Annotated in this window: 39 protein-coding genes and 1 CRISPR repeat array (2 of these 40 cut by a window edge); of the genes, 28 read left to right on the top strand and 11 right to left on the bottom strand. The window is 44.8% G+C overall.

The window, feature by feature from the left end; all coding sequences use genetic code 11:
- The 3 genes in view from BACHE_RS15305 to BACHE_RS15295 are tightly spaced (at most 25 nt apart) and all read left to right on the top strand, a layout consistent with a single transcriptional unit that may run on beyond the window.
- Positions 1-182, top strand: partial view of a carbon starvation CstA family protein gene (locus BACHE_RS15305; RefSeq protein ID WP_013548621.1) — the final stretch only. Its footprint begins 1,261 nt before the window's first position; only the last 182 of its 1,443 coding nucleotides appear in the window; its start codon lies off the left edge, out of view; the stop codon is at positions 180-182.
- Between the two features lie 12 nt (positions 183-194).
- On the top strand, positions 195-416 hold the full coding sequence (locus tag BACHE_RS15300; RefSeq protein WP_013548620.1) for a hypothetical protein: 222 nt from the start codon (positions 195-197) through the stop codon (positions 414-416).
- 25 nt (positions 417-441) lie between these two features.
- The gene (locus BACHE_RS15295; RefSeq protein WP_013548619.1) at positions 442-930 is read left to right on the top strand and encodes an outer membrane beta-barrel protein; all 489 of its coding nucleotides are present in this window, start codon (positions 442-444) and stop codon (positions 928-930) included.
- A 186-nt stretch (positions 931-1,116) separates the two neighbouring features.
- On the opposite strand, the gene BACHE_RS15290 is transcribed toward BACHE_RS15295, so the two are convergent.
- The 3 genes from BACHE_RS15290 to uvrA form a co-directional block, all read right to left on the bottom strand.
- Positions 1,117-2,769 carry a sulfatase family protein gene (locus BACHE_RS15290; protein ID WP_013548618.1) on the bottom strand — a complete coding sequence of 551 codons (1,653 nt, stop codon included), beginning with the start codon at positions 2,767-2,769 and terminating at the stop codon, positions 1,117-1,119.
- A gap of 211 nt (positions 2,770-2,980) precedes the next feature.
- A complete protein-coding gene (locus BACHE_RS15285) occupies positions 2,981-4,084 on the bottom strand; it encodes an AraC family transcriptional regulator (protein ID WP_013548617.1) in 1,104 nt (367 codons plus the stop codon).
- 29 nt (positions 4,085-4,113) lie between these two features.
- Complete coding sequence (gene uvrA / locus BACHE_RS15280; protein ID WP_013548616.1) at positions 4,114-6,906, bottom strand: excinuclease ABC subunit UvrA; 2,793 nt, start codon at positions 6,904-6,906, stop codon at positions 4,114-4,116.
- Positions 6,907-7,111: 205 nt separating this feature from the next.
- On the opposite strand from uvrA, the gene BACHE_RS15275 reads away from it, so the two are divergent.
- The gene (locus BACHE_RS15275; protein WP_013548615.1) at positions 7,112-8,623 is read left to right on the top strand and encodes a glycoside hydrolase family 10-like protein; all 1,512 of its coding nucleotides are present in this window, start codon (positions 7,112-7,114) and stop codon (positions 8,621-8,623) included.
- Here the strand turns inward: BACHE_RS15275 and BACHE_RS15270 are convergent.
- The 5 genes from BACHE_RS15270 to BACHE_RS15250 form a co-directional block, all read right to left on the bottom strand.
- Positions 8,620-9,168, bottom strand: coding sequence for a chromate transporter (locus tag BACHE_RS15270; protein WP_013548614.1), 549 nt, complete (start codon positions 9,166-9,168; stop codon positions 8,620-8,622). The genes BACHE_RS15275 and BACHE_RS15270 overlap by 4 nt on opposite strands.
- Positions 9,169-9,217: 49 nt before the next feature.
- Positions 9,218-9,772, bottom strand: a complete 555-nt coding sequence (locus BACHE_RS15265) for a chromate transporter (protein WP_013548613.1) — start codon at positions 9,770-9,772, stop codon at positions 9,218-9,220.
- 26 nt (positions 9,773-9,798) lie between these two features.
- Entirely contained in the window at positions 9,799-13,815 is a 4,017-nt protein-coding gene (locus tag BACHE_RS15260; RefSeq protein WP_013548612.1) for a hybrid sensor histidine kinase/response regulator transcription factor, read from the bottom strand.
- 184 nt (positions 13,816-13,999) lie between these two features.
- The gene (gene purL, locus BACHE_RS15255; protein WP_013548611.1) at positions 14,000-17,707 is read right to left on the bottom strand and encodes a phosphoribosylformylglycinamidine synthase; all 3,708 of its coding nucleotides are present in this window, start codon (positions 17,705-17,707) and stop codon (positions 14,000-14,002) included.
- A 194-nt stretch (positions 17,708-17,901) separates the two neighbouring features.
- Positions 17,902-19,140 (bottom strand): DUF4841 domain-containing protein, encoded by a 1,239-nt coding sequence (locus BACHE_RS15250; RefSeq protein WP_041579488.1) that lies wholly within the window; start codon positions 19,138-19,140, stop codon positions 17,902-17,904.
- 222 nt (positions 19,141-19,362) lie between these two features.
- On the opposite strand from BACHE_RS15250, the gene BACHE_RS15245 reads away from it, so the two are divergent.
- The 17 genes from BACHE_RS15245 (at position 19,363) to BACHE_RS15160 (ending at position 38,650) form a co-directional block, all read left to right on the top strand.
- Entirely contained in the window at positions 19,363-20,016 is a 654-nt protein-coding gene (locus BACHE_RS15245) for a LysE family translocator (RefSeq protein WP_013548609.1), read from the top strand.
- Positions 20,017-20,030: 14 nt separating this feature from the next.
- Positions 20,031-20,570, top strand: a complete 540-nt coding sequence (locus tag BACHE_RS15240; RefSeq protein WP_013548608.1) for a DUF4924 family protein — start codon at positions 20,031-20,033, stop codon at positions 20,568-20,570.
- A 47-nt stretch (positions 20,571-20,617) separates the two neighbouring features.
- Complete coding sequence (gene rfbD / locus BACHE_RS15235) at positions 20,618-21,472, top strand: dTDP-4-dehydrorhamnose reductase (protein ID WP_013548607.1); 855 nt, start codon at positions 20,618-20,620, stop codon at positions 21,470-21,472.
- 38 nt (positions 21,473-21,510) lie between these two features.
- Positions 21,511-23,082: a peptide chain release factor 3 gene (locus BACHE_RS15230; RefSeq protein WP_013548606.1), complete on the top strand. Its 1,572-nt coding sequence runs from the start codon at positions 21,511-21,513 to the stop codon at positions 23,080-23,082.
- Between the two features lie 33 nt (positions 23,083-23,115).
- On the top strand, positions 23,116-24,096 hold the full coding sequence (locus BACHE_RS15225) for a helix-turn-helix transcriptional regulator (protein ID WP_013548605.1): 981 nt from the start codon (positions 23,116-23,118) through the stop codon (positions 24,094-24,096).
- A 577-nt stretch (positions 24,097-24,673) separates the two neighbouring features.
- Entirely contained in the window at positions 24,674-25,339 is a 666-nt protein-coding gene (locus BACHE_RS15215; protein ID WP_013548603.1) for a BRO-N domain-containing protein, read from the top strand.
- A gap of 1 nt (position 25,340) precedes the next feature.
- Positions 25,341-27,488 carry a CRISPR-associated helicase/endonuclease Cas3 gene (locus BACHE_RS15210; RefSeq protein ID WP_013548602.1) on the top strand — a complete coding sequence of 716 codons (2,148 nt, stop codon included), beginning with the start codon at positions 25,341-25,343 and terminating at the stop codon, positions 27,486-27,488.
- A complete protein-coding gene (gene cas5c / locus BACHE_RS15205) occupies positions 27,485-28,249 on the top strand; it encodes a type I-C CRISPR-associated protein Cas5c (protein ID WP_013548601.1) in 765 nt (254 codons plus the stop codon). The genes BACHE_RS15210 and cas5c overlap by 4 nt, the downstream gene beginning before the upstream one ends.
- A gap of 2 nt (positions 28,250-28,251) precedes the next feature.
- The gene (gene cas8c, locus BACHE_RS15200; RefSeq protein WP_013548600.1) at positions 28,252-29,940 is read left to right on the top strand and encodes a type I-C CRISPR-associated protein Cas8c/Csd1; all 1,689 of its coding nucleotides are present in this window, start codon (positions 28,252-28,254) and stop codon (positions 29,938-29,940) included.
- A 20-nt stretch (positions 29,941-29,960) separates the two neighbouring features.
- Positions 29,961-30,887: a type I-C CRISPR-associated protein Cas7/Csd2 gene (cas7c, locus tag BACHE_RS15195; RefSeq protein ID WP_013548599.1), complete on the top strand. Its 927-nt coding sequence runs from the start codon at positions 29,961-29,963 to the stop codon at positions 30,885-30,887.
- Positions 30,888-30,897: 10 nt separating this feature from the next.
- Positions 30,898-31,566 (top strand): CRISPR-associated protein Cas4, encoded by a 669-nt coding sequence (cas4, locus tag BACHE_RS15190; protein WP_013548598.1) that lies wholly within the window; start codon positions 30,898-30,900, stop codon positions 31,564-31,566.
- Positions 31,563-32,585: a type I-C CRISPR-associated endonuclease Cas1c gene (cas1c, locus tag BACHE_RS15185; protein WP_013548597.1), complete on the top strand. Its 1,023-nt coding sequence runs from the start codon at positions 31,563-31,565 to the stop codon at positions 32,583-32,585. The genes cas4 and cas1c overlap by 4 nt, the downstream gene beginning before the upstream one ends.
- A 9-nt stretch (positions 32,586-32,594) precedes the next feature.
- The gene (gene cas2, locus BACHE_RS15180; protein ID WP_013548596.1) at positions 32,595-32,885 is read left to right on the top strand and encodes a CRISPR-associated endonuclease Cas2; all 291 of its coding nucleotides are present in this window, start codon (positions 32,595-32,597) and stop codon (positions 32,883-32,885) included.
- A gap of 170 nt (positions 32,886-33,055) precedes the next feature.
- Positions 33,056-33,944: a CRISPR direct-repeat array (repeat unit 32 nt; unit sequence GTCACACCCTATACGGGTGTGTGGATTGAAAC).
- Between the two features lie 532 nt (positions 33,945-34,476).
- On the top strand, positions 34,477-34,980 hold the full coding sequence (locus BACHE_RS15175) for an HU family DNA-binding protein (protein ID WP_013548595.1): 504 nt from the start codon (positions 34,477-34,479) through the stop codon (positions 34,978-34,980).
- A gap of 310 nt (positions 34,981-35,290) precedes the next feature.
- Positions 35,291-35,551 carry an OadG family protein gene (locus BACHE_RS15170; RefSeq protein WP_013548594.1) on the top strand — a complete coding sequence of 87 codons (261 nt, stop codon included), beginning with the start codon at positions 35,291-35,293 and terminating at the stop codon, positions 35,549-35,551.
- A gap of 31 nt (positions 35,552-35,582) precedes the next feature.
- Complete coding sequence (locus BACHE_RS15165; protein WP_013548593.1) at positions 35,583-37,415, top strand: biotin/lipoyl-containing protein; 1,833 nt, start codon at positions 35,583-35,585, stop codon at positions 37,413-37,415.
- The gene (locus tag BACHE_RS15160; protein ID WP_013548592.1) at positions 37,415-38,650 is read left to right on the top strand and encodes a sodium ion-translocating decarboxylase subunit beta; all 1,236 of its coding nucleotides are present in this window, start codon (positions 37,415-37,417) and stop codon (positions 38,648-38,650) included. The genes BACHE_RS15165 and BACHE_RS15160 overlap by 1 nt, the downstream gene beginning before the upstream one ends.
- Positions 38,651-38,763: 113 nt before the next feature.
- Here BACHE_RS15160 and BACHE_RS15155 read toward each other — a convergent pair whose 3' ends face one another.
- The 3 genes from BACHE_RS15155 to BACHE_RS15145 all read right to left on the bottom strand — a co-directional run bounded on the left by BACHE_RS15155 (position 38,764) and on the right by BACHE_RS15145 (position 43,697).
- Positions 38,764-41,076, bottom strand: coding sequence for a family 65 glycosyl hydrolase domain-containing protein (locus tag BACHE_RS15155; protein WP_013548591.1), 2,313 nt, complete (start codon positions 41,074-41,076; stop codon positions 38,764-38,766).
- 220 nt (positions 41,077-41,296) lie between these two features.
- The gene (locus BACHE_RS15150; protein WP_013548590.1) at positions 41,297-42,670 is read right to left on the bottom strand and encodes an MFS transporter; all 1,374 of its coding nucleotides are present in this window, start codon (positions 42,668-42,670) and stop codon (positions 41,297-41,299) included.
- Between the two features lie 22 nt (positions 42,671-42,692).
- Positions 42,693-43,697, bottom strand: a complete 1,005-nt coding sequence (locus BACHE_RS15145) for a LacI family DNA-binding transcriptional regulator (protein ID WP_013548589.1) — start codon at positions 43,695-43,697, stop codon at positions 42,693-42,695.
- A gap of 238 nt (positions 43,698-43,935) precedes the next feature.
- Between BACHE_RS15145 and BACHE_RS15140 the strand changes: the two genes are divergently transcribed.
- From BACHE_RS15140 to BACHE_RS15110, 7 genes are all read left to right on the top strand, one after another.
- Positions 43,936-47,514: a hybrid sensor histidine kinase/response regulator transcription factor gene (locus BACHE_RS15140; RefSeq protein WP_013548588.1), complete on the top strand. Its 3,579-nt coding sequence runs from the start codon at positions 43,936-43,938 to the stop codon at positions 47,512-47,514.
- A gap of 147 nt (positions 47,515-47,661) precedes the next feature.
- Complete coding sequence (locus BACHE_RS15135) at positions 47,662-48,849, top strand: glycoside hydrolase family 53 protein (protein ID WP_013548587.1); 1,188 nt, start codon at positions 47,662-47,664, stop codon at positions 48,847-48,849.
- A 239-nt stretch (positions 48,850-49,088) separates the two neighbouring features.
- On the top strand, positions 49,089-52,175 hold the full coding sequence (locus BACHE_RS15130; protein ID WP_013548586.1) for a SusC/RagA family TonB-linked outer membrane protein: 3,087 nt from the start codon (positions 49,089-49,091) through the stop codon (positions 52,173-52,175).
- A 13-nt stretch (positions 52,176-52,188) separates the two neighbouring features.
- Positions 52,189-53,799: a RagB/SusD family nutrient uptake outer membrane protein gene (locus BACHE_RS15125; protein ID WP_041579485.1), complete on the top strand. Its 1,611-nt coding sequence runs from the start codon at positions 52,189-52,191 to the stop codon at positions 53,797-53,799.
- Between the two features lie 30 nt (positions 53,800-53,829).
- A complete protein-coding gene (locus BACHE_RS15120; protein WP_013548584.1) occupies positions 53,830-54,969 on the top strand; it encodes a SusF/SusE family carbohydrate-binding protein in 1,140 nt (379 codons plus the stop codon).
- 87 nt (positions 54,970-55,056) lie between these two features.
- Positions 55,057-56,541 (top strand): Outer membrane protein SusF domain-containing protein, encoded by a 1,485-nt coding sequence (locus tag BACHE_RS15115; protein ID WP_013548583.1) that lies wholly within the window; start codon positions 55,057-55,059, stop codon positions 56,539-56,541.
- A 168-nt stretch (positions 56,542-56,709) separates the two neighbouring features.
- Positions 56,710-57,671: the start of an alpha-amylase family glycosyl hydrolase gene (locus BACHE_RS15110; RefSeq protein WP_013548582.1), read on the top strand. The gene runs 1,618 nt beyond the window's last position; only the first 962 of its 2,580 coding nucleotides appear in the window; it begins with the start codon at positions 56,710-56,712; the stop codon falls past the right edge of the window.

Here is a 57,671-nt window from a genome sequence, read left to right as displayed (position 1 = left end):
CTGCCCTGTTTATGACTGTTGTCTGTGTCACTTATATCTGTTTTGACTTGCGCAGATATGTCGAAGTGTCTTTACCTCAGAATATGCCGTACCTTGTCGGCCTGTTGTCCTTGCTGGTATCTGCCGTGTGGTTCACGATGTGGAAACGCAAGCAGACACCGGAACGAACGAAACATCTGTAAATACCAAGAATAGTGAAAAGAATAAAGAAATCTACCGGGCTGACCGCAGCCCTGCTCATTTATGTCACCGCAACTGCTGCTTATTTCCTGCCGCGTAATACCGTGATCAGCGATACGGAGAAATATGTCACTGTTGCAGTTTCTTATGTCATAGTCTTTGTGCTGTGGCTTGTGCTCCGTAAGAAAGAGGAGTTGCAGAGAAAACGGCGTGAAGGAGATGATGAATTACATTGATTACTTACTCAAAAACTGAAACAAGATGAAGAAGATTGTATTACTCGTTTGCTTGCTTGTTGCTACAGTGGCAGCACAGGCACAGTTTGAAAAAGGAAAATGGATTGTGAACCCTTCCGTTACGGGACTTGAATTGTCGCATGACACAGGCACTAAAAAGACCACGTTCGGGTTAGAGGCCAAAGGTGGGGCTTTCTTGGTGGATAACGTGGCTTTGCTTGTCAATGCCGGCGCTCGTTGGAACGATTATGGCGGTGATGTGGATGTCTATTCTCTCGGTGTCGGTGGACGCTATTATATTGATGCGGTAGGTGTCTATTTGGGAGCCAATGTGAATGTGGACCGTTGGGACTGGGGAAAAGACAATGACGATACGAAGTTCTCATTCGGTTTGGAAGCCGGTTATGCGTTTTTCCTTTCCCGTACGGTGACCATAGAGCCTGCTGCTTATTGGAATGTCAATAGCGATCGTTCCAAGTTCGGACTGAAAGTGGGATTCGGATTCTATTTTTAACCTGATTCTGCCACTTCCTCGGAATTTATTTTCTTGATATTACTTGCGCTCGTCCTATTTGCCTGTTTATACGGCATTTGAGTGCAGAACGGGGATGTGTCAAAACTCCTCTTCTATCGAAATCACCCTCGCCACAACTATCTGTGGCGAGGGTGATTTTTATCTTGTGAGAGTTTTGACACACCCTCACTTCCGTTCATAAGGGTCAAGTCCTCCTACATATTTAGCCGTTTCCCGGCCATCGTCAATACCGATTTCTTTCTCTATCAGGTAATTGAGCTTTTGGTTGTATCTTTCCGCGATTGTTTTGCGGAAGAGGGCGTCCGCTTTGTCGGCATAATACCCAAGATTATCGGTCTCGTCAGAGCCTTTTGCGAATATCTCCACATCATTGTTGTCATACAATTCTTGTAGATTGGCGGGTGTATTAAACCCTTTCGGCGAAAAATAACGTGCGAATTTATACTCTTCGTTCACCATGCCACGCAGGAACCCTCGTTTGTCCATGTGAATCTTATAGGTTCTGTCGAATGGAGACACGGCAAATTTCCCGTCAATCATCGACAGCATGTCGAATACGAACAAAGCTCCATCCATATTCCTGTGCGGCAATGAAGGATTGTCGAGCAATGGCATCATGCTTTGTCCTTTCAATGCCGAGGTAAGTTCTTTCTTATTGTCGGAATGTGTCATGTCAAGGATGGTAGGAGTTATATCAAGATGTGACGTTATGCTGTTGCACGTCCTTTTCCCTTCATATTCGGGATGATAGATGACAAGGGGTACATGGATATTGTCTTCATACATAAAGCCCCCTTTCCCTTTGAGACCGTGCGCTCCCATCATCTCGCCATGATCGGATGACATGATGATGATTGTATTTTTCAACATATCGTTCTCCTTCAGATACGCTAACAGGTGTTGCAACTGATTGTCCGCGTCCTGTATGCAGTTCAGGTAATAGTCCTTGAAATCTTCCCATCCCTGCCGGGTGAGAGGCGTGTGCCCTGTCATCTTGTTCCAATTGCTGAAGTATTCGGCATGGGCAGCCACTCTGCCTTCGGCCTTGATGTCTTCATTCACCGTGGCTGGAAGGGGAGCATCTGGATATTTTTTTGTATAGATTGCGGCAGCGGGAGCAGAGCCGGTCTCAAGAATACCACGGATACCGCCATTCCGGTAATACATGATGTCGTGCGGGTTGATGAAATTTACGGCAAGGAAAAACGACTGCCCGTCCTTATTCTTCTGTTTCCCGATGGATTGAATCCAGTCAATGGCTTCCCCTGCAATGGCAGCATCTTCTTCGTATCCTTCCTGAAAGGAGCCATGCCGGTCTTTGCCATCACTGCCGGTCTGCCAGTCGGAAAAGCCGTACTCTTCCAGCGAAGTATCATCCTTCGACAAATGCCATTTTCCTTTGTAGGCAGTGTAGTATCCCGCTTTGCGCAGTAAATCTCCCAGAGTAGGCAGGCTTCTGTCCATATCGCCCTGAAACGGGTAATTGGTGTTGTCCATCATATACGTTTCCGTGATATGGCATCCTGTGTAGATGGCCGAACGGGATGGTGTGGACACATTTGAACAACTGTAATGATTCTGAAACGTCATGCCTATCTCTCTAAGGAACTTTCTTCCCTTGTAATCGGTTCCCGTAGGGAGCTCCGGCATGTATTTTTCCTGGTCATTGAGTATAAACAGAATGTTGTAGTTCCCGTCTTTATTCTTCGACGCCTCAGGCTTTTGACTTTCATCGAGCTGCTTGTCAGAGCATCCGCATAGCGACAATACTCCGATACTCCCTTGTATAAGGGTGGAAAAAAGTTTATCAGTTCTCATTTTGCTTATGGATTATATGTTTCTACATTCTTCTCCAGATAATGGCAAGTTGTACTTGTCTTTGTGCAAAAGTATAACTGAGTCAGGAAAAAGACTTTCCTTTGGAATGAAACCACTTTCCTGTGTGTGTATTTCGCTTTCCCCTGCGTATAATACACGCAGAGAAAAGATTTCCAAAGGAACGATACGTCTCTGTTGATATGGGGCTGACCTATTTTGTCTTATAGCTTGTAGGGGATGGGAATCCTTGCTGCTTGAACGCCTTTGTCATGGCGGCAGGCGATGAAAAGCCGCATTCGAATGCAATGGCTATCATTTTCATTCCGGAGTTTTCCTGTATCATTTCTATGGCATGATTTACCCTATAGTGGTTTATCATGTCGTAGAAAGATTTATAGCCGAGCCGGGCGATTGCCTCGCTCAAATAATTGCGGTTGGAAGAGAGGGGCTTCAGCAGTTCTTCCATCGTGAGATGTGGGGAGAGGTAGATTTTCTCAACCTCGAGCTGATGGTGCAGTTGGAGGCATATTTCCTCGTATTTTTTGTCAGAAAGGCGAAATGCAGTGCCGTTGGATTTGGCTTTCCTCTCGATAATGTCTTTTTCTTCCTCCGTGAAAATGGGCTTGCGCCAAGGATTCAATGTGAAAAACACAAACCATACGTTTACTACCGTGAAGAGTACATCCCATGCAAACTTTACCCATACATTGTCTGCCCAAAAGTTGATGGCCATCAATAGGCTAATCGTAACGGGCAACCACTGTATATATTGTGCAAAGCGCAAGGGGAAATCCCTGTCATCCGAATATTCAGCCTCGTTTATTAACCTTATAGCCAGACCTATCTTCCCCGACATACGCAATGAGCGATAGAAATAGTAAATGAACACCACGCTCACGATGCCGATAAGGCAAGGGCGAAAGCTTTCCGGTAGTGATATAGTGCCGATGGCATTTAAAAGAAGAGGAAACAATGCAAGGAATGCCGGCAAGAATAGCAGGTACTCCCGTTTATGATGCACATTCTCCGGGAAAAAATAGTTTTCACACATCACCAGCATGAGCGACGGGAACATCAACGCGGAGAACGCATTGACATACAGCAATGCATCGGGAACTCCGATGTTAAAAAGATAAGGCAACTGAAATATTTGCAGCAGATAAAGCATCCCGACCAAACGCTGGGCGGGATAGAGCCTTTCAAAACTGTTGGCGTATGCTTTCGGCTTATAAAACCATTTTAAAAGGAATCCGTATAAATTGGTGAGTATAAATGCAAAGTTGGCACTATACAGCAGTAAATCGAATTTATCCATCCTCCGTGCAATGTATTCTTCTTAACTTCTTACTTCTGAGTATGAAGTGAGCTGTTCAGCTTCTCCTTTAGGAACTGCCCCGTATAGCTTGCCGCGCACTGTGCCACCTCCTCCGGTGTACCGGTAGCTACGATGTTTCCTCCTTTGTCCCCTCCTTCGGGACCGAGATCTATCACATGGTCAGCGCACTTCACCACATCCAGATTGTGCTCTATGATGACAATGCTGTGCCCGCGGCGTATCAGCGCATCAAAAGCTTCGAGTAGTTTCTTGATGTCGTGAAAGTGGAGTCCGGTAGTAGGCTCGTCAAAAATGAATAAAGTAGGATCGGCTTTTTCCTGACTGAGATAATATGCCAATTTCACACGTTGGTTCTCACCGCCGGACAAGGTGGAGGAGGATTGTCCTAATTTGATATATCCCAAACCTACATCCTGCAGAGGTTGCAGCTTCTTGACGATTTTCTTCTGCCCGTATTGTGTGAAGAACTCAACGGCCTGGTTAATGGTCATATTCAGCACGTCGTAAATATTGACGTCATGGAATTTCACTTCCAGCGTATCAGCCTTGAAACGTTTGCCGTGACAAGATTCGCATTCCAGTACCAGGTCGGCCATGAACTGCATTTCCACGGTGATTGTACCTTCACCTTTACATTCCTCGCAACGGCCGCCTTCGCTGTTGAAACTGAAATATCCGGCACTGTATCCCATCTGCTTGGCAAGTGGCTGCTCTGCCCAAAGCTTGCGTATTTCATCATAAGCTTTGATATAGGTTACAGGATTGCTGCGCGAGGACTTACCGATAGGATTTTGATCGACGAATTCTACGTTACGAAGATTCTGCAGATCTCCTCCGATAGAAGCGAATTCACCCGGCCGGTCACTGCATTCATCCAGTTCACGTTTCAAGGCGCGGTAGAATATGTCACGTACCAACGTACTCTTGCCCGAACCGCTGACTCCTGTTACAACAGTCATTACATTCAGGGGAAAACGTACATCCACTCCTTTCAGATTGTTTTCTCTGGCCCCTTTTATCTCTATGTAGTTGTTCCATGGACGGCGATGATCCGGTACAGGAATGGTTTCCTCACCTAAAAGGTAGCGGACGGTATAGCTGTCACTGTTTTTTTGCAAGTTGTTCATGTCACCCTGATAAACCACTTCTCCGCCCAAACGTCCGGCCTTAGGCCCTATATCGATGATGTAATCTGCCGCACGTATGATTTCTTCGTCATGTTCCACTACAACTACGGTATTGCCCAATTTCTGCAATTGACGAAGTACATGAATCAGCTTATCTGTATCCCGACTGTGCAGACCGATACTTGGTTCATCAAGGATGTAGAGACTTCCTACTAAGCTGCTGCCCAAGGAGGTGGCAAGATTGATGCGCTGACTTTCACCACCGGACAGAGAATTACTCAAGCGGTTCATAGTGAGATATCCCAAGCCTACATCCAGCAGGAATTGGATGCGGCTGTTTATTTCAGTCAAGATGCGGCGAGCTACATCAGCGTCATGCCGTTCCAACTTGAGATTGTCGAAGAAGATCTTCAATTCCGTGATGGGCAGATCCACCAATTCGGAGATATTGCGCCCGCCTACACGCACATAGCCGGCTTCAGGCTTCAGGCGTGTGCCGTGGCATTTGGGGCAAAGTGTCTTGCCACGATAGCGTGCCAACATCACACGATATTGTATTTTGTATTGGTTTTCTTGTACCATTTTGAAGAAAGCGTTGATTCCTTCAAAGTAAGGTGTCCCTTCCCAAAGCATCCGGCGTTGTTCGTCGGTCAGTTCATAATAAGGAGTAAAGATGGGGAAGCCGGCCTTTTCAGCTCCATGTATAACCATATCCCGCCATTCGCCCATTACTTCACCACGCCAGCATACTATGGCGCCGTCATAGACGGATAGTGTACGGTTAGGTACTACTAAATGTTCGTCTATGCCGACCACGCGTCCGAATCCTTCACACATGGGGCAGGCTCCGATGGGAGAGTTGAAGGAGAACATCTGGTCATTGGGCTCTTCAAAAGTGATTCCGTCCGCCTCGAATTTGGTGCTGAAACGGTATAGGCAAGTAGTGCCGTCGGGTTGATAGAAACGCAGTAGGCAAGCTCCGTCTCCTTCGTACATGGCGGTTTCGGCAGAGTCGGTCAGACGGCTGACAGAGTCTTTTTCGGAAGAAACCGTCATGCGGTCTATCAGCAGGAAAACCGTATCTTTTGCTTTAGGTTTGTATTCGTCAATACGTATCATTTCTCCGTTCACTTCCAGACGGTTGAATCCCTGCTTCATATCAATCTCCAGTTGCTGTTGCATATTGCGGCCTTCGCGTAGCAATATAGGAGTCAATATCGTATATTTCGTACCTTCTGGATGTTCCAGCACGCACTTCACTATATCTTCTGCAGAGTGTTTTTTCACTTCTTGTCCGCTGACGGGGCTGAATGTTTTTCCAATACGGGCATAGAGCAATCGGAAGTATTCGTATATTTCGGTCGAAGTACCTACTGTGGACCGTGGATTGCGGCTGCTAACCTTCTGCTCGATGGCGATGGCGGGCGGGATGCCTTTGATGAAATCACATTCCGGCTTGCTCATACGTCCCAAGAATTGCCGGGCATAACTGCTGAGGCTTTCTACATAGCGGCGCTGACCCTCTGCATACAGGGTATCGAATGCAAGCGAGGACTTGCCGGAACCGGACAAGCCGGTAATAACGACTAATTTGTTGCGAGGAATCTCTACGTCGATATTCTTCAGATTGTTGACGCGGGCTCCTTTTATGATAATTGATGTATTTTCTGCCATATCAGGGTCACTTTAAGTGATTTTGAGAGTGCAAAGATAACTACTACTGCGAAAAATCCCATCAGAATAGCAAGGTTAAGATTTGTTATACTTTCTGATCTCGGCTGAATTACTTTAGATAAAAGCATTAATTTCGCCTCGATGCTTAATCAATATTTGGAACATGATAAGGCATTATACAATTAAGTAAAAGCTATATTAAGAAATGCGAGTAAGATTTTTATTATGTGCATTCCTCTTATCATTGGTGGGCGGGGGGATATTTGCGCAAGTACGGACGCTGTCTGTACATCCTAAACGTGAGTTTCGTGCAGCGTGGATACAATCGGTCAATGGACAATTCCGTGGTGTGCCTACCGGGAAGTTGAAGCAGACTTTGATTGATCAATTGAATTCTTTACAAGAAGCCGGTATTAATGCCATCATTTTTCAGGTTCGTCCGGAGGCTGATGCGCTATATGCTTCGCAGTTAGAGCCGTGGAGCCGTTACCTTACCGGAATACAGGGAAAAGCACCGGAACCTTATTGGGATCCGATGCAGTTTATGATTGAAGAATGTCATAAGCGTGGAATGGAATTTCATGCATGGATCAACCCATATCGTGTGAAAACTTCATTGAAAAATGAGCTGGCTCCCGGTCATGTTTATAATATTCATCCAGAATGGTTCGTCACCTATGGAGACCAGTTATTTTTCGATCCTGCTTTGCCTGAAAGTCGAAGGCATATCAGCTTGGTGGTAGGCGATATAGTTTCGCGTTACGATGTCGACGCCATACACATGGACGATTATTTTTATCCTTATCCCATCAAGGGAAAAGATTTTCCTGATGATACCAGTTTTGCCCGCTACGGAGGTGGCTTCACGGATAAGGGTGATTGGCGTCGCAGCAATGTGAATCTTTTAATCAAGAAAATACATGAAACTGTGCGTGATGTAAAGCCGTGGGTGAAGTTTGGCGTATCTCCGTTTGGTATTTATCGCAATGAAAGCAGCGATCCTTTAGGCAGTAAGACGAAAGGATTGCAGAACTATGATGATTTATATGCCGACGTGTTGTTGTGGGCACGTGAGGGTTGGATTGATTATAATATTCCTCAGGTATATTGGCAGATAGGTCATCCGGTTGCCGATTATGAAACATTGGTTAAGTGGTGGGCCAAAAATACGGGAAACCGTCCTTTGTTTATCGGCCAATCCGTAATGAATACGGTGCAGAATGCAGATCCGTCCAATCCTTCCGTCAATCAGTTGCCACGGAAAATGGCATTGCAGCGTGCTTATCAGACGATTGGCGGCAGTTGCCAATGGCCGGCAAGTGCTGTGGTGGATAATGCCGGCAAATATCGTGATGCCTTGATTGCGGAATATCATAAATATCCGGCATTGCCTCCTGTCTTCGATTTTATGGATAATGAAGCTCCTGATAAGGTTCGTAAGGTTAAACCTGTGTGGACTGCTGACGGATATATCCTTTTTTGGACTGCTCCGAAATATAGGGAGGAAATGAACCGTGCAGTGCAGTATGTGGTTTACCGCTTCGGCGCGAAAGAAAAAGTAGATATTGACGATCCTTCACATATTGTGGCAGTCACTCCTAACAACTTTTATAAGTTGCCTTATGAAACCGGAAAAGTGAAATATCGCTATGTTGTAACGGCACTTGACCGCCTGCATAATGAGTCGAAATCGGTAGGGAAAAAGGTGAAACTCTAATATAGTATCAGCCCGGCTATCCCACACGCTACAATCATACCTATCGGATTGATTTTGTATTTTTTAGTTCCTATGAATGCAAGAAGGAAAATAGCACAACTGATAGCGAAAGAGTATATATCCTCAGCGGGAGAGCCAAAGTTCTCTGCATTCATCAATACTAATGCGGCAGAGGCCAGCAAACCTACTACCGCCGGTCGGAGGCCGCTGAACACGGCTTCCACTGCCGGATGTTTTTGATATTTAAGGAAGAACTTACTTATTGTCAGCATCAGTATAAAAGAGGGAAGCACTACGGCAAATGTTGCCATGACAGATCCCCACACACTCCCTGTCACTGTAAATCCTACGTATGTTGCCGAGTTGATGCCTATGGGACCGGGAGTCATCTGGCTGATCGCTACTATGTCTGTAAATTCTTGCGGGCTGAGCCAGTCATAGCGGGTTACTACCTCTCCCTGTATCATGGAAAGCATGGCATATCCACCTCCGAAGCCGAATAAACCGATTTTAAAAAAGGTATAGAATAACTGTAAGTATATCATAGTTCAAATAGTTGATAATGGATAAATCAAATAGAGCTTTCCGATGCGGCTAATTGTCAGTTTTCCGCTTCGGACTGTGGATACGTCCGAAACAGTAGCCTCCGATGCCGGCGGTAATAATAATCCATATAGGAGAGAAATCCAGCAGCCAAATGAGAAGCGCTGATAAAACCGGTATCCAGATATTGCGGCAGTTTATTTTAGCTGCCCTTGCCATGCTGAAGGTCGGTGCGGCAATCAATGCAACGACTGCTGGGCGGATTCCTTTGAATATACGTTCCACAATGGCATTGTCTTTGAAATTATGAAAGAACAGGGCTATTGCAAGGATAATGAGGAATGAAGGCAATATTGTACCTAATGCAGTGATTATACTTCCCCGAATTCCTTTTAGCCGGTATCCTATAAAAATGGAAATGTTGACGGCAAGAATACCCGGTGCAGACTGAGAGATGGCAAGCAAGTCAATAAAATCTTCTTTGGCTATCCAATTGCGTTTGGTTACAATCTCATTTTCTATAAGTGGCACCATGGCATATCCGCCTCCGATAGTAAATGCCCCGATTTTGAAAAAGATGAAGAACGCTTCGATATATATATTCATATTTAAAAAGTTATAAATCACTGCTGTCACTTATTGCTCTCTTGCTTGGCATACTGGCTTGGGCTTACTTTGAAATGTTTCTTGAATACTTCCCGGAAATATTTGGCATCACTGAAACCGGTCTTTTCGGCAATTTCCGTGATAGAATATTTGTGCTCTAATAGGAGTATGGAAGCGCGTTTCAGTTTGATTAACCGGATATAATCTCCCGGTGCTTCATCTGTCAAAGCTGTTATTTTGTTGTAAAAGCTGGTGCGACTCATGTTCATTAGACCGCAGAGCACCTCTACATTGAATCCCGGATTGTCCATGTTTTCTTCCACATGCTTTTTGACTGTTGCAATGAATTTCCAGTCAAGATCAGTGGAACAATTGATGCATCCCACATCATGTTTATCATCGTTCAGTTCGAGATTGGCATATTTGTGGCGCAACAAAGCACGGTTGTTGAGAAGGTTAGCTATGGTTGCGCGTAATATGCCTATGTTGAATGGCTTCACGATGTACTCATCTGCTCCGGTCTGCAAGCCTTCGATTATGTTTTTGTCAGCATTTAGTGCGGTAAGCAGTATAATGGGGATATGGGATGTTTCAATATTGTTTTTCAAAGTTTGGCATAGTTCGTCGCCTCTCATCTCGGGCATCATGATATCTGAGATGATGAGGTGTGGAAGATATTCATTTACAATGGCAAGTGCCATTTTCCCATTGGAACATACTTGTATGTGATATGTTTCCGATAATGTATTGCGCAGGTATTCTCTTAATTCATCATTATCCTCTACAATCAAGATTTTGGCAAGATTTTCACTGTTCTGTGGATGCTGCTTGGCCTTTTTATAAATTTGGGCAGAAGACGGAAAAGCAGATGTTTTGACTGGAACCCCTGAAGCGGTATAAATCACTCTTTCCATATTTGGATGGGGGCGGTGGATGGCCTTACGATAGTGCTTTTCACTTTTCGGGAAAGTAGCTTTAATGCTGAATCCTTTTCCTTCTGTACTGCTGAAATTCAGTTTGCCTTTGTGCAAAGATACAAGTTTAGATACCAGCAATAATCCTATACCACTACCGGTCACCTTGGAGTTGATGGCATTGCTGCCCCGAAAATGCATCTTGAAAAGTTTTTTTTGCTCTGATGCGGGAATGCCGATGCCTGTATCTTTTACCTCAAAGCTCCATGTGTCTTCTGTTTCGGCAGCATAAATGCGTACACTTCCTCCTTCATGAGTGTATTTCAGAGCATTGGATATTATATTCTTTAGGATGGAATCCATCTTGTCTTTGTCCATCCATATATTCAGATAGCGGAAGTTGCTTTCATAGGTCAGAGTGACATGTTTGATCTCGGCATACGAACGGAATGCATTGATCGTTTCTTCCATATAGGTGCTTAATTCGTATTCTGAAACGTATAAGTTACCGGAATAGGTATCTGCACGCTCAAAATTAATAAGATTGGTTGTTAGGCGCAGCAATGCATTGACATTGCGCAGAGCTGTATTCATATTGTCATGTCCGTTTTCACTCAATGTTTCACGCTCAAGAAGCTCCTCTAATGGCGCCTTGATCAATGTCAGTGGGGTACGGATGTCGTGTGCGGTATTTACGAAGAAATGAATTTTCTCATCGGAAATTTTCCTTTGTTTACGCATTACTATGACTCGTACGGTGACTCCAGCCAGGGAAACGATGATGATAGCATAAAAAATGAGTGCCCAAATGCTGAGCCAAACAGGTTGTTCGATGACAATATGCATGCAGCGCTCTTCAAGAACCACACGGCGGTCTTCATTGGAAATGGCACGTACGCGTAAGGTATATTCACCTGGGCTTAAATTTGTGAAACGTATGATATTCTCCTGACCAGGGCGACTCCATCCGTCATAAAAGCCTTCTAATTTCCATGAGTATAGTATCATTGACGGGTAATCATAGTTGATGGAAGACACCTGCAATGAGAAAATGTTCTGATTGTATTTCAAATGCAAACTTTCCGTATCATCAATATCCAGAATTAATGGAGAACCCTCATCCTTAGGATATACTGTTTGATAAAATACCCGTAAGTCACTGAAAACCATTTTGAATTTATAGTTACGGGGGAGTTCCATGCTTTTGTTGAATTCAATAGCTCCATCCGTGCTGCCAAAAACAAAATCTCCGTTCTTTCTCAAGGTTCCTGAAGTTGCGTTGAAATGGTCGGATTTTAATCCCTGTTCCTTTGTCCAATTGCGGAATATCTTTTCTATGGGGTTGAAGCTGGTCAGGCCATTTTCCGTACTGAGGAATATGTCTCTGTTTCCATCATATAAAATTGTGTATATATTGTTGGAAATCAAAGCGCAATTATCCTTGTGATAATGGTCAAATGTATCTTTTGCCGCATTGTATATCAATAATCCTGCATTGTTTGTGCCAATATATAGCAGTCCATCCGGCATCTGATATAATGAATAGATATAATAGGACTCTACGGGTAACTGTATTTGGCGGAATTTACCGGTTTCTTTTTCCAATAAATATAGACCGGTGGCAGTACCTATCCACATGTGCTCAGTATCTTTCTCTACGATAGTCGTGATGCCGCTTAGTTCGGGGAAGTATCTTATGTTTTTGTGTACATAGTCTATTTCCTTTAGATTGTAATATCCTCCGGACCAGATTTTCCCATCGGATGCTTTCAACATGGCACGGATATATTTGTCCGGACGGATGTTTAACTTGCTGAATAAAGATGGAGTGAAGAAATCGACAGACAGCTTCTTTTTGTTTATTTGATAAATGCCCGAACTATAACTGCCTGCCCAAATGATACCGGGAGATACTTCACATAAAGATATAAAAGTATTGTTTTTGATAGAAACCGCATCAAATCCGCTGAGGAAAGAATGCCATTGCCCTGTTTTGCTTATATAGAGGCTTATGCCATTGTTGGTGGCAAACCATAAATCACCGTCTGTGTCTTCGATGACTGCATTTACTTGATTATTGACAAGAGATTGCTTGTTCCCAATGGAGTGTTTTATCCATTGGTAATCTGCGTATTTATTGTTGCGTACAGTTATGCCTATGGGATAATTGGCCATCCATATACGTTGTTCATCATCAATGTATAAGTCATTTATGGTATTTCCATTCATTGCATTGTATCGGTTGTAGTCAGCAGTGATATATGGCATGCATTCATAGGTTTCTGTATTCATTTTATAAACTCCGGCTCCATCTGTTGCGATAAGAATCTCTTTGTCGCCGAAGGCTCGGATACAGTTAATGCTAACATCCGTCAGTCCGGCATGTAAGTACATGATTTGGTGCTTGTTCATATCATATACATACATTCCTCTTTGGAATGTTCCTATAAAGACTTTATTGGAAAGTTCATGGTAATATAATTCATTGATTTGAATCTTTATGAGATCCAGTTGAGCGCAAGGACTGAGTTTTAAAATATTATTAAGTAACTCGGCATAATGAATGCCGACATCTGTTCCGATGAAGTAATGGGTTGAATCTATTTGTACGATATCTGTAATCCTTTCTCCAATTTCATTTTGGATGAATGTCACTTTTTGGGTATTGCTGTTATACAGATATAATGCATCCTCATTGCAGAGCCATACAATGTCATTGGAGTCAATAAAGCCATAGCTTACAGGTGTGGGGCGTCCTTTCACTTCACTCTCTGGGAGTTTATATACAAGCCGGAAGCGGTCGTGTTTGGAATCATAACGGAAAACGCGTCCTTTTTTGCCTATTTCCCATAATGTTGTACCACGTGAATCCAGATATAGCCAATTCAGGTTCATCATTGAGTTTACTTCCTCATCTCCGTCCATCAATTTGTATTGCTTGAATTCTTTTCCATTGTATCTGTCTATGCCGTCATGGGTGAGAAACCACATATAGCCTTTCTTGTCTTTCTGGATAGCATACACCCTTCTATTACTTAGTCCGTCTTCCACCCCGATATATTTATATGTCTGGGCATTGCTTATAACTGGAAATAGTAGCAATATGCAGAAAAACAGGCATTTTCTCATAATGGTTGATGACGTTTGAGTGTTTATACCAATTAGGGGGGATTGCAAATTTAACACAAAAGTAATGCTTTTGTTTGAGAAAAACAAAAAGAGAATGAAGAAAGGAGTGCGGGATGAAGTAAAAAAGTGCCGGGACTTCTGGATAGTAAGAAATCCCGGCACATTAGCTATTTTGTGGCATTTATCACCTTTTCATCTTTTCCTCCACCCACTTGCGTGCATTGACAAACGCTTCTACCCAAGGAGTGATTTGGTCACTGTTCAGGCGATCTGCAGGATAACAGCCATTCTGCCACGGGAAGATGGAGCGTTCCGGATGGGGCATCATGGCAAGGTGGCGGCCGTCGGCACTTGCTAATGCTGCTACTGAATAGTCAGAACCATTCGGATTGCCGGGATATTCATCATAATTGAATTTGGCAACAATGTTGTATTTATCTTCTTCATACGGTAAGGAGAATTTACCTTCTCCATGAGCCACCCATACACCGATTTTGCTACCACTTAATGAACCAAACATGACACTGCGGTTAGTGGGAATAACAACGCTGACGAACTCAGATTCAAACTTGTGTGAGTCGTTATGCAGCATTTTGCCCTGTTTTTTATGTTCGGGGTTGATAAGTCCAAGTTCCATCATTAGTTGACAACCGTTACAAATTCCCAATGAAAGAGTATCTTCACGGGCGTAGAACTTGTCGAGGGCCTCTTTGGCTTTGGAATTGTAAAGGAATCCTCCTGCCCATCCTTTGGCAGAGCCAAGGACGTCTGAGTTTGAGAATCCACCAACGTACGTAACCATGTTTACGTCTTCCAATGTCTCACGCCCGCTGATGAGGTCAGTCATAGTTACATCTTTTACGTCAAACCCGGCCAGATAGAGTGCATAAGCCATCTCACGTTCACTGTTGGAACCTTTCTCGCGGATAACGACTGCCCGGATGCCGGTAGGGGTACGACGGTTCGGGTCAATATCATATTGTGAGAATTTACCTTTAAATTCTGGCTTGAATACAAATTCCAGAGGTTGCATCTTATAATTTTCAAAGCGTCTCTTGGCGCATCCATTCATAGATTGTTTGCGGTCAAGGAGATATGATGTGGAATACCACATGTCGCGCATATAGTCAACTCCAAACTGGTAGGTGACGTCGCTTTTTGACACGAGGATATGGCGTTCATCTGTCGGCTTACCAAGCTTGATATACCCCACACCTGCATCTTCTAAAATTTGTTTGACAGTTTCTTTGTGCTTGTCACTCACTTGGATAACGATGCCGGGATTTTCAGCAAACAGGATCTTTATAATATCTTTCTCCTTGATTTTATCCAGGTTGATTTCCATACCGCCTTCCATGTTGGCAAAGCACATTTCCAATAAAGTAGTGATTAGACCACCGGCAGAGATGTCATGTCCGGAGAGAATCAGTCCTTTGTTCACCAGCTCTTGTACGGCAAGGAATGCATCGCGGAAATATTCTGCGTCTTGTACGCAAGGTACTTCGTCGCCTACTTTGCCTAATGATTGTGCAAAGGCGGAACCACCTAACTTTAATTTGTCAAAACTGAAATCTATGTGATAAAGGGTGGTTTTTTCATCGTTGACTAAAACCGGGGAGACTACCTTTTTTACATCAGACACTTCACCGCCGGCAGAGACTATTACTGTGCCCGGAGCAATCACTTTACTTCCATCAGGATATTTTTGCGTCATGGAGAGAGAGTCTTTTCCTGTGGGTACGTTGATTTGCAGGGCGCAACAGAAGTCACTTAATGCTTTGACTGCCGTATAGAGACGTGCATCTTCACCTTCTTGTGAACGGCAGGGCCACATCCAGTTGGCCGAGAGAGAAACACTGTCCAGCCCTTCGGCAAGTGGAGCCCAGATCAGATTAGTCAAGGCTTCGCTGACAGAAAGAATGGAGCCGGCAGCCGGGTCGGCAAGTGCGGCCTGAGGAGCATGTCCGAGAGAAGTTGCGATGCCTTTTTCGCCACGGTAGTCCAAAGCTACGACACCACAATCGCTTAACGGTAACTGAAGTTCACCTTGACATTGCTGGCGGGCGATTTTGCCTGTTACGGAACGGTCCACCTTGTTGGTTAACCAGTCTTTGCAAGCTACTGCTTCCAATTGGAGCACATTAGCAATATATTCGTGTAATTTGGAAAGTTCATATTTGGGCATTTCGTAATGACGTTCCACTGTTTTGTCCACCATGTAAGTTTTTGGGGACGAACCGAACATTTGTTCTACGGCAAGGTCGAAAGGACGCACGCCGTCAGCTTGCTGGAAAGCAAAACGATGATCACCTGTGGTTTCTCCTACTACATACATCGGGGCGCGTTCACGTTCGGCTATTTGGCGCACATGTTCAATGGCTTTTTCTTCAATCAGTAAGCCCATACGTTCCTGGCTCTCATTGGCGATGATTTCTTTGGCAGACAAAGTTTTGTCACCGACAGGCAGCTTGCTCATATCAATTACTCCGCCACATTCTTCTACCAACTCCGACAAACAGTTTACGTGTCCGGCAGAGCCGTGGTCGTGGATAGAAACAACAGGATTGATATCCTCTTCGCAAAGTGCACGCACCACATTATAAGCACGTTTTTGCATTTCGGCATTGGCGCGCTGCACGGCATTTAGTTCAATGCCGCTGCTGTAACGTCCCGTATCTACGGAAGATACAGAACCGCCGCCCAAGCCGATGCGATAGTTGTCACCGCCGATGACCACTACTTTATTTCCGGCTTCCGGTGTACCTTTCAGGCAATCGCGTTGAGTACCGTAACCCACACCGCCGGCAAGCATGATTACTTTATCATATCCGTAAACTTCATCTTTCTCTTTGTGCTCGAAAGTCAGTACGGAACCACAAATCAAGGGCTGACCGAACTTGTTGCCGAAGTCACTGGCGCCATTGGAGGCTTTGATCAAAATTTGTTCCGGAGTCTGATATAGCCATTGGCGTACAGGAAGGATGTCTTCCCATGAACGTTCTTCGTCTGTACGGGGATAAGAAGTCATGTAAACGGCAGTTCCGGCTATGGGCCAGCTACCTTTGCCGCCACCCATGCGGTCGCGTATTTCACCACCTGTGCCGGTAGATGCGCCATTGAATGGCTCTACGGTTGTAGGGAAGTTATGGGTTTCCGCTTTCAGTGAGATAACGCTTTTTATGTCTTTCACTTGGAAGTAATCGGGCTTGGAATGATCTGCGGGAGCAAATTGTTCGATAACCGGACCTTCGGCAAAAGCTACGTTGTCTTTATAGGCAGAAATGATTTTATTAGGATTTTCTTGTGTGGTTTTCTTGATCATTTGGAAAAGGGAAGACTCTTGTTCCACTCCATCGATTATGAACGTTCCGCCAAAGATTTTATGACGGCAGTGCTCGGAGTTAATTTGGGCGAAACCGAATACTTCGGAGTCTGTTAGGGAGCGTCCCAAATCTTTTTCCATTTTTTTGAGATATTCCATCTCCTCTTTAGACAATGCCAGACCTTCTTTTTCATTGTACGCTTCAATATCTTTGATGTGTATGATCGGTTCCGGTTGGCGATTGGTTGTAAATACATTCTGATCCAAGCCTTTGTACATACGTTGCAGCATCGGGTCGTGTTCTGCATTCTCATCTTTTACGGGAAAATATTCCTCGATACGGATAATACCGTTCAGTCCCATGTTTTGGGTGATTTCCACAGCATTAGTACTCCAAGGGGTGATCATTTCGCGGCGTGGCCCTACGAAATATCCTTTCAGGTTGTCTTCACTTTCGGGGATGGCTTCTCCAAAAAGCCAGCAGAGTTTGTCGCTGTCTGCTTGAGTAAGTTCGTGGCCGCATTCTACGGCAAGCACGCTCTTGGATGGGGTTCTGAAAAAAAAGATCATAGCTATATTTACTATTTTACAATTTACGGTTTACGGATGAAGCCACTATTCTGTGTGTCTTCATCTTTTATTGACGGCAAAGATAAATAAAATCATTGGGTGAGGCGAATAAAAGAAGAAATAAAAATGTCAGCCGAATGGTAAATACCGGACGGCTGACATTAGGAAGATATGGAAAATAGGGACAAGACGGATTAATCTATGTCGCCTAAGTCGATGACTGTATCGTGCGGTTTCTTTGTGTACCAATCTACGCTGCTGTTGCCTCCGCTCGACACCCATCCTTTGAAGTTGGGATATACCTTGAGAATGTCTGTACCTTCTTGGGGGTGAGCGATCAGTTGCGGAATGGCGATGGCCCATACTAATTTGCTCTTTGGGTCTCTGTATTCGGTGGTGGAGCTTTGTGTGGTACACATATCCGTAGGACCGAACCCGTAGAAGTGGATTTCGTCTGTGGTAGAGGTGTTCTGTATGAAGAAGTCGAAATAGTTGGGTAATGCTGCCGCTAAGGACATATAGTTTAGGAATCTTCTCTCGTCATTTTTATTGTTGCGAATGACTTTGCAGGTTATGACAGGAAAATTGGTGCTCGTCTTGTTGGCATACGTGTTATAGAAACCACCGCTTTTCAGATTTTCTGTGCCGTTGATTACAAAAATCACATCGTCATTACCGCTGCGTCCGGATACCAATTCCATATTGATGTCATTTAGGGTTGATTTGAATTCTATCGTAGCGCCCTCTAAATTGGACATGGCCCATCCTTTCAACCGCAGTGCCGGACGGAAAGGCAGTGAACCGCCGATAGCACGAACCTGAAAGGTCATCGTGAAACCGTCACGAGTTTCCCCATTGCTGCCTACGGAGAAAAAGGCATCCACATTATATCCGATTACGAAGTCATTGAAGTCATAGTCTCCTTTTGATGGATAGAGGTCTTCAAACATGAGTGTACCCTTGCTATTCTTGTTAGGATAATATACATGTGTGAACTTGTTGTCTGAGTCTGTGTTGCTTGCTGTTGTAGCCGGCAATACCAATGACTTGTTGGCGGCACGCGTCATGCTTCCGACATTGACTTCCGATGTACCCGTTCCGTTGGCGGTAGGATACTGTACATACACGCTTGTGATGTAAGTAGGTAATTCCAATGATATTTCTTTAGCTTCATTGGCGTTCAATGCTATATTCTCCATGATAAGGCTGTCTGCGCTGCATGCGGCATCCGTATAAATGGAGGCGAAAGTGCTTACGGGAGATGTGATGGATAGGATCGTGCTTTCAGAGGTTTTCCAGTCAAAATCGGCTGGTGCGGTCAGGTCTTTTGTGCTGCTGATGCTGTCAGGATTATACACACTGCCTTTTTCGCAGGAGGCAAACTGCATGATGCAGGCCGCTGCAAGTAGAAGATTGATAAAAATTGTTTTCATTCGATTGTGTTCTAAAGGATTATCGTTGCTGCAAAGATAATCTTTTTATTGCATGTGTTTTGCAGAAACTTGTATTTAATGTTAGAATTGAGCTTTTTTTTAACGTTAAATGGCTGTGTGTTGTATGTCTTGCTGTGAAATGGGTCTATTTTGGGAGACTTTACGTGGAAAAAACGTTAACACTATTCGTTTGTCTCATAAAAAAATACGATATTTGCAGCCATGATTCAGATAGAGACCATATTTGACATATTGTGGAAGGGATTCATAATCGGTGTTATTGTGTCTGCACCGTTGGGTCCTGTAGGCGTATTATGCATCCAGCGCACCCTGAATAAAGGCCGATGGTATGGTTTTGTAACGGGTATAGGAGCATCGTTGAGTGATATTGCATACGCCTTGTTGACGGGCTATGGGATGAGTTTTGTCTTTGATTACGTCAATAAGAATATATTTTATCTACAACTTTTCGGAAGCATTCTCCTGTTGGTTTTTGGCATTTATACATTTCGCAGTAACCCTGTACAGTCCATTCGTCCGATTTCTACAAACAAAGGTTCCTATTTTCATAACTTCATAACGGCATTCGCCGTCACACTTTCCAACCCACTGATTATTTTCCTCTTCATAGGTCTTTTCGCCCGTTTTGCTTTTGTCAGTGAAGGAGTGCTGGTCTTTGAGGCTGTCACCGGTTATCTCGCCATTGCGTTGGGAGCTTTGGCATGGTGGTTTGGCATTACTTTCTTTGTCAACAAAGTCCGTAAGCAATTCAACCTGCGCGGCATTTGGATATTGAACCGTATCATCGGAAGCATTGTCATCGTGGTGTCCGTGCTCGGATTGGTGTTTACGCTGATGGGAGAGTCGTTGTACTAATTGATAATTTGAGAATGAAGATTGCACAGCAACTGAAAGAAAAGAACATAGCCGAATACCTTATATATATGTGGCAGGTAGAGGATCTGATTCGTGCCAACAAGTGCGATGTTGATGAAATATGCCGCAATATTGTTTCCCGATACCCGGAAAAAGAACGTCCTGCACTGGAAGAATGGTACGGAAACCTCGTCGGTATGATGCAGACCGAAGGGGTGAAAGAAAAGGGGCATCTGCAAATCAATCGGAACGTGATACAGAACCTGACGGAACTTCATGCAGGGCTGCTCGCTTCCACTAAATATCCGTTTTATAATGTATCATATTTCAAGGCATTGCCTTTCATTGTGGAGTTGCGCCGGAAAGGTAGTCAGAAAGAAGAATCAGAACTGGAGACTTGCTTCGAAGCTCTTTACGGAGTGCTGTTACTGAAATTGCAGAAGAAAGAAATCAGCCAGGGTACAGCCAAGGCGATAGAAGCTGTCAGCAGTTTCATTTCATTGCTTGCCAATTATTATGATAAGGAGAAACGGGGTGAATTGGAACTGGACTAAATAAAGAATTGTTCATCGTAACATCAATTATAAGTGTAACTTTTTTAATGAATATTTTAATAACCGGAGCCAACGGTCAACTTGGCAATGAAATGCGAGTGTTGTCGCAGGAGAATTTCCAACACACCTATTACTTTACAGACGTACAAGAATTGGATATCTGCGACGAACAGGCAGTACACACATTTGTTGCCGACCATCAGGTGGATGTAATCGTCAATTGCGCTGCATACACGGCAGTGGATAAGGCGGAAGATAATGTGGAACTTTGTGACAAGCTGAACCATCTTGCACCGGGGTATCTGGCAGCGGCTGCCGAAGCTCGCGGCGCTGTATTGATACAGGTATCAACGGATTATGTGTTCGATGGAACGGGACATCTTCCTTATACGGAAGATATGCCTCCTTGTCCCAATTCGGTATATGGTTCTACCAAGCTGGCCGGAGAGCAGGCGGTCATGAAGAATTGCAGCCGTGCGATGATTATCCGTACGGCATGGTTGTATTCCGTTTATGGCAATAACTTCGTGAAGACAATGCTCCGTTTGGGACGTGAGCGTGAAACGTTGGGTGTTGTTTTCGACCAGATAGGTACACCGACGTATGCCAATGACTTGGCACGTGTTATTTTTACAGCAGTCAACCGGGGCATTGTTCCCGGCATTTATCATTTCAGTGATGAAGGAGTTTGCTCTTGGTATGATTTTACTTTGGCCATCCATCGGTTGGCGGGGATAACGACTTGCAAGGTAAGTCCGTTGCATACGGATGAGTTTCCTGCCAAAGCACCGCGCCCGCATTATTCTGTGTTAGACAAGAGCAAGATAAAGAAAACATTCGGTATTGAAATTCCTCATTGGGAAGATAGTTTGCAGGCGTGTATTGAGGAATTGGAAAAATAGTGGAATCATGTTTATTGATAAATGAACCTATATTATATATGGCAAACCAAGAAATAGAAAGAAGGCGGACGTTTGCGATTATCGCACATCCGGATGCCGGTAAAACGTCGTTGACCGAGAAACTGTTGCTTTTCGGCGGACAAATCCAGGTGGCGGGAGCCGTAAAGAGCAATAAGATAAAAAAGACAGCGACGTCAGACTGGATGGATATAGAAAAACAGCGTGGAATCTCTGTAACGACTTCCGTGATGGAGTTTGATTACCACGATTATAAGATCAATATCCTTGATACTCCGGGTCATCAGGACTTTGCCGAAGACACCTATCGTACATTGACGGCTGTGGACAGCGTAATCATCGTGGTGGATGGCGCAAAGGGTGTGGAAACGCAAACCCGCAAGCTGATGGAGGTATGCCGTATGCGCAATACACCGGTAATTATTTTTATCAATAAGATGGACCGTGAGGCCAAAGATCCGTTTGACTTGCTCGATGAGCTGGAAGAAGAACTTTCCATCCATGTACGCCCACTGACCTGGCCTATCGAAAGCGGTGTCCGCTTCAAGGGTGTTTATAATATCTATGAACATAATCTGAATCTTTATCAGCCTTCCAAGCAGGTGGTGACCGAGAAGGTGGAGGTGGATGTCGATACAGAGGAACTGGATAAGCAGATCGGTTCCCAGTTGGCGGACAAGCTGCGTGGCGAGTTGGAACTTATAGACGGTGTTTATCCGGAATTTGATAAGGAAGAATACTTGAAAGGCGAACTTGCTCCTGTATTCTTTGGTTCGGCACTGAATAATTTTGGCGTACAGGAACTCTTGGATTGTTTCGTGGAGATAGCCCCCGGTCCCCGTCCGGTAAAAGCAGAGGAACGCGAGGTGGAACCGGAAGAATCCAAATTCACAGGTTTTGTATTCAAGATTACCGCCAATATCGACCCTAACCATCGTTCGTGTATCGCATTCTGTAAAATATGTTCGGGTAAGTTTACGCGGAATGCCCCATACCTGCACGTGCGTCATGGCAAGACGATGCGTTTCTCGTCACCTACACAGTTTATGGCACAGCGCAAGACCACTGTCGATGAGGCTTGGGCCGGCGATATTATCGGTCTGCCGGATAACGGAACTTTCAAGATCGGCGATACACTGACCGAAGGTGAGGCTTTACACTTCAAGGGGTTGCCGAGTTTCTCCCCGGAAATGTTCAAGTATATAGAGAATGCCGATCCGATGAAGCAGAAACAGCTTGCCAAAGGTATCGACCAGTTGATGGATGAAGGTGTGGCTCAGTTGTTCGTCAACCAGTTTAACGGGCGTAAAATTATCGGTACGGTAGGACAGCTTCAGTTTGAGGTTATCCAATATCGCTTGGAGAATGAATATAGCGCAAAGTGCCGTTGGGAGCCGGTCAGTTTGTATAAGGCTTGTTGGATAGAGAGCGACGACGCCGAAGAATTGGAAGCCTTCAAGAAACGTAAGTATCAATATATGGCGAAAGACCGCGAGGGCAGGGATGTCTTCTTGGCAGATAGCGGATATGTGTTGCAGATGGCACAGATGGACTTTAAGCATATCAAGTTCCACTTTACAAGTGAGTTCTAAAGAATCCATTTATTATAAACACAACATTCCAAGATGAAACACATCCCTTTCTTTCTCTTGCCGGTTCTCCTTGTGGGGCTGACAGCTTGTTCAAAACCTTCCGGTAAAACGTTGATGGACTACGAACAATCCCTCGTCCGTGCCGACTCGCTGGTGCAGTTCGGTGCTGCCGACAGTGCACAGGCCGTCCGTCTGATTTCCGACTTGCATCGTGAATACAATCTGATAAAGGAACTTTCCGATGGGAAGCGTCTGCGGCTAAAGCCCGTCAGGGGTTACGAGCGTTTCCTTTGGGGAGTGTTTTCTGTGTTGATGTTCTGTATTTCCGCTGCTATGCTGTTCAGCCTTATCCGGTTCAAGAAAGAGCGTCGTCATCGCAATTACCTTATCAGCCTGAGTGAGAACGAACAGCGCTTGCGCAACAATGAACGCGAACGGGAGGGACTGGAAGAGTGCCTGAAAGAGATGTCGCTTACCGACGAAGAGCGTGAGGAAGTGCATAGTTCGCTGACGAACCTCATGGAGCACGGAGGCCGTTTGTATGCAGAAAACGAATCACTGCGTATCCGCCTCAAGGAGTATGAAGACCACCCTATGCCTCGCGAATTGGAACTGTTGCAAAAGGAGAGCGAGCGTGTCCGGTTACTCGACGGGCAGGTGCAGGCACTTGCTTCTGCCATGATAGATGCAGACGAAGTGGTGAAACAGTTGCGCGCCCAGCCCAAATTCCTTGCGGATAGCCAGTGGAACTATTTGCAGAGCCTTACGGACCGAGTTTACAAGGGCGCTTCCAAGCGCCTTGTCCTGCGTTTTCCCCAGCTTACGCCTGCCGACAGCCAGCTTTGCATGCTTATTCGTCTGCGCTTCAGCAATGCGCAGATTTCCACGCTCATTGCCGTGTCTCCCGCTTCCGTGTCCCAGCAAAAGTTCCGTCTGAAGAAGCGGATGATGCAGGCGGACGACAGACTGTTTGCCGACGGAGAGGCATTGGAGTGGGTGATAGGGAATTGCTAAGACTTTTTTTAGGGGACCTGATTCTTGAAGAACCAAGAAGAATATTATTGTTGTGCCATGTTTCCGGTATCCTTATCCTGTTTACTTTTGTTTACAAACAGTTTCCGAAATCCTTCTTCTTGCAGGGTGCTTCCGTTTCACTCATTGAACGAACGTGATTCAGTCAGGAACTGAAAGCCTTTCAGTCCCTGACTGAATAGCTTTCAGTTCCTGACTCATTGTACCCCCTTTCAGAAGGTGCTCTAAAGGGGTGAGAGGAGTGACTGGACTACATGAGAGGGGAATGGTAAAAAATAAGAATGAAAGTGCTGCGGCTATCTTAAATTTATTATCATTCATGTTTGTTGTAGTTTTGTGATTTATTTCATAAGTTTGTAACTTATAATCTTAAATCAATGATTGGTGATAACGGAAAAACAGTTGATATCACATTTGTATCAAAGCAAAGAGAGTGGGCAGTGGGTAATACAAACCAATGAAGACCATCAAAAAGGGGTTGCTGATATATAAAGCCACAGGCCTCAGCTTTGACAACCATTGGGCGGACGAAATATTAATGATATAAACAGAACCGGATATGACAAAGAAGGAAACATTAGAATTGTTTGAGGAACGCAAAGTCCGCACCGTGTGGGATGACGAAAAGGAAAAATGGTATTTTTCGATAGTTGATGTAGTTGGAATCCTTGTAGAAAGCAAGGATTACCAAGCTGCACGAAAATATTGGAATAAACTAAAACAGCGTCTAAAAGAAGACGGTTTTGAACCGGTGACAAACTGTCACCAGTTGAAACTGCGTGCCGAAGACGGTAAGATGCGACTTACAGATGAAATCCGTAAAGACCTTACCGACCAATGGAAACTGCACAACGTGGACGGTGTTCAATATGCCACTCTCACAGACATCATCTACCAGCAATGGGCCGGAAAGTCGGCAAAGGAGTACAAACAGTTCAAGGGTTTGAAGAAAGAAAATCTACGGGACAATATGACCAATGAAGAATTGGTTCTTAATATGTTGGCCGAGCTTTCTACAACAAGTATTACTAAAGCGAAAGATCCTCAGACGTTGGGTGAAAACATGCAGTGTGCGGTTGACGGTGGTGATGTGGCTCGTGTGGCACGAGAACAACTGGAGTTGAAAACCGGACGTGAAGTAGTAACCCCTTTGTCGGCAAAGAAGTCCTTTGAAGCTCAGAAGCCGGAAGGGGAGATAGAAGGTGGTGAAAAAAGAGAAGAATAAAATGAATATAATGAAACAAAGCAAATATAAATATATAGCACATTCTGAAAACAGCAATGGTGAAGAGCAGTCAATGAAGCAACATAGTGAGGGTGTCGCAGAATTGATGAAATCTTTTGCTTTGTCGGATGATTTTGCCGAGATATATTCGTATTGTGGTTTACTGCATGATATTGGAAAATACAGCAAGGGATTTCAAAACTATATAAGGTCAAGAGGAGAAAAGGAACCACATGCAAAATGGGGGGCTTATATGGCACGAATGAACAAGAATGTCGCATTTTCAGTTATAGGACATCATGCAGGGCTTCCCAATAGAGATATGTTGTTCAAAACATTAGAACAATGTGCAAAAGATGAAAACAGATATAATCAAATCCATCAGGCTATGGAAGAAGATGGTGTCATTATATCAATATGTGAGAATAGTTCATTTAACAAAATAGGAGATGTCTTTCAAAAGGAACTATTCACACGATTGCTTTATAGTGCACTTGTTGATGCGGATAGTCTTGATACGGAGCGGCATTTCCATAAAGAACAGTATGATGCACGTTCATGCAAAATTCTTGATGTGGATACGCTCTTGGCAGCCTTGAATAAGCGGTTCGATTCTTTCAAACAGGTTACTTCTCTGAACGAGTTGAGAACAAATGTAAGGCTTTATGCCCAAAGTCTTGCAAATACAACTCAGGGGTGTTTCTCCATGACATTGCCAACGGGCATGGGAAAAACTTTGACAAGCCTAAGCTGGGCTCTCTATCATGCCAAAGCACATCCTAACATCAAACGAATAGTGATTGTTCTGCCATTCATCAGCATCATTGACCAGACTGCAAATGAACTTAAAACCATATTTAAAGATTATGATGTAATACTTGAACATCATTCAAATGTAATCTATGAAGGAGCCAACGAAGAAGAAAGTTATTGCAGAGATTCAAAATATTTGGCGACAGAAAACTGGGATTATCCTATAGTGATTACTACTGCTGTTCAATTTTTTGAGTCTCTATTCTCAAATCAACGTTCAAAATGTCGTAAGTTACATAATCTGCAAGATTCGATTGTAATCTTCGATGAGATTCAAACATTGCCGGTGAATCTTGCCGAATGTACAATGAAGATGCTGAATGATATGTTGCACCTTTGCCGATGCAGTTTTTTGTTTTGTACGGCCACACAACCTAATTTCCAGACGAGGAAGGATTTCTGTGGAATAGATCATATCACGCCACTTGTCGAGAATCCAGCATCTGTCTTTACTTCCACTAAACGAGTCAAGTACATATCCATTGATGATTACAAAGCCCAATCTTTCGAAAGTATTGCAAATTGCGTGGTGGAACAAAATGACTCAGCACTCATTGTATGTAATACGAAGAAAAAGGCAATGGCACTGTTTGACAAGTTGAAAGAAAAAAGTGAAATACCGGTTCTTCATCTTTCGACCAATATGTGTCAAATACATAGAATGGAGGTTATTAATGAGGTTAGACAAAATTTGAAGGATGGGAAAAAACTAATCCTCTGTTCTACTCAGCTTATTGAGGCTGGTGTTGATATGGACTTTCCTGTGGTATTCAGAGAATTGGCTCCTTTAGAGTCTATTATCCAATCGGCAGGACGTTGCAATAGAGAGAGCAAATTGAAAGAAGGTCAAGTCTATTTATTCCAATTAGAGGATGAAGGTCAGCCTTCACGTCAATATGAAACATTTGCACAATATGCACAGTTGTGTTATCGAAACAATGAGAACCGACTGACAGATGCTGATTTCTATTCGGATTATTATTCAAAGATTATAGAATTGTATGCTGCGGAGGACGCCATAACGCCTGAGAGAAAGAAGTTGAAGTTCCAAGAGGTAGCAGAAAAATATCATATCATAAACAGTAATACCACAACATTCTTTATTTATCGATATGACAATGAAAGCTTACATTTGTACAACGAGATTAAAGATAAAGAATATCTTAGTCGAAAAGATTATCAGAAGATCGCTCAGTATAGTGTTCAAGTGTATGACAGGTCTAAAGATAATAATGATGACAAGAATAAAAGGCCCTCGAACGGTATAAAAATTTGGTTTGGAGCATATTCTAAAGAAATAGGAATAAATAACGAAGATGAAATTTACTATATATGATTGACGAAAATTTTGTAAAAGTAAGGGTAAAGGGCGATTATGCTTGTTTTACCCAACCTGCTCTGAAAGTAGAGCGAATGACTTATCCCTGCATGACGCCTTCAGCGGCACGAGGTGTTTTGGAGTGTATCTTATGGAAACCCGAGTTTCAATGGGTGGTAAAGAGTATCAGAGTATTGAAGCCTGTTGCCTTCTCTTCTTTTAAGAGGAATGAGCTAAACGATATTATAAAAAGTGACAGACCTGTTGATATTTCCGACTCTGGAAATCGAGCACAAAGAAATAGCGTTGTACTTCGTGATGTTGAATACATTATTGAAGCAGCTATCTATATGTCCGAAGTAAATATAGAGAAAGTGAAGAACAGAGACAAGAGCGAAGGCAGAAATCCTTGTGAGCCAATAGTGAAATATCGTGATATGTTTGTACGACGTTTGAACAAGGGGCAATGCTGGCATCAGCCTTATCTCGGAACTCGTGAATTCTCATGTGATTTCTTCCCAGTAACTCAGGAAGATGAAAATCGCGCGAATGAGCTGAATCTGACATATCCAATAGGTAGCATGTTGTTCGATATCTGGTATGATAAAGACCATAAAGCAAAACCCATCTACATGTATGATGCCGTTGTACGTAATAGTACATTGATATGTCCTGACGAACTTAATGAGCAGATGCTTTCTACGTCCCACTTGCGTGCGAAGCAGAATGAATTTGTAAATAGCATATTGTTTGAATTCAATAAAAAAGAAGAGGAATAAGTATGTTTGCAGAATTAGTAGAACTTGGCAAGAGAATCCGAAAAGGCCATGATGCATTAAAAGAAGAAAAATGCAGTTGGGATATTGTTATAGATCAGGATGGTAATTTCATTCAGTTAATTCCTTGTGACATTACTGTAGAAGCTGAAATGCTGACAGCAAAACAGGGGAAAGCACGACTATTGTTAGATAAACCGCAAGAAACTTTAGGATTTGAAGGTTCTAAGGATAAGCATAAAGCTGAGGATAAGCATAAAAAATATCTTGCAAAGTTGGAGGAGTATAAAGAAGTTCAAGAGCTTTTTCCTATTTTTTCTTTTTACAATAAACCCAAAGAGGTTGAAAAGGCTATAAAAGCATTTTCAAATTTACCCCCTGCTAAACAAAATAGTAATATGACTTTTATGGTCAACTCTACTCGTCTGGTTTCCCTTGAATGTGTTAAAGATGCAATAAAGAAAAAGTACGAAGATACCTTATGTTCAAAAAAACAAGGAAATCTGTGCGCTGTTTGTGGCACAAATACATATCCTATTCTTGATGAACCTCATGGGCCGGTTAAGTTGCCCAAAGGACAAACTGCTGGTAGTATGTTGGTTTCATACAATACGAATGCCTTTGAATCGTACAATCTTAAAGGTAATTTGAATTCTGGTATATGTACTAATTGTGCAAGAAACTATATTGAAGCGCTTCGATATCTCGTAGGGAATGGACATGAAATAATAGTAGAAAAAGGGAAAAAAGGAGAAAAGAAATTTAAGTTTTCAAATCGTCAAAACATAAGTGATGATACTATTGCTTTGTTTTGGACGAAAGAACAAGACAATGACATTGATCCTTTCTCGGATATCCTCCAACCTACAGAAGAAAGAGTAAAAAAGCTCTTCTCATCAATAGCGACAGGAGAGTATCAAAGCATCGATACCGAAATGGAGAACTATTTCTATTGTTGTACCATATCCTCTGCTGCTGCACGTATTGCTGTAAGGGATTGGATAGCGATAAGTGTTACTCAGTATCAAAAGAACCTGAAGCAATGGTTCGATGATATTGAAACAGTCAAAGATGGCAAAATAATCTATCCGGGAATAAATAACATTCTAAACAGTTGTATCAAAAAGAAAAAAGATCCGACAGATAGTGATGCAAAAGCCAAGGCAAGGATAGGAACTATCCTATGGCATGCAGCATTGACCAATACAGCTTTGCCCCTAATGATTCTGCAAAGTGTTCTCGACCAAATTGAACACGAAAAGAAAACATTCAGCGTTGAGAAATCAACAGTTGTCCGATTGGTATTAAATAGAAACATTAAAAATACATATTATATGAATAAAGAATTAGATGAACAGAATGAAAGCAAAGCTTATCTTTGCGGACGTTTATTTGCTTTGATTTGCAAATTGCAGTTCATGGCCCAAGGTGAAGTTAATAGTTCTATTAAAGACAGATTCTTCGCCTCCGCATCCAATACACCTGGCAGGGTGATGGGGATACTGTTGACTCAATATGTTCCTGTATATCAGAAAAAGACAAAAGGTGCATACACAAAGTCTATCACAGAAATCGTGGCAAAAATTAAACATTTCCCTGACAAACTCACGCTTACTGAACGTGGAGAATTTGCTTTGGGCTATTATTATCAATATAATACAAAGCAGAACGAGAATAATAATGAAAATAATTAACTATCAAAATAAATATAATCATGGAAGCAATTAAGAATCGTTATGATTTTGTTTTTCTGTTTGACGTAAAAGATGGAAATCCTAATGGTGATCCTGATTTCGACAACATGCCTCGTACTGATGAGGAAACCAATCATGGATTAGTAACTGATGTATGCATTAAGCGCAAAATCCGCAACTATGTACAACTTGCTGAAGGTCTCCAATCTCCTTATGATATTTTCATTCGTGAGGGAAATGTATTGAATCCTCTTATTCAGAAGGTAAGAGATGAAGCGGATAAGAAAATAGAGGATGAAAAGAAAGCTGTCGAATCCGGACGTGGAGAGATGTGTAAAAATTATTTTGATATTCGTACTTTCGGTGCAGTAATGAGTACGGGTGATGAAAAGGTTGAAGATGAAAATGACGGAGATAAAACAAAGGGTAAATCACCTAAGAAGAAAATTAAGGGACTTGGGGTGGTACGTGGCCCTGTCCAACTGACATTTGCTCGCTCTATCGACCCGGTTTTTGCCAAATCCCATAGTGTTACTCGTTGTTGCGTTACTAAGAAAGATGCTAAAGGTAATAATACTATTGGAAATAAGAACACCGTAAGCTACGGACTCTACCGCATGCACGGTTTCATCTCTGCTACTGATGCAGCAAAGACTGGTTTCTCCGAAGATGATAAGAAATTGTTGTTCGATGCTATGATTAACGCTTTTGAGAATGATCATGCAGCAGCAAGAGGCGAAATGAATCCAAGAGCGTTGTTCGTATTTAAGCATGAATCTCATTTGGGTAATGCAAGAGCTGGAGAGTTATTTGATCTCGTACAAATAAAGAATAAGGAAGTGGATTTCCCTCGCTCTTTTGGTGACTACGAAGTCACATCCAAAGAGGAAATAGAAGCAATTTTAAAAGAGAGATTTCCTAAAGTTACTGTTGAAGAACTAATTTAACTCGTAACTCATGCAGTACGGCGAAGATGATATGCTCATGTTGTCGGGGATTCAGCACTTCAGGTTCTGTCCCCGGCAATGGGCTTTGATACACATTGAGCAGCAATGGGACGATAATCGTCTCACCATCGAAGGGCAGATTATGCACAAGCATGTAGATGATCCGTTTTATAGACAAAAGTGTGGTGACCAGATAACATTGCGTGCGGTGAATATCGCTTCGCGTGAACTTGGGCTCTATGGTATCTCTGATGCCATAGAGTTACTTCCGTCTTCTTCTCTTGAAAATACTATCTTGCATCCCAACTATCCGGGACGATGGCAACCGGTTGCTGTGGAGTATAAACATGGTAAACCGAAAAGAAACGAGGTGGATGAAGTGCAGTTGGCAGCACAAGTCATGTGTATAGAAGAAATGTATGCTATCCATATACCATACGGTGTGTTCTTTTATGGGGAGCTTCGCCATCGGGTTAATGTGGATATCACGGAGGAACTGCGAGATATAGTCAGACAATGTGTTCGGGATATGCACGATATATTTAGTAAAGCGGTTATTCCGAAGGCTGAATATGGAAAACATTGTGATAAGTGCTCGTTGAAAGATATTTGCATGCCGGAAACGGTGAAGAATTGTACTTCGGTAGATAATTACCTTAATAGAAATCTGTACCAATGAGAAAGCTTTTGAATACTTTGTATGTGACGACACCGGAAGCGTATCTTAGTAAGGACGGGCTGAATGTCGTTATATCTGTTCAGCAGGAGGAGGTGTTTCGTATTCCTGTCATAAATATAGAAGGCATCGTTACATTCGGATACATGGGAGCAAGTCCCGGCGTGATGAAACTATGTAGTGACAATGGCATATCACTTACGTTTCTTTCTCCAAACGGTAGGTTTGTTAGCAGGGTTCAAGGTGCTACGAAAGGGAATGTACTGTTACGCAAAAAACAGTACCAATTGTCGGATGATGCATCTTGGTCGTTACATGTGGCGCAGTTGATGATTGGGGGGAAGATTCAAAACTATCGTAATATATTGAGGAGATATATTCGCGATTATGGTGAGAATGAAGATATTAATAGGGCGGTGCAAGTATTGGAACGTGCCAAGCGTGATGCTTTGAAGGCTCAAGATAAGACAACACTAATTGGGTATGAAGGTATGGCTTCAAATGCCTATTTTGAAGTGTTACCGGTCTTGATACTTAATCAGAAGGCTGATTTTCCATTTTATGGCCGTAACCGTCGTCCTCCTAAGGATGCTGTAAATGCCATGCTGTCTTTTGCTTATACTTTGATTGCAAATGATGTTGCTGCCGCACTCGAAACTGTTGGCCTCGACCCATACGTAGGATTTCTTCATACGCTTCGTCCTGGACGCACGTCGTTGGCTTTGGATATGATGGAAGAATTACGTGCTTATCTTGGAGACCGTTTTGTCTTGTCGTTAATCAATAAAAGGCAGATAACGACTAAGGACTTTTTGTTTCAAGGTGATAGTGGGGTTGTAATGACAGATAAAGGAAAGAAAACATTTATTTCAGCATGGCAGAGTAGGAAGCGGGAAGTAATCATTCATCCTTATTTGAATGAAAAAGTGGAAATAGGACTTCTGCCTTATGTGCAGGCTATGTTGATGGCAAGATATATCAGGCAAGACATTGATGATTATCCGGTATTTCTGGTAAAATGAATTGTGACTATGTACATTCTTGTAACTTACGATGTTGATACTACAAGTAAAGAAGGTGCGCGCCGCTTGCGGCGTGTGGCTAAGGCTTGTGTAGATTATGGGCAGAGGGTACAAAATTCCGTCTTTGAGTGCGAGGTGACAGAAGCACAATATTGTCTCTTGAAAGAACGTATCAAGAATATTATTGATATGTCTCTTGATAGCATTCGGTTTTATATCCTCAGCAAGAACGAAAATAGGAGGGTAGAAGTGTTAGGTGTTGAAACAGCTTATAAAATAAATGATGCTCTTATTATATAATGCGTGCGAATGTGTAGCATTACAAAAAAAGTAGTAATTTCGCAGACGTTAATAATCAGTAGATTGATTCATTTTGTGGAGCGTTTTTTATAATGAAGCTAAAAAGATAGTAATGGTTCGCATAATAGTGGATTAAACTTACTGGCTTATAATACGTTATTTAGTATAGAGTCACACCCTATACGGGTGTGTGGATTGAAACTGATGTCCGGTGCAAAGGTGCAACTTTTTGGATGTCACACCCTATACGGGTGTGTGGATTGAAACCGTCGGTGGGAATGTAGGGCACGAAACAATAACTAGTCACACCCTATACGGGTGTGTGGATTGAAACTGCTCCAGGCAGACTGCATCCGAAAGAATAGAGAGTCACACCCTATACGGGTGTGTGGATTGAAACATTACGTGATGGAGCAGTTAAACAAAAATTTGACGTCACACCCTATACGGGTGTGTGGATTGAAACGTTCGGGGTGTACTGTTTAAAACAATGCGGTTTGGTCACACCCTATACGGGTGTGTGGATTGAAACAAGTTCGGTGCTCAGGTGGCAACAAACACCGAAGTCACACCCTATACGGGTGTGTGGATTGAAACCTTTTGTGGAACAGAATTGGACTACAAAGAAATGGTCACACCCTATACGGGTGTGTGGATTGAAACTTATTTGGGTAGTATATTAATTGGTCGAATACCAAGTCACACCCTATACGGGTGTGTGGATTGAAACAGATTATTTCATTTATAAAAGTGGTATGTTGCCGTCACACCCTATACGGGTGTGTGGATTGAAACTGTATATTGTCCGTCATGCCGATAGCTAAGCGTTGTCACACCCTATACGGGTGTGTGGATTGAAACATCGAAAGCGCAATCGGAGCGTTATAGTTATAAGTCACACCCTATACGGGTGTGTGGATTGAAACTCGTCTCTTGACGGCAACGCACAATCTGTCATCAGTCACACCCTATACGGGTGTGTGGATTGAAACAGCGGGGAGACTGCCACCCGCAAAACGCCGAAATAGTCACACCCTATACGGATGTGTGGATTGAAACTCGGTTGGTCGGAAACTGATGTGTGGGATTATATACTCACCTATATGTGAGTACGTTGTAAAAGATACTATCAGAAAAAGAAACAGAATCACGGATTCTCTATTAAAACATTTGAAGAAGCTTGTATTAGGTGATGTAGAATGCCCGAAAATAATGGTGGCAAACCTCAACAAGACTAAAAAGCATATAATAATTGTATTGTAGAGATCGGAAAAGACAGGTGATTTCATTATCAGCCGTTTATGAGTGTCGATTGTAGAGATTACCACTATATTGTTCTTATTCCTGCTCTATGTTTGCTTTCTTCTTGTAGAGATGCTTGTTTTATAATATGCTGTTTGTTAGTGGTTTGATGAAAATGATTGTAGATGTCATTTTCTTGCTTTCCTTTGTATCTCCCCCTAACTTTGCAACATCGAATTTGAGAAAAACAGATGGCTGAATCGTTGAGGCCTCACGATGAAAACTTCTGTTTCTCGGGTGAGATAAAAGAATTCATGCATACGTTATTAATTTTAAAAACATTACTATTATGGCATTTTACAAGAAATTTCAATCAAGACTGAATGATTTGTGGTATCCGAAAGCAATTACCACTGGTAACATTACTACGGACAAGGTGGCAGACAGACTGGCCTTGCTCTCTACCGTGACTCGCGGTGATACGTATGCCGTGCTCAAGAACTTAGGAGGTGTGATGGCCGACTATATGGCTATGGGACGCACGGTGAAAATTGAGGGTATAGGTACTTTCTATTATACCGCTTCCACTAACAAAAATGGAGTTGCTACGGCTAATGAAGTAAATTCCGGACAAATTAATGGTACTCGTGTGCGTTTCCTTCCCGAAGTGAAGCGTAGCAGCGGAAAGCAGGTCACTACACGTTCGATGGTGGATGTGGATGTTGATTGGAAAGATATAGCGAAATTTGCTGGTGTGGAAACAGATAGTGGCAACACTGGCGGTAATAATGGCGGAACCTCCGGTAGTGGTACTGGTGATGGTGGTGACGAAAATGAAAATCCCTTGGGATAATCGTCACCTCACGGTCTCACGTCATTTGCATTTCTGTGCATAGTTTGGCGTAATCAATCAATGCCCCTGCATGACTTCCCGGTCAGGCAGGGGCATTATTGTTTTCCCGTTTTATTCATTCTGTCTATTGTTTTGAATATAAAAAGTGCTATTTTGTTCAGTACAGATTATAAATGAGTGGCTTTATGGTCAGGTAGGAGCCATGTCGTTTTAGCATATTTTATTATAATACAGCTATAATCTTTGAGTAATTATCGCTAATTTCGAGCGATTTTTTGTGAATCTGACAAAATAACTAATAAATTATTATATGGAAAACTTGAATACAGCACTTCTGCTGATGGTGGTAGGTATGGCAACGGTATTTGCTATACTGCTGATTGTTATTAATTTAGGAAAAGGACTTATCGCACTTGTGAATAAATATGCACCCGAGGAAGCTGTGCCTTCCAAAGTTGCGGCCAATGTTCCGGCTCCTATTCCGGGAAATATCATGGCAGCCATCAATGCGGCTGTAACGGTAGTGACACAAGGTAAGGGAAAGGTTGCCAAAATAGAGAAAATAAAATAATCTTATATAAAAACACACTGAATAATTTAGTATGAAAAAAGAAATTAAGTTCAGCTTGGTGTTCAGGGACATGTGGCAGAGTGCCGGAAAATATGTACCCCGTGTTGACCAACTGGTGAAGGTAGCTCCTGCTATTGTAGAGATGGGCTGTTTTGCCCGTGTAGAAACGAATGGAGGAGGTTTTGAACAAGTCAATCTTCTGTTTGGCGAGAATCCCAATAAAGCCGTACGCGAATGGACGACACCGTTTCACGAAGCCGGCATTCAGACACACATGCTGGACCGTGCACTGAACGGACTCCGCATGAGTCCCGTGCCTGCCGATGTGCGCAAACTGTTCTATAAGGTAAAGAAAGCGCAGGGCACAGACATCACGCGCACCTTCTGCGGGCTGAATGATACACGGAATATCATTCCTTCCATCGGTTATGCCCACGAAGCAGGCATGATTTCGCAATGCTCGCTTTGCATCACCTTCTCTCCGGTGCATACGGTGGAATACTACGTCAATATGGCGAAGAAACTGATTGATGCAGGAGCCGATGAAATCTGCATCAAGGATATGGCGGGCATCGGACGTCCGGTGTCATTGGGCAAGATCGTGTCAGGCATCAAGGCTATTAAAGATATTCCTGTCCAGTATCACAGCCATGCCGGTCCGGGCTTCAACATGGCAAGCATCCTTGAGGTCTGCGAGGCAGGCTGCGACTATATTGATGTGGGTATGGAACCGCTTTCATGGGGTACAGGACATGCCGATTTGCTCAGCGTGCAAGCGATGTTGAAGGATGCTGGTTTCCAAGTGCCTGAAATCGATATGGAGGCATACATGAAGGTGCGTGCGTTGGTTCAGGAATTCATGGATGACTTCTTGGGCTTGTACATTTCTCCGCGTAACCGTCTGATGAACTCCCTGCTCATCGGGCCGGGCTTGCCGGGTGGTATGATGGGCAGCTTGATGGCCGATTTGGAAAGCAATCTTGAATCTATCAACAAGTACAAGGCAAAACGTAACTTGCCGTTTATGAAGCAAGATGAATTGCTCATCAAGTTGTTCAATGAAGTGGCTTACGTATGGCCTCGTGTGGGTTATCCTCCATTGGTCACTCCGTTCAGCCAGTATGTCAAAAACCTCTCGATGATGAATGTCATTGCTATGGAGAAGGGCAAGGAACGCTGGGGAATGATTGCCGATGACATTTGGGACATGCTGTTGGGCAAAGCCGGTAAGCTGCCGGGTAAGTTGGCTCCCGAAATCATTGAGAAGGCAGACCGTGAAGGGCGTAAGTTCTTTACGGGTAATCCGCAGGACAATTATCCCGATGCGCTCGACAAGTACCGTAAGCTGATGAAGGAGAATAAGTGGGAACTGGGCGAAGATGATGAAGAACTCTTTGAGTATGCCATGCACCCGGCACAGTATGAAGCCTACAAGAGCGGAAAAGCGAAAGAAGACTTCCTGGCCGATGTGGAGAAACGCCGTGCCGAAAGAGACAAATCTCCACTGGATGACGCCAAACCGAAGACCCTTACCGTACAGGTGGATGGTCAGGCTTATCGTGTGACAGTGGCTTACGGTGACATCGATCTCCCGGCTTCGGCTACGGAGAAGGTTACTGCTCCCGTAGGTGAAGGGCAGGATGTACCGGCTCCGTTGGAAGGCAAGTTCTTCCTGACTAAGAACGCGCAGGAAACTCCCGTGAAGGTGGGCGATAAAGTGAAGAAGGGCGACCTCCTTTGCTACATCGAAGCCATGAAGACCTACAATGCCATCCGCGCCGACTTTGACGGAACGATAGTGGCTGTTTGCCTGAACTCCGGTGACTCTGTTTCTGAAGATGATGTATTAATGAAGATAGGATAATGGAAGAAATATTTGCAAAACTCTATGATATGACGGCGTTCAGCAATATCATTGCCGATCCGTCGTTTCTTGTGATGTATGCCATTGCTTTCATCCTGCTATATCTGGGTATCAAGAAGCACTACGAACCGTTGTTGCTGGTTCCCATCGCTTTCGGTGTGCTGATAGCGAACTTCCCCGGTGGTGATATGGGCGTGATTCAGGCAGATGAGAATGGAATGGTACTGGTGGGCAATGAGTTGAAGAACATTTGGGAGATGCCGTTGCACGAGATTGCACACGACCTCGGACTGATGAACTTCATTTACTATATGCTGATTAAGACCGGTTTCCTGCCGCCCATCATCTTTATGGGTGTGGGGGCTTTGACGGACTTCGGGCCGATGCTCCGCAACCTGCGGCTTTCCATCTTCGGGGCGGCCGCACAGCTTGGCATTTTCACCGTGCTGCTGTGTGCGGTGGCTATGGGCTTTACGCCGAAAGAAGCCGGTGCGCTGGGTATTATCGGTGGTGCTGACGGACCTACGGCCATCTTTACCACCATTAAGCTTGCTCCTCATTTGCTTGGCCCTATCGCCATTGCGGCCTACTCGTACATGGCATTGGTTCCGGTCATCATCCCGATGGTGGTGAAACTGTTCTGCACCAAGAAGGAGTTGATGATCAATATGAAGGAACAGGAGAAGCTCTATCCTTCGAAGACCGAGATAAAGAACCTGCGTGTACTGAAGATTATCTTCCCGATTGCGGTGACTACCATCGTGGCATTGTTTGTGCCTACGGCTGTTCCTTTGATCGGTATGCTGATGTTTGGTAATTTGATTAAGGAAATCGGTTCCGATACGAGCCGGCTCTTTGATGCTGCCGCAAATAGCATTATGAATGCGGCTACCATCTTTTTGGGGCTGAGTGTAGGTGCTACGATGACGAGCGAGGCGTTCCTCAATTGGACTACGATTGGCATTGTGATTGGTGGTTTTTTAGCATTTGCCCTCTCCATCACGGGTGGCATATTCTTTGTGAAGCTGTTCAACCTGTTCAGTAAAAAGAAGATTAATCCGTTGATTGGAGCTACGGGATTGAGTGCCGTGCCGATGGCAAGCCGTGTGTGCAATGACATTGCGACAAAGTATGACCCAAAGAACCATGTGCTGAACTACTGCATGTCCAGTAATATCTCCGGTGTGATCGGTTCGGCTGTTGCGGCAGGCGTGCTGATTTCCTTCCTGGGATAAGAAAATTTTTCAGGCACGGCTTATACGGATTTTGCGGATAAAAAGCTGCATTATGGCAGAAAGTAATCTGCGGAATCCGTGTGGCCGTGCCTGAGTTATATTTGTTTCTTGTTTTACCTCTCCATCGGAATCTCCAGTTCCGTTCCCTGTTCCAGTGTATAGCTTTCCCGATATACCTGTATCTCCAGTCGGTCTCCTGCAATCAGTGAGAGCTTTATTTCTTTCCCTGCTTCTATGTGAAGGGTGTTTCCCTGGTAGTTCACTTTGAACGAATAGCTGTTCCATTTCTGTGGCAGCACAGGCGAAAAACTCAGTGTGCCATTATATATCTGCATGCCCGCAAAGCCACGTACCACAGCGAGCCAGCTTCCAGGCATGCTGGTGATGTGCAGCCCCTGATCGGTTTCGTTGTTGTAGTCGTCGAGGTCGAGGCGGGTGGCATGCAGAAAGAGTTCGTAGGCCTTTTCCACCTTGCCGATGCGTGCCGCAAGGATGGAGTGGATGTGGGGCGATAGGGAGGATTCGTGTACCGTCATCGGCTCATAGAACTCAAAGTTCCGGCGGATGGTTTCTGTGTCGAAGTTGAAGTAATAGAGATAGAGACCTAGCAGTACGTCACTTTGCTTGATGTAGCAGGAACGCAGGATGCGGTCCCATGACCAATGCTGGTTGATGGGGCGTTCTTCTTGAGGAATGGTGTCGGCGCTTTGCAGTTCCTTGTCCATGTAGCCGTCATTCTGGATGAAGATGCCCAGTTCTTCGTCTTGAGGCAGATACATGCGCCGGATGATATCTTGCCACCGTTCGCATTCTCCGATTTGGTCGAGATTGGTAGTGCGGCGTACGCGGGCATATTTTTCGGGGTACTTCCGGGCGATGATTTCGAGGTAGGAGAGGGTCATCTGGAGGCATCGCACGCAAGAGTAGTTGGTGTACCAGTTGTTGTCCACATTGTTTTCGTACTCGTTGGGGCCGGTGACGCCCAGTATCACGTACTTCTGCTTGGGACGGGAGAAGGAAACGCGTTGGCTCCAGAAGCGGCTTACGGCTATCATCACCTCCAGTCCGTAGCGGGCGATGTAGTCCAGCGTGCCGGTCAGGGTGGCGTGCTGGTTGATGGCATAGACTATGATGTTGTTGCGGTGTATTTCCTCAAAGGTGATTTCCCATTCGCTGTGGCACTCTTCGCCGTTGCAGGTCACTTGAGGGAAGAGGGCGGCGCCTCCTCCAAATCCCAGCTTACGGGCGTTTTCTATGGCTTTGGGCAGTTGCCGGTAGCGGTACATCAGCAGGTTATGGGCAATCTCCTTCGGGGTGGATAACAGGAAGAAGGGAACGCAGCACAGTTCGGTGTTCCAGTAGGTGTTTCCGCCGTATTTCTCTCCGGTGAAGCCTTTGGGGCCGATGTTGAGGCGGGGATCGTCACCCCGGTAGGTCTGGTAGAGTTGGAAGATGTTGTAGCGGATGCCTTGTTGTGCTTCGGGGTCGCCTTCGATGAGAATGTCGGCGTCGTTCCAGATGTTTTGCCAGGCCTGGCGGTGCTCTTGCAGCAGGGCATCCCAACCGAGGGTCTTTGCCTGTCGTGCTTGTGCAAGTGATTCTTCCACCAGTTCTTGCCGTTCGCAGTAGAGTGAGGAGACGATAGAGATGTATTTCACGAGTGTCACCCTATCGCCGGGCTTCACGTCGAGGCCTATGCTGAATCCGGCTTGCCTTTCCTTTTCGATGCGTATCGGGTTGGCGGTAGTTTCCTTACCGTTTTTGAAGAAGCGGTAGGTCATGGCATAGCACACTTGGGCGTCTTCGCGCCGGGTCTGCGTCCAGAGGTATGCGCAGTCGCCCGTGGCGCCGGAACGAAGGATGTTCCATGTTTTCTCGCCGGGGTGCTCGTCGTCTTCCACCACATTGCCGTCGATGACGGGGACGAGGGAGATTCTGCCGTCATGGTTGATGGAGGTGGCGCTGTACTTGATGAGGCAGAGGTTGGGGCGGGCCATGTCCGCGATGTGCTCCGCATGGATAGCGAGGCGGTTTCCACGGGGAGAGGTCACTTCCATGTCGCGAAGGGAGATGCCGCCTTTCATATCGAGGCAGCGGCGGAAGCTGTTGACGTCCCATGTGGCCAGATCCAGCTCCTCGTCGATGAGGCGGAGGCCGATACGGCTCCAGTCGGCCGCTTTGGGGATGCGGGTGTAGAAGTGCGGGAAGCCGTTTTTCCACCATCCCACGCGGGTGCGGTCCAGAAAAGTGATGCCGGCCACGAAGGAGCCACGGTAGGTGTCGCTGCCGTAGGGCTCTTCAAAGCTGCCTCGCTGACCGAACCGGCCGTTTCCGAGGCTGAATATACTTTCCGATATCCGCAGGCGGTCGGGGTGAAAATTGTCTTCGATGATGTTCCATTCATCGGTCTTGAGATATTTCTTCATGGTACGTGTGTGTTCTGTGGTTATCGGTGTAAAGATAAGCAATATGCGGTAATCAGGAAGAAAAACGAGGACAAAAATATAGAAAGGAGAGAATGAGGCTGAAAGAACACCGGGGAAGGTATTGTTCCCCAGTGTCGGTCGATGCCTTCGCCGGTGTGGAACAGGATGTTACCCGGTGTCGGTCGATGGTTCTGCTTCAGAGTATTTCTGAGGTGGATTTTCAGCCTGCTTTTTCTTCTTTGGCCTCTTTGATGAAATATACACAAACCGCACCGATTATCAGCATCACGCCTGCCATCACCAGCATGTTGATTTCGGGAGGCAGTGCGCCTTCCGGTGTGAATGCGGCGAGTATGATTCCGCCCAAGGCAGCCGCCACGATCTGCGGGATGCAAATGGTTCCGTTGAATAGTCCCAAGTAAGTTCCCATGTGCCCGCCACTCAGGGCGTTAGTCAGGATGGTGAATGGCAGCGCCAGCATCGCTGCCCATGCGCAGCCTATCAGCATGAAGGATACGAACAGCAAGTACGGATTGTGTGCAAAATAGGTGGAGATGAACCCAATGCCCCCTAACACCAGACTGAGAGAATAGATGAAGCGGCGGTCTTTGAACATAGGTATGCAGATGGCCCAAAGCACGGAGCCGATGGCCTGAACGGCAAACAGTACGCCTACCCAGTTGGCCGCCTCCTGATATTGCAGGCTTTGGGTGTCGAGCATAATCTTGCTGATGCCGTTCACTGTATGCTCCACCGTCGGGGCGTCAAAAGCATTGGCTGCGATGCTGCCGTTGGTGTAGGTCCACATAAACATGAAAGCAAACCAGCAGAAGAATTGTACCAGTCCCACCGTCCAGAAAGCCTTTGGAGCCTTGACAAGCAACTTCAGCATGTTCGTCTTCTCATGTTCCTGCTCCTCTGTGATTCCGTGGTATTCGGCATATTCGGCAGGCGGCATTTCCTTTACTTTGACCGATGTGTAGATGACGCAGAATATCAGGATGGCTGCTCCTATATAGAAAGAGTAAATCACCGAGTCGGGCACTACGCCCTGTGGAGCTGTATTGCTGATGCCCACCCATGCGAAGATGAACGGGAACAGATACCCCACTAAGCTGCCGGCATTGCACAAAAAGCTTTGGATGGAGTAGGCCAATCCCTTCTGTTTCTCGTTCACCATGTCGCCCACCATCATTTTGAAAGGTTGCATTGCCATGTTGATAGACGTGTCGAGGAACATCAGCGACACCAGCCCGAATATCATGGCGGTGCTTGCCATCATGCCCAGACTGCCGGCATTGGGCAGCAGGCACATCACCAGTACCGCCACCAGCGAGCCGATAAACAGATAGGGGATGCGTCGCCCGAAGCGTGTCCACGTCTTGTCACTTGCTGCACCCACGATAGGTTGCACGATGATGCCTGCCAGTGGCGGCAGAATCCAAAAGTAGCTCAGGTTATGCGGGTCTGCTCCAAGAGTGGAGAAGATACGGCTGATGTTGGCACTCTGCAAGGCGTATGCAATCTGTACGCCGAAAAAACCAAAGCTGATGTTCCACAGCTTCCAGAAACTTAAATCGGGTTTTGCTTTCATGGTTATAATATGGTATTAGTATTCATTTCGTCGTTCCTCTCACCACCAGATTGGTGCGCACTATCTTATTAGGGCTTTTTTCCTCTCCCTCCAGCTTGGCAATAAGGATGCTGAAGGCACTTTTGCCCACCTCCTCACCATGCTGCTCCACAGTGGTCAGCTTCGGGTCGGTGCTTTGGGCGATGGCTCCGTCGGTAAATCCGCAGATGGAAACTTCATCTGGCACTTTCACACCCACCAACTTGCAGGCATACAATATGCCAGATGCCGTTTCGTCGTTGATGGCAAAGAATCCGTCCGGGCGGTTGGGACTTTCCAGCAGGTCGGGGGTCAGCGCAATGGCACGCTCACGGTTGTCGCAGAGCAGCGTCATGCTGTCATCCACCGGTATCTTGTATTTCTTCATGGCGTCCAGATAGCCGTTGCGCCGGTTCTTGGTGATTTCCAAATGCGGCGCGGCGCCATAAAAGAAGATCCGTTTGCATCCCGTTTGTATCATGTATTCCACAGCGGCAAAGGAGCCGGCATAGTCGTCCACCACCACACGTTCCGTTTTCAGTCCCGTACAGATGCGGTCGTAGAAGACGATGGGGATATTATTGTTCAGCAGTTCCTGATAGTGGTCGTATCGGGCAGTGTCCTTGGCCAGCGAGGCGATGACACCGCAGACACGCGCGGCAAGGAAAGAATGCACAATCTTCACCTCCTGCTCGTACGACTCGTTGCTTTGAGCTATGATTATGTTGTATCCGGCTTCTGAAGCAGACTTTTCGATACCGCTAAGTACGCAGGAAAAGAAGTGGTGTACCAGTTGTGGAACGATGATTCCGATGGTATTGCTGCGGCTGGAACGCAGGTTTACGGCAAGTACATTGGGCTTATAATTATGTTCGCGCGCGTAGGCATGGATAAGGGCACGGGTTTCCTTGCTGATGTCCGGATTGTCTTTCAACGCTCTTGATACGGTGGAGGGAGAGACGTTCAGTGCACGGGCAATGTCCTTGATGGTTATCTGAGGTTTATTCATGGCATAGTCTTTTGGGAACAAAGATAAAGGAAACTTCGTTAATCCGGCTGCAAAAATAACGGAATGTGGCAAACCGTCCCTATCCGTTTGGTGCTATCGGATAGTAAGTTTGTGCAAACGATTGCGTATGGCACACAAACTCCTTCTGCCTCTGTACCGAAAAAAACTCGGTAAGAGAAAGCTGTGGTTATATTCCTTTTTTATTACCTTTGGCTCATCATTGAAAAATCGTATGAAAATGTATCTACATAGCTCTTTGCGCATCCCTTTCTTTCTTATCTTTCTTTTTCTCCTCGTGCAGACGCCGGAGGCAGCCCCGAAACCCGACTATCGTTTGTTCGAGAATATCAGTCTGGGAACGGAGGCTTCCGCCATAAGCTGTTTCCTGCAAGACACCGGGGGACTGATATGGATTGGTTCCAATAAAGGACTGTTCAGCTATGACGGCTATTCCACACAGCCGCATTTCGTCTTTGGCCGGCGTAGCAATACACGGATTTATTGCGGGGAAGTGGCAGACAGCACTTATCTTTATTTGGGAGCAGACAACGGATTGCTGATTTACAATTACCGGACGGATGCATACGAGGAACCGGCCACGGATTCTCCCGCGGATATCCGTGCACTGAAGATGTACGACGGGATTTTGTGGCTGGGAACTTTAAACGGCTTATTTACTTACTGTCCCGATACCCGCCGGTTCGCAGCCATCGGACAAGGGCTGCCGCACCAGACGGTTTACTCCCTTCTACGCACTGCGGACAATCAGCTTTATGTAGGTACTTACAACGGTTGCTGCCGTTATCTTCCTGCTACCGGAGGCTTTGAACCTGTTGAACTGCCGGTGAGACAGAATAAAAGCAACCTGTTTGTCAATTCCCTGCTGGAAGATATGGCAAGGAAATGTATCTGGATAGGTACGGAGGGATACTTGTTTAAATATACGCCTGCCGATGGTCGGGTGCAACGGATAGATGCTTTTCATGACAATTCCGTCAAGTCTTTGGCCTTGGATGGCTATGGGAGGCTGTTGGTGGGCACGGACAATGGTCTGTATGTTTACAGGGAAGATGCCCCCTTGCTGCATATCGTTCATGACTCGCGGAATCCCCAGTCTTTGTCCAACAACATTGTCTGGACTATCTTCACCGATGGCGGGCACAACGTCTGGTTGGGGACTGATTACGGCATCTCTATGTCACGCTCTGACAATGTGCTGCGCCACATCCCTATTTCACAGATAACGGGGACGGGAGAAGGCAACCTGTTCTACTCCATGCTTCGTGATGCTCGTGGCAACTTCTGGTTTGGAGGAACAAACGGACTTATTCGGTTTACACTTCCGGCAGACGGCGGGCCGAATGCCCCCGGCGCACAGGGAAAACCGGGTGTCACTTGGTACAAAATGGGTGACAGCAGGTTTCCTCTGTCCCATAATCGGGTGCGCCAGCTTTACGAAGATCGCGACGGACAGCTTTGGACGGCAACGGACGGCAGCATTAGCCGCTATGACACGGACAGCCACCGGTTCATCACCTATAATATAGTGGACAGTACACGGTGCTATAATGCCAATTGGGCATACAGTCTGTTTGAGGACGAAAAAAGACGCTTGTGGATTGCCACCTGTCTGGGAGGTGTCTTTGTGGTGGATAAGCAGAAGTTGATGCAGTCAGCCGGAAAGCCTTATGTTGCCGAAAAAACTTATTCCATCCATAATGGCCTGTCAGGTATGTTCGTCAATCAAATGACCCCCGACCGTGCAGGCAATGTCTGGATATTGCTCTACAACAGTTCCAACAGCATTGAGAAAATAAACGTTCGCACAGGAAGGGTAACCCATATTGCAGCCGGGCAACTGACGGGAGAACGCGCCCCCAACTACATATTGTGCGCGGAAGACGGGTACATCTGGATTGGCTTTCCCGGTGGCGTGATGCGGGTGACACCTTCGGACAACACTGTCCGCATATTGCCGTTCGATGCTTTCGGCCATTATGAAGTGCTTTCCATGGTCGAAGTTGACGGGCGGATATGGATTGCCACTACGGAAGGACTTTGGGTGGCAGACCAACGGACGCTCGAACTCCGTCGCCTGCGTGCCACGGACCACCGTTTCACCGCCATGTTCTTCGACAAGGGAAGCCGGGAGCTATATCTGGGTACGGCAGACGGCTTTCTTATTTCTTCCCCTGATGCACTGCTGGCAGAGCATCCCGACCGACCGCTGCTTTTGACCGCACTGTACGTCAACAACCGGCTTTATCAATCCGATACCGGACAGGCAGGACAGAGTATTCGCTACATCCGGCACATCGAACTGGCTTCCACCCAGAATAACCTTGCTTTTGAACTTTCCGACTTACCTTATTCGCAAGAGGAGAAGAGCCGGCTGATATATCGCCTTGAAGGTATAGACCGTGATTGGAACCTGCTGCATCCCAACATCAACCGCATCACATACAGCAATTTGGGCTACGGAGAGTATCGGCTGACTGTGAGCAGGCTCGACACATACGGCAAGCCTGAGGTCTGCGCCTATACTCTGGACATCAGCATCCTTCCGCCTTGGTACTACACTTGGTGGGCAAAGACGACCTACGTCTTGCTCTCTTTGGCGTTGATGGCATGGGTACTGAACTTCTTCCGAGTGAAGAACCGCCTGAAGGCGGAACGGATGGAGAAAGAAAGAATCATGGAGCAGTCTCGTGCCAAGATGGAATTCTTCACAAACCTTTCGCATGACCTCAAGATGCCGTTGAGCATGATCGTCGCTCCCGTCAGCCGGATGCTTCCGAAGATGAGGGAAGGTGCGGAAAAACGGGAGTTGGAGCATGTGCATCGCAATGCCATGAAACTGAATGCGCTGATTCACCAAGGATTGGACTTTGACCGGATAGACAATGGTAAGAATGCCTTGCTGATAATGTCGCAGATAGAATTAGTGTCTTTTGCACGCGAACTTTTCGAACTTTATGCCGAGGAGAAGGCAAAGGAGAAGAGATTGACTTTTGATTTTCGCACGGAGCAAGAAAAGATATATGTCCAGATGGATGCCATCAAGTTGGAATCCATTTTGAACAATCTGTTGTCTAATGCGGTGAAATATACTCCCGAAGAAGGGAAAGTAACGCTTTCATTGGGGATGCAGAGAGAGGCGGAGACTGTCTGTATTTCTGTTACCGATACCGGTGTGGGAATTGCCGGGCAAGACCGACCTTACATTTTCCAGCGTTTCTTCCAGTCGCCCAGAGCCTCCACCGAGAAGAAGGGAACCGGGATCGGACTTTATTTGGTGAAGACCTATACCGAACTGCATGGTGGAACCGTCTCTCTTGTTTCCGAAGAAGGGGAGGGCACTACCGTTACATTGAACTTGCCTGTTATCTGTCCGGAATCGTCTCTGCCGCTTCAGCCGACACACAGACTGTCCTCGCAAAAGGTCAAACCGCATGTGGAAGTTCCGGTTATCCTCAAAGAAACGGAAGTGATGTCTTACGACGAGAAGTTCCTTGCCAATGTCATCCGCCTGATAGAAGAGCACATTTCGGACTCCGAGCTGAATGTAAATGCTCTTTGCGAGTGGACGGCTACGAACAACAAGCAGATGTATCGCAAGTTGAAACAACTGACGGGGCAGACGCCAGTGGAATATATCAAGTCTATCCGTATGAAGAAAGCCGCCATGCTGTTGCAGCAAAATAAGTTCACAGTGGCAGAGGTGATGTACATGGTGGGCTTCTCCAACCACTCTTATTTCTCCAAATGTTTTCAGGCTGAATTCGGAGTGACTCCTAAACAATATAAGGCCGAATAGTGTTCTTTTAATACGCAACAAACCCTCATCTGGTACTTCCTGGTGAGGGTTTGTCCGTTTTTTGTCCTCTTATGTCCGAAATCTGCTTTGAGGGATAGGGGTATCTGCCTACTTTTGCGGCCGAGAAACATTTAATTTTAATCTACCATGAACTATTTTAAGATTTCCCTTTTATCTCTTTTTGCCGCCTACTCATTAGTAGCCTGCGGCAGCAGTAATGACGATCCCGTTGCTCCGACTCCCCAACCCGAACCGGAAACTCCCACTGTAACGGATTCCGGCTTTGCCAAAGGCGCCGACATCGGATGGGTCACTGAATACGAATCCAAAGGATACAATTTCTACAATAGCAAAGGCGAAAAGCGCGAGTGTACAGCCCTGATGAAAGAGCTTGGTCTTAATGCCGTCCGCATCCGTGTGTGGGTGGATCCGAGTGCGCACGATAACTGGTGCAACACTTCGGATGTGGTGATTAAAGCTAAAAGAGCCAAAGATTTGGGTATGGATGTGATGATCGATTTTCATTACAGCGATTGGTGGGCCGATCCCGCCCAGCAGAATAAGCCTGCATCGTGGGTGGGAAAGAATCTCGCAGATTTAAAGAAAGCTATCAGCGACCATACAGTGAGTGTGTTGCAGGCATTGAAAGCGGCAGGCATTACTCCCAAATGGGTGCAGGTGGGCAATGAAATCCGTCCGGGGATGCTGTGGGATGAAAATGCGGCTTTGAGTGGAGCGTCATACGATGTGAAAGAGAGCGATTTGAAGGATGCTCCGGCAAACGCTTCTTCCAAAGTGAAATATCCCATGAACTGGGCCAATCTCGGTGCTTTCATCACTACCGGATACGATGCGGTAAAGTCCGTTTTCTCCGATGCCATTGTCATTGTTCACTTGGACAACGGATGGGATAGCAGCCTGTTCAACTGGTTCTTTGACACATTGAAGAAAAATGGTGGCAAGTGGGATATGATAGGTATGTCACTCTATCCTTATTGGACCCGCATGGATAAGCAGGACTATACGGCGGATGCTGTCATTACAGACTGTATCACGAACATCAATACTCTGAGCACCAAATATAATTGTGATGTGATGGTTGTGGAAACCGGCATGGAGTGCGCCGATGACAATGGGAAGTTGGCAAGCGCATCTGTTCTTGCAGAGAGCAAGAGGCAATTGGCCCGCATCCTGAAAGAGTGCAAGGACAACACCGGAGGTCGCTGCAAAGGGGTGTTCTATTGGGAACCCGAATGCAAGCCCAGCCAATACCGTTTGGGAGCATTTACGGAAGAAGGGCGGCCTACGGTTATAATGGATGCTTTCAGCGAGTAATCCTTAAGTTATAGGCAGAAAGAGGCTTAGTGCTTTTGCCGTTTCATGCAATCGTTTGCATCACCGGAACTGCATATTTAGCACTGTTCCTAATCTCTGTTAAATAAATATAGGATATTTTTGTCTCGTCATGCTATAGGTACTTTTGAAAAACATCCTTAGCAGATACCATGAAAGTGATTTTGTTTTTTGAGAAATATATAGGTAATTAATATTGTTAACTTTAATTTATTAAATGCATGAAGCAAGTTAATCTTAGAATCTGTCGAACGATTCTTACCCTGATTATAGGGTTGTTCTTGTCAGTTGGCGTTTATGCACAGAACATCACCGTGAAAGGGCATGTGAAAGATGCCGTGGGTGAGGTGATAGGTGCTAATGTCGTGGAAAAAGGTAATACTACCAATGGTACAATCACTGACCTTGATGGTAATTTTACGTTGAGCGTGCGCAAGGGTGCTACGCTGATAGTCTCTTTTATCGGTTACAAATCCCAGGAAGTAGTTGTCAATGGCCCTTCTGTTATAGTAACTTTGCAGGACGATGCAGAGTTGCTGAGTGAAGTTGTGGTTATTGGTTACGGTACGGCGAAGAAGAATGACTTGACAGGCTCCGTTACAGCAATCAAGCCGGATGAGATGAACAAGGGGCTGGTTACAAATGCCCAGGACATGATGCAAGGTAAGATTGCCGGTGTAAATGTGACCACCGGCGGTGGTACTCCTGGTGGCGGTGCTACAATTCGTGTGCGTGGTGGTTCTTCTTTGAATGCCAGCAATGACCCATTGGTGGTAATTGATGGTTTGGCTATGGATAATCAGGGAGTTAAAGGTCTTGCCAATCCTTTGTCAATGGTAAATCCTGCTGATATTGAAACATTCACCGTGTTGAAAGATGCTTCGGCGACAGCGATCTATGGTTCTCGTGGTTCTAATGGCGTTATCATCATTACTACTAAAAAAGGCCGCAGTGGTTCTAAACCTACTATATCTTACAACGGTAATATTTCCGTCAGCACTAAAAAGAGAACCATTGATGTGATGAATGGACAGGAATATGGTGAGTTCATTGAAAAGATGTATGGTGTAGGCAGTGATCCTTGGAAGTTGATGGCTGGTGCTTTGACGGATGATAAAGGTAATATTATAAGTTTGGCAAATGCCGTTAAAGAGGGGGAGGCTTATCGTTATAACAGTACGGATTGGCAGAACGAAATCTATCGGACAGCCGTTAGCCATGATCATAATATCACGATTGCCGGTGGCTTAAAGAATATGCCTTATCGCGTGTCTTTGGGATATACCAATCAGAATGGTATCTTGAAGACTTCTAATTTTGAACGTTATACGGCTACTGTCAGTGCATCTCCTAAGTTCTTTGATAACCATTTGACCATCAATTTGAATGCAAAGGGCATGATAGCCAACAACCGTTATGCGGATGGCGGCGCTATCGGGGCGGCCGTTTATATGATTCCTACTTTCTCCGTGTACAATTCCGGTGAAACCTTCCAGAAATGGTTCGGCGGTTATAGCCAATGGACAGCAGATGGTACAACATTGCATGATCCTACTTGGACTGTTACTTCTAACCAAGATGCTACGAAGAATCCCGTTTCTTTGTTAAATCAAAAGGATGACACGGCAAACTCTAAATCATTCATTGGTAATGCAGAATTAGACTACAAGATTCATGGTTTTGAAGATTTGCATTTGCACATGAATATTGGCGGCGACTTCTCTACCGGTAAGCAGACCACGGTGATTTCTCCGTCATCTGTTTACAACAATTGTAACTATTATGGCTGGAACGGTTGGGAGAAGATTAGTAAATATAATAAAATGTTCAATGCCTATGCCCAATATACGAAGGATTTTAGCGATGCTCATCACTTTGATATCATGGGTGGTTATGAGTGGCAGCACTTTTATCATAAAGGTGAAAAAGATGGTTGGGGGCTTTATCAAAGTACCAACACTGTGACTCCGGGTGAAAAGTTCCGCCAGGATGCCAAAGTATGGAAGAGTGAGAACTATCTGGTTTCTTTCTTCGGACGTGCCAATTATACGTTGCTTGACCGCTATATGTTGACGGCTACTGTACGTTATGACGGTTCTTCCCGTTTTAAAGACCATTGGGCTTTGTTTCCCTCTTTTGCTTTCGGGTGGAGACTTAAGGAGGAAGCTTTCTTGAAAAATGTAGATGTGCTTTCTGACTTGAAACTTCGTTTGGGCTATGGCCAGACTGGTCAGCAAGAAGGTATTGGCGACTATAATTACTTTGCTTCTTATAATGTAAGTACGGGAATCGGTAGTTCATATCCTCTGTTGGATAGTAATGGTATCATGTATCGTCCAAATGCTTATAATGAAAACCTTACTTGGGAAACTACTACGACCTATAATGCCGGCCTTGATTTTGGCTTCTTGAATGGTAAGATAAGCGGTAGCGTTGACTACTATTATCGCAAGACTACCGACTTGCTTAATACGGTGTATGTATCGGCTGGTTCTAATTTCCGTAATCAGGTGACATCTAATATCGGCTCTTTGAAGAATACCGGTGTAGAGATTGCTTTGACTTATCGCCCTATTCAGACAAAAGACCTCTCTTGGGAAATCACCGCTAATGGCACTTATAATAATAATGAAATTACGGAACTGATTGGTCAGGAAGGCTATTTTGTCCCTACGGGTGGTATTTCTGCCGGAACAGGTGTCAATTGTCAGGCACATGCCGTAGGACATCCAGCAAGTTCATTCTATGTGTTCCAGCAGGTTTATGACAAAAATGGTATACCTATTGAAGGTGCTTATGTTGATCGTAATGGTGACGGCATTATTAATCAGGATGACAAATATTTCTATAAAAGTCCGGCTGCTCCTTGGATGGCAGGCCTTTCTTCAAAAGTCATGTGGAAGAATTGGGATTTTGGATTCTCTTTACGTGCAAGTTTTAACAATTATGTATATAATGACCTTGAAGCCGGTTCAAGTAATATCAATAAAGGTAACATTTCTCGTTTGGGCTTTATGGTTAATATTCCGACTATGGCTCTTGGCAAAGCATGGCAGACCAATGACAATACGTTGTCCGACTACTTTGTACAGAATGCTACTTTCCTGAAGTGCGACAACATCACATTGGGATATAGTTTTGACAAATTGTTTGGGGCGAAGCTTGGTGGACGTGTTTACGGTGCGGTGACTAATGTGTTTACTATCACTAACTATAAGGGCATTGACCCTGAAGTATTTGGTGGCATAGATAATAATTTATATCCCCGTCCGTTTACAGCACAACTTGGATTGACCCTTAATTTCTAATCATAAAAACAATATGTATATGAGCTTTAAATATATCAAACATATAGTTCCGGTGGCAGCACTTTCCCTGTCTCTTGGATTGGGTTCTTGCGTTAACGATCTGGACGTTGCGCCTATTGATCCCAGTACGAATATGACGCCTGATTATGATGCGTTGTTCACTAAATGTTATGCCAATATGGCTTTGGCTGGTAATACCGGTCCTGATGGTGACTGTGATATTGATGGGCTGGACGGCGGCACGACCGGCTTTGTTCGGCAATTGTTCAATGCTAATGAACTGACTACAGATGAATCTATCTGTAACTGGGGTGATGAAGGTATTCCTGCTTTCAATTTCAATCAGTGGGGAGCCAGTCATCCGATGCTGAAAGGTTTTTATTATCGTCTCTATTTCGGTGTTACAATGTGTAACTTTTATTTATCGCAGGCTTCGGATCATGATGCAGCAATGACTGCGGAAGTTCGTTTCTTGCGTGCTCTCTACTATTATCACTTGATGGATTGTTTTGGAAATATTCCTTTTTTGACAGAAGTGTCACCTACGGCTGCACAACAGGCAGATCGTAAGAGCGTGTATAATTTTATAGAAAGCGAACTGATCGGGGAGAATGGATGTATAGCTGCCATGAAAGCGCCGAAGAGTAATGCTTACGGACGTGCCGACCAAGCTGCTGGCTGGATGTTGCTTGCACGCCTTTACTTGAATGCCGAGGTTTATACAGGTACTGCTCAATGGAGTAAAGCTGCAGAATATGCAAAGAAGGTGATGGAATCCGGTTATACTTTACATAAAACAGGTAAGGGACAGTGGAGTGCATATCAGATGCTATTTATGGGCGATAATGGCGAGAATGGTGCTGCATCTGAAGCTATACTTTCTCTTTTACAAGATGGTAATACTACGGCAAGCTATGGTACTACTCTGTTTTTGATGGCTTCTACTTTTAAGAATGATATGGAGTTGGTAGGGACTTCTACCAATAATGTAGCTGGTAAGCAATGGGCAGGTAACCGTTGTCGTCCGGACTTGGTAAAGAAGTTCTTTCCTAATGGAGGTATTCCTGAAGATGCAGATACATGGGCTATTCTGAAAGCGGCCAAAGATGACCGCGCTCTTTTCTGGAGCAAGGGACGTACTTTGGATATTGATGAGACGGCAGTTTTTGAAAAAGGCTTTTCTTGTACAAAATTTACCAATTATTATTCGGATGGCGGTGCAACTCATAATTCCGGTTTTCCTGATTCTGATTTCTTTCTGATGCGTGCGGCTGAGGCTTGGTTGACTTATGCTGAGGCCACTGCCCGCCAGAATGGAGGAATCACTACGGCAGAAGGTGCTGCTGCCATCAATGAAATCCGTACTCGTGCCAATACCACTACTAAAAGTTCTTACTCTCTGAATGAGATTTTGGATGAGTGGGCTCGTGAGTTCTTCTTTGAAGGTCGTCGCCGTGTAGATTTGATTCGTTTTGGTAAGTTTGGTGGTGCTTCAGACTATAAATGGCAATGGAAGGGGGGCGTAAAAGAAGGTACGAACTTTAGTGCAAATCTGAATGTTTTTGCTATTCCTGATACCGATTTGAATGCCAATCCGAACCTTGTACAGAATCCCGGTTATTAATAAATGCTTCATCTATAAAGACTGAACAATATGAAAAGAATTTCAATATATTATACATTGCTGCTTGCCGGGCTGACTTCTTTCTCGGCTTGTAATTCGGACAGAGACTCTAATCCTGTCTTGCAGGAACCTACAACTTTTGTGTTGAACACTCCGGCCTATGTCAATACAACCTATGATTTGGCAAATTCCAAGTCGGTGGAATTAACTTGTTCTCAACCAGATTTCGGCTATACAGCTCCTACTATCTATTCAGTGGAGACATCTCTTACGAAGGATTTTAAAGAATCCATAAAGCTTGATACCAAATATACGACAGCCAAGATGGCAGTTGATGCTTCTGAAATGGCTTTGGCAGTCACTAATATGGCTGTTGCCCAAGGTAAATTGGAAACAGATTTCCCTTTGACTACCTCTTTGTATGTCCGTGTCATTGCAGAATTGAGTTCGGCTACAGAAACAATTTCCTCAATCACTTCGAATGTGGTTGAATTCCCGTCTGTGAGAACTGAATTTGCATTACCTCCTGTCAAGTTACCTACGAAGCTTTACTTGATTGGTGAGTTTTGTAGTTGGGATTGGGGCAAGGCTGCAGACATGATTCCTTGCCATGACGGCACTACCGGTACTTTCTGGCGTATGGTTTATCTGCCAGAAGGTGGTATAAAATTCAATACAGCTACGGCTTGGGACAAAAATGAAATAGGCTATGCGGGTTGTAAGACGGTAGATAATTATGGAGCAGGTGTATCTGATAGTGACGGCAATATTGGCATTGCTAAAGCGGGCTGGTATTTGGTTGTTATCCGTTCTGCGGTTAATGGTCGTAACATAGAATATACTATTGAGTTTAATGAACCGGCAGTATGGTTGATCGGTGGGGTAATAAAAGATGGTGGTGATTGGACAGAATGCCTCGATGGCTGGAAGTTTACAATACCTGCAAAGGCTGACGAATCTTTCGTTTCACCTGCTTTTGCGGCTGATGCAGCCGAAGGACCTCGTGCTTACGTCAAGATTGATGGTTTCGATTGGTGGAAATCAGAGTTTATGGTATTCGGAGAGAAGTTGACATACCGTGCGGCCGGTGGAGACTTAGACCGTGTTACTTCAAAAACCGGACAGAAATTATACCTGAACTTTACAAACGGAACCGGTAAGATTGAATAAAGAAAAGGAAATGCTTACAGGATAGGTGTAATCGTCCGTCCCGCAGGTAATCCTGAAATATAATAAATCTGATAAAAGAAAAAGAGTATGAAGAAAATATTATTCTATACGTTGTTTGCCGCAGTTGCTTTGACTACTGTTTCTTGCGACGAGGATTTCAATAAAGACGTGGCTGCTCCACAGGGATGGCCGCAAGAAGAAGCCGTTACATTGCCGGGCTTCAATGCTTCAGCCGCTTCCGCAGTAGATTTGGCTACTGCCGATTCCGTTGTAGTGTTCACTTATACTACTCCTGCCAATATGCCTGAAGGAACTTCGATTGCTAATTTCCGTTTGGAAATAACTCCGGACGCCATTGATGGTGCATCTGCTGTTATAGTGAATACTGCTTCCAATGGTAAAGTTGCGTCTGCTGATTTGCAAAAGATTATTGAAGATAGCTATGGCAAACGTCCGATAGAGCGCACCTTAAATACCCGGATTTATGCTAACCTAATGAAAGATGGACAGGCCTCACTGCTGACTTGTGATCCGATTATTATCAAGGCTACTCCGAAGGCTCCTGTAATTTCGAATGCATACTATCTGATAGGTGTGGCCGGATGGGAAGCTAAGGATATAATTAAGTTTAACCATAGTGGAAAGGATGTTTACGAGGATCCTGTGTTTGCTTTGATGATTACTACGACCAAGCCTGATACTTATTGGAAGATTATCCCGCAGGGGAATGTAGATGCTGATGCTGCCGGTGTTGAAAACGGCCTTTGGCAAGCTGGTGTTGTAGGTGTGACAGTTGACGGTGACGATAGCATGAATGGTACATTGATTAATACGGGAGATGTGAAGGCTGCCAAGATAGCGAAGGCTGGCATGTATAGCATTACTTTGAATATGATGGACTATACTTACACGGTCAAGGAAATTGTTCCGGAATATTATATTGTAGGTGCAATGCAAGGATGGAACGCTGATGCAACAAAAGGCAAGACTTGTATGCTTTATCCGCAATCGGCAATGATTCATTCTTATACAACCCAGTTTAAGGATGATGCAAACTTGAAACTATGGTTAGGTAGTGATTTCGGTAGTTGGAATGCTTGTTTCGGTGCAACGGTTGATGGTGATAATTCAACTTCTGGTTCTTTGACTGGTACAGGTGCGGGTGCTATTGTTTGTCCAGAAAAGGGTGCTTATTATACTTTTAAGGTGGACTTCTCTACTATGACTTATGCCTGGACAAAGTTGGAAAATCAATCTCCGGTTTCTTATAAAACAGTTGGATTAATAGGTGACTTTAATGGTTGGGGCGGTGATTTTGCCATGACAGAGGTTACTCCTCATAATTGGCATGGAGCCGGACTGGCTGTCAGTGCTGACGGTGGAATCAAGTTCCGTGCAAATGCTGTTTGGGATGTAAACTGGGGTGTGGGTAAGGATTTGTCTCATGATTTGTCAGTAGATAATTATGGTGTTGGAGTTAAGAATAGTGGTAATTTGAAGATTGCTGCAGGTACTTACAATGTGTTTTTTAACGATATTACCGGCGAATTCGTATTCAAGGTTGTAGGATAACAATTCTAAGCTTATGTGGAAGAGGACTGTCTGATTGTCGTTGGACAGCCCTCTTTTTCTTTTGCAATCGTTTTCGTAATCTTCTGCCATCTTTCTCTCACATTCTGAAAAGAGGGCAGGTTACTTTTGCTACATTTGTACAACGATAACTTAGAAGAATTTAATAATATGAAAATCATCAAGCGACGTACTATCTTATTTTTGGGGTATTTTTTATGCTTCAGCCTGTCGCTGGCGTCATGTGGCGATAGCAATGATGAGTTGCAGGAATTTTTGGCTCCTGCCTCTGGAAGTGAAATAATATTTGAACAAGGTTTTAGCTTCGGAGAGGCGGCTTCTTCGCAGAGTGCCAGTTTTGAGGCAGGACAGCAATGGACGGCAACAATTAATGGTGTGGATAACGGTTGGTGCAGCATTACTCCGAAAGAAGGGAAGGCCGGAAAGGGTACGGTCATGGTTTCTGTCGGTAAAAATGAAACCGGTAATCCTCGTACTGCACAATTAAATATCATATCTGGTTCAAAGAGTAAGCAGATTACTGTTACTCAGTCGGCAAATGCTATTGCAGTGCCTGATGGATTGAGCTATTCTCCTGAAAAGCCTGATGCCGACCATCCTCTCACCATTACCTTCAAAGCTGATACCAAATCTGCTCTCTATGGATATACCGGTGATGTGTATATGCATATAGGCATAGTGAGCGAAGGTACATGGCTTTTTGTGCCGGCAGAGTGGAGCGAGAATAAGGACAAATGCAAGATGGCTTTTACTGAATCCAATGTGTGGAGCATAACGTTAAGCCCAAATGTCCGCGAGTGGTTTGGCAGTGGAACCACACCGGTGAATCAGCTTGGAATTGTAGTTCGCAGTAAAGACGGTAGCAGGAAGGGTGTGGAAATGGACTCTTTTGTGGAAGTGTCCGATAGCAAATATGAGGGATTTATCCCCGGTGAAGTGAAAACAGCCTCTTTACCCTCTGGGGTAGAGGAGGGTATCAATGTGGTGAACAATTCTACGGTGACGTTGGTACTGTATGACAAAGATAAAGACGGAGGTCATAAGGACTTTGCTTATGTAGTGGGAGACTTCAATAACTGGACACTGGGCAATGACGAGAAGGCACAGATGTA

The sequence above is a fragment of the Bacteroides helcogenes P 36-108 genome (genome assembly GCF_000186225.1).
Classification (GTDB): domain Bacteria; phylum Bacteroidota; class Bacteroidia; order Bacteroidales; family Bacteroidaceae; genus Bacteroides; species Bacteroides helcogenes.
This window is presented reverse-complemented; position numbering and strand designations above follow the sequence as displayed.

What these genes read in the sequence shown, in the direction of transcription:
- BACHE_RS15295 (WP_013548619.1), top strand. Translation starts at nt 442, where the DNA reads ATGAAGAAGATTGTATTACTCGTTTGCTTGCTTGTTGCTACAGTGGCA.
- BACHE_RS15290 (WP_013548618.1), bottom strand. Translation starts at nt 2,769, where the DNA reads ATGAGAACTGATAAACTTTTTTCCACCCTTATACAAGGGAGTATCGGA.
- BACHE_RS15285 (WP_013548617.1), bottom strand. Translation starts at nt 4,084, where the DNA reads ATGGATAAATTCGATTTACTGCTGTATAGTGCCAACTTTGCATTTATA.
- uvrA (WP_013548616.1), bottom strand. Translation starts at nt 6,906, where the DNA reads ATGGCAGAAAATACATCAATTATCATAAAAGGAGCCCGCGTCAACAAT.
- BACHE_RS15275 (WP_013548615.1), top strand. Translation starts at nt 7,112, where the DNA reads ATGCGAGTAAGATTTTTATTATGTGCATTCCTCTTATCATTGGTGGGC.
- BACHE_RS15270 (WP_013548614.1), bottom strand. Translation starts at nt 9,168, where the DNA reads ATGATATACTTACAGTTATTCTATACCTTTTTTAAAATCGGTTTATTC.
- BACHE_RS15265 (WP_013548613.1), bottom strand. Translation starts at nt 9,772, where the DNA reads ATGAATATATATATCGAAGCGTTCTTCATCTTTTTCAAAATCGGGGCA.
- BACHE_RS15260 (WP_013548612.1), bottom strand. Translation starts at nt 13,815, where the DNA reads ATGAGAAAATGCCTGTTTTTCTGCATATTGCTACTATTTCCAGTTATA.
- purL (WP_013548611.1), bottom strand. Translation starts at nt 17,707, where the DNA reads ATGATCTTTTTTTTCAGAACCCCATCCAAGAGCGTGCTTGCCGTAGAA.
- BACHE_RS15250 (WP_041579488.1), bottom strand. Translation starts at nt 19,140, where the DNA reads ATGAAAACAATTTTTATCAATCTTCTACTTGCAGCGGCCTGCATCATG.
- BACHE_RS15245 (WP_013548609.1), top strand. Translation starts at nt 19,363, where the DNA reads ATGATTCAGATAGAGACCATATTTGACATATTGTGGAAGGGATTCATA.
- BACHE_RS15240 (WP_013548608.1), top strand. Translation starts at nt 20,031, where the DNA reads ATGAAGATTGCACAGCAACTGAAAGAAAAGAACATAGCCGAATACCTT.
- rfbD (WP_013548607.1), top strand. Translation starts at nt 20,618, where the DNA reads ATGAATATTTTAATAACCGGAGCCAACGGTCAACTTGGCAATGAAATG.
- BACHE_RS15230 (WP_013548606.1), top strand. Translation starts at nt 21,511, where the DNA reads ATGGCAAACCAAGAAATAGAAAGAAGGCGGACGTTTGCGATTATCGCA.
- BACHE_RS15225 (WP_013548605.1), top strand. Translation starts at nt 23,116, where the DNA reads ATGAAACACATCCCTTTCTTTCTCTTGCCGGTTCTCCTTGTGGGGCTG.
- BACHE_RS15215 (WP_013548603.1), top strand. Translation starts at nt 24,674, where the DNA reads ATGACAAAGAAGGAAACATTAGAATTGTTTGAGGAACGCAAAGTCCGC.
- BACHE_RS15210 (WP_013548602.1), top strand. Translation starts at nt 25,341, where the DNA reads ATGAATATAATGAAACAAAGCAAATATAAATATATAGCACATTCTGAA.
- cas5c (WP_013548601.1), top strand. Translation starts at nt 27,485, where the DNA reads ATGATTGACGAAAATTTTGTAAAAGTAAGGGTAAAGGGCGATTATGCT.
- cas8c (WP_013548600.1), top strand. Translation starts at nt 28,252, where the DNA reads ATGTTTGCAGAATTAGTAGAACTTGGCAAGAGAATCCGAAAAGGCCAT.
- cas7c (WP_013548599.1), top strand. Translation starts at nt 29,961, where the DNA reads ATGGAAGCAATTAAGAATCGTTATGATTTTGTTTTTCTGTTTGACGTA.
- cas4 (WP_013548598.1), top strand. Translation starts at nt 30,898, where the DNA reads ATGCAGTACGGCGAAGATGATATGCTCATGTTGTCGGGGATTCAGCAC.
- cas1c (WP_013548597.1), top strand. Translation starts at nt 31,563, where the DNA reads ATGAGAAAGCTTTTGAATACTTTGTATGTGACGACACCGGAAGCGTAT.
- cas2 (WP_013548596.1), top strand. Translation starts at nt 32,595, where the DNA reads ATGTACATTCTTGTAACTTACGATGTTGATACTACAAGTAAAGAAGGT.
- BACHE_RS15175 (WP_013548595.1), top strand. Translation starts at nt 34,477, where the DNA reads ATGGCATTTTACAAGAAATTTCAATCAAGACTGAATGATTTGTGGTAT.
- BACHE_RS15170 (WP_013548594.1), top strand. Translation starts at nt 35,291, where the DNA reads ATGGAAAACTTGAATACAGCACTTCTGCTGATGGTGGTAGGTATGGCA.
- BACHE_RS15165 (WP_013548593.1), top strand. Translation starts at nt 35,583, where the DNA reads ATGAAAAAAGAAATTAAGTTCAGCTTGGTGTTCAGGGACATGTGGCAG.
- BACHE_RS15160 (WP_013548592.1), top strand. Translation starts at nt 37,415, where the DNA reads ATGGAAGAAATATTTGCAAAACTCTATGATATGACGGCGTTCAGCAAT.
- BACHE_RS15155 (WP_013548591.1), bottom strand. Translation starts at nt 41,076, where the DNA reads ATGAAGAAATATCTCAAGACCGATGAATGGAACATCATCGAAGACAAT.
- BACHE_RS15150 (WP_013548590.1), bottom strand. Translation starts at nt 42,670, where the DNA reads ATGAAAGCAAAACCCGATTTAAGTTTCTGGAAGCTGTGGAACATCAGC.
- BACHE_RS15145 (WP_013548589.1), bottom strand. Translation starts at nt 43,697, where the DNA reads ATGAATAAACCTCAGATAACCATCAAGGACATTGCCCGTGCACTGAAC.
- BACHE_RS15140 (WP_013548588.1), top strand. Translation starts at nt 43,936, where the DNA reads ATGTATCTACATAGCTCTTTGCGCATCCCTTTCTTTCTTATCTTTCTT.
- BACHE_RS15135 (WP_013548587.1), top strand. Translation starts at nt 47,662, where the DNA reads ATGAACTATTTTAAGATTTCCCTTTTATCTCTTTTTGCCGCCTACTCA.
- BACHE_RS15130 (WP_013548586.1), top strand. Translation starts at nt 49,089, where the DNA reads ATGAAGCAAGTTAATCTTAGAATCTGTCGAACGATTCTTACCCTGATT.
- BACHE_RS15125 (WP_041579485.1), top strand. Translation starts at nt 52,189, where the DNA reads ATGTATATGAGCTTTAAATATATCAAACATATAGTTCCGGTGGCAGCA.
- BACHE_RS15120 (WP_013548584.1), top strand. Translation starts at nt 53,830, where the DNA reads ATGAAAAGAATTTCAATATATTATACATTGCTGCTTGCCGGGCTGACT.
- BACHE_RS15115 (WP_013548583.1), top strand. Translation starts at nt 55,057, where the DNA reads ATGAAGAAAATATTATTCTATACGTTGTTTGCCGCAGTTGCTTTGACT.